This is a genomic window from Bacillus horti (assembly GCF_030813115.1).
Lineage (GTDB): Bacteria > Bacillota > Bacilli > Caldalkalibacillales > JCM-10596 > Bacillus_CH > Bacillus_CH horti.
Map to the genome: position 1 here is coordinate 57,672 of NZ_JAUSTY010000006.1, position 57,671 is coordinate 115,342.

56 protein-coding genes (2 of these 56 cut by a window edge) are annotated in these 57,671 nt (G+C 38.8%); 37 read left to right on the forward strand and 19 right to left on the reverse strand.

Annotation, left to right across the window (positions count from 1 at the left end; translation table 11 throughout):
* Nucleotides 1-41, forward strand: partial view of a DUF6501 family protein gene (locus tag J2S11_RS08440; RefSeq protein ID WP_307393432.1) — the 3' portion only. 163 nt of this gene lie to the left of the window's left edge; only the last 41 of its 204 coding nucleotides appear in the window; the start codon falls outside the window, past its left edge; its stop codon occupies nt 39-41.
* A gap of 174 nt (nt 42-215) precedes the next feature.
* Here J2S11_RS08440 and J2S11_RS08445 read toward each other — a convergent pair whose 3' ends face one another.
* The 5 genes from J2S11_RS08445 to J2S11_RS08465 all read right to left on the reverse strand — a co-directional run bounded on the left by J2S11_RS08445 (nt 216) and on the right by J2S11_RS08465 (nt 6,495).
* Nucleotides 216-1,772 (reverse strand): ABC-F family ATP-binding cassette domain-containing protein, encoded by a 1,557-nt coding sequence (locus tag J2S11_RS08445; RefSeq protein WP_307393435.1) that lies wholly within the window; start codon nt 1,770-1,772, stop codon nt 216-218.
* A gap of 85 nt (nt 1,773-1,857) precedes the next feature.
* Nucleotides 1,858-2,475 carry a metallophosphoesterase gene (locus J2S11_RS08450; RefSeq protein WP_307393438.1) on the reverse strand — a complete coding sequence of 206 codons (618 nt, stop codon included), beginning with the start codon at nt 2,473-2,475 and terminating at the stop codon, nt 1,858-1,860.
* A gap of 33 nt (nt 2,476-2,508) precedes the next feature.
* Nucleotides 2,509-3,627 carry an ABC transporter ATP-binding protein gene (locus tag J2S11_RS08455; protein ID WP_307393441.1) on the reverse strand — a complete coding sequence of 373 codons (1,119 nt, stop codon included), beginning with the start codon at nt 3,625-3,627 and terminating at the stop codon, nt 2,509-2,511.
* On the reverse strand, nt 3,628-5,331 hold the full coding sequence (locus tag J2S11_RS08460) for an ABC transporter permease (protein ID WP_307393444.1): 1,704 nt from the start codon (nt 5,329-5,331) through the stop codon (nt 3,628-3,630). It abuts the gene before it with no gap.
* A gap of 57 nt (nt 5,332-5,388) precedes the next feature.
* A complete protein-coding gene (locus J2S11_RS08465; RefSeq protein WP_307393446.1) occupies nt 5,389-6,495 on the reverse strand; it encodes an extracellular solute-binding protein in 1,107 nt (368 codons plus the stop codon).
* Between the two features lie 175 nt (nt 6,496-6,670).
* Between J2S11_RS08465 and J2S11_RS08470 the strand changes: the two genes are divergently transcribed.
* From J2S11_RS08470 to J2S11_RS08480, 3 genes are all read left to right on the forward strand, one after another.
* The gene (locus J2S11_RS08470; protein ID WP_307393449.1) at nt 6,671-7,573 is read left to right on the forward strand and encodes a LysR family transcriptional regulator; all 903 of its coding nucleotides are present in this window, start codon (nt 6,671-6,673) and stop codon (nt 7,571-7,573) included.
* A gap of 89 nt (nt 7,574-7,662) precedes the next feature.
* Complete coding sequence (locus J2S11_RS08475; protein ID WP_307393452.1) at nt 7,663-9,597, forward strand: serine hydrolase domain-containing protein; 1,935 nt, start codon at nt 7,663-7,665, stop codon at nt 9,595-9,597.
* A 202-nt stretch (nt 9,598-9,799) separates the two neighbouring features.
* On the forward strand, nt 9,800-11,419 hold the full coding sequence (locus tag J2S11_RS08480) for an ABC-F family ATP-binding cassette domain-containing protein (protein WP_307393456.1): 1,620 nt from the start codon (nt 9,800-9,802) through the stop codon (nt 11,417-11,419).
* 146 nt (nt 11,420-11,565) lie between these two features.
* Here the strand turns inward: J2S11_RS08480 and J2S11_RS08485 are convergent, their stop codons facing one another.
* Nucleotides 11,566-12,072 carry an SRPBCC family protein gene (locus J2S11_RS08485; RefSeq protein WP_307393914.1) on the reverse strand — a complete coding sequence of 169 codons (507 nt, stop codon included), beginning with the start codon at nt 12,070-12,072 and terminating at the stop codon, nt 11,566-11,568.
* A 416-nt stretch (nt 12,073-12,488) separates the two neighbouring features.
* On the opposite strand from J2S11_RS08485, the gene J2S11_RS08490 reads away from it, so the two are divergent.
* The 8 genes from J2S11_RS08490 to J2S11_RS08525 all read left to right on the forward strand — a co-directional run bounded on the left by J2S11_RS08490 (nt 12,489) and on the right by J2S11_RS08525 (nt 20,431).
* The gene (locus tag J2S11_RS08490; protein ID WP_307393459.1) at nt 12,489-13,043 is read left to right on the forward strand and encodes an SLOG family protein; all 555 of its coding nucleotides are present in this window, start codon (nt 12,489-12,491) and stop codon (nt 13,041-13,043) included.
* Nucleotides 13,044-13,403: 360 nt separating this feature from the next.
* Nucleotides 13,404-14,552, forward strand: coding sequence for an AimR family lysis-lysogeny pheromone receptor (locus J2S11_RS08495; RefSeq protein ID WP_307393462.1), 1,149 nt, complete (start codon nt 13,404-13,406; stop codon nt 14,550-14,552).
* A 24-nt stretch (nt 14,553-14,576) separates the two neighbouring features.
* Complete coding sequence (locus tag J2S11_RS08500) at nt 14,577-14,741, forward strand: hypothetical protein (RefSeq protein WP_307393464.1); 165 nt, start codon at nt 14,577-14,579, stop codon at nt 14,739-14,741.
* A 201-nt stretch (nt 14,742-14,942) separates the two neighbouring features.
* Complete coding sequence (locus J2S11_RS08505; RefSeq protein WP_307393466.1) at nt 14,943-16,127, forward strand: AGE family epimerase/isomerase; 1,185 nt, start codon at nt 14,943-14,945, stop codon at nt 16,125-16,127.
* A gap of 93 nt (nt 16,128-16,220) precedes the next feature.
* Entirely contained in the window at nt 16,221-17,240 is a 1,020-nt protein-coding gene (locus J2S11_RS08510) for a substrate-binding domain-containing protein (protein ID WP_307393469.1), read from the forward strand.
* 156 nt (nt 17,241-17,396) lie between these two features.
* Complete coding sequence (locus J2S11_RS08515; protein WP_307393472.1) at nt 17,397-18,284, forward strand: ROK family protein; 888 nt, start codon at nt 17,397-17,399, stop codon at nt 18,282-18,284.
* 18 nt (nt 18,285-18,302) lie between these two features.
* Complete coding sequence (locus tag J2S11_RS08520; RefSeq protein ID WP_307393475.1) at nt 18,303-19,262, forward strand: acetylxylan esterase; 960 nt, start codon at nt 18,303-18,305, stop codon at nt 19,260-19,262.
* A gap of 134 nt (nt 19,263-19,396) precedes the next feature.
* Entirely contained in the window at nt 19,397-20,431 is a 1,035-nt protein-coding gene (locus J2S11_RS08525) for a serine hydrolase domain-containing protein (RefSeq protein ID WP_307393477.1), read from the forward strand.
* Nucleotides 20,432-20,578: 147 nt separating this feature from the next.
* On the opposite strand, the gene J2S11_RS08530 is transcribed toward J2S11_RS08525, so the two are convergent.
* Complete coding sequence (locus J2S11_RS08530; protein WP_307393480.1) at nt 20,579-21,307, reverse strand: GntR family transcriptional regulator; 729 nt, start codon at nt 21,305-21,307, stop codon at nt 20,579-20,581.
* A 230-nt stretch (nt 21,308-21,537) separates the two neighbouring features.
* Between J2S11_RS08530 and nagB the strand changes: the two genes are divergently transcribed.
* The gene (gene nagB, locus J2S11_RS08535) at nt 21,538-22,284 is read left to right on the forward strand and encodes a glucosamine-6-phosphate deaminase (RefSeq protein WP_307393483.1); all 747 of its coding nucleotides are present in this window, start codon (nt 21,538-21,540) and stop codon (nt 22,282-22,284) included.
* A 316-nt stretch (nt 22,285-22,600) separates the two neighbouring features.
* Entirely contained in the window at nt 22,601-23,545 is a 945-nt protein-coding gene (locus J2S11_RS08540) for an aldo/keto reductase family protein (RefSeq protein WP_307393486.1), read from the forward strand.
* Nucleotides 23,546-23,601: 56 nt separating this feature from the next.
* On the opposite strand, the gene J2S11_RS08545 is transcribed toward J2S11_RS08540, so the two are convergent.
* The 4 genes from J2S11_RS08545 to J2S11_RS08560 form a co-directional block, all read right to left on the reverse strand.
* Nucleotides 23,602-24,210, reverse strand: a complete 609-nt coding sequence (locus tag J2S11_RS08545) for an ABC-2 transporter permease (RefSeq protein WP_307393490.1) — start codon at nt 24,208-24,210, stop codon at nt 23,602-23,604.
* A 1-nt stretch (nt 24,211) separates the two neighbouring features.
* The gene (locus J2S11_RS08550) at nt 24,212-25,072 is read right to left on the reverse strand and encodes an ABC transporter ATP-binding protein (RefSeq protein WP_307393493.1); all 861 of its coding nucleotides are present in this window, start codon (nt 25,070-25,072) and stop codon (nt 24,212-24,214) included.
* Nucleotides 25,072-25,449, reverse strand: a complete 378-nt coding sequence (locus tag J2S11_RS08555) for a GntR family transcriptional regulator (protein ID WP_307393496.1) — start codon at nt 25,447-25,449, stop codon at nt 25,072-25,074. Before J2S11_RS08555 ends, J2S11_RS08550 begins: the two co-directional genes overlap by 1 nt.
* A 217-nt stretch (nt 25,450-25,666) precedes the next feature.
* Complete coding sequence (locus J2S11_RS08560; RefSeq protein WP_307393499.1) at nt 25,667-27,529, reverse strand: helix-turn-helix domain-containing protein; 1,863 nt, start codon at nt 27,527-27,529, stop codon at nt 25,667-25,669.
* Between the two features lie 156 nt (nt 27,530-27,685).
* On the opposite strand from J2S11_RS08560, the gene J2S11_RS08565 reads away from it, so the two are divergent.
* The 7 genes from J2S11_RS08565 to J2S11_RS08595 all read left to right on the forward strand — a co-directional run bounded on the left by J2S11_RS08565 (nt 27,686) and on the right by J2S11_RS08595 (nt 35,770).
* Nucleotides 27,686-29,257, forward strand: coding sequence for an ABC transporter substrate-binding protein (locus tag J2S11_RS08565; RefSeq protein ID WP_307393501.1), 1,572 nt, complete (start codon nt 27,686-27,688; stop codon nt 29,255-29,257).
* A 68-nt stretch (nt 29,258-29,325) separates the two neighbouring features.
* Nucleotides 29,326-30,243, forward strand: coding sequence for an ABC transporter permease (locus J2S11_RS08570; protein WP_307393503.1), 918 nt, complete (start codon nt 29,326-29,328; stop codon nt 30,241-30,243).
* Nucleotides 30,244-30,256: 13 nt separating this feature from the next.
* Nucleotides 30,257-31,114, forward strand: coding sequence for an ABC transporter permease (locus J2S11_RS08575; RefSeq protein ID WP_307393506.1), 858 nt, complete (start codon nt 30,257-30,259; stop codon nt 31,112-31,114).
* Nucleotides 31,115-31,175: 61 nt separating this feature from the next.
* On the forward strand, nt 31,176-32,186 hold the full coding sequence (locus J2S11_RS08580) for an ABC transporter ATP-binding protein (RefSeq protein ID WP_307393509.1): 1,011 nt from the start codon (nt 31,176-31,178) through the stop codon (nt 32,184-32,186).
* Nucleotides 32,179-33,198, forward strand: a complete 1,020-nt coding sequence (locus tag J2S11_RS08585; protein WP_307393510.1) for an ABC transporter ATP-binding protein — start codon at nt 32,179-32,181, stop codon at nt 33,196-33,198. The genes J2S11_RS08580 and J2S11_RS08585 overlap by 8 nt, the downstream gene beginning before the upstream one ends.
* 96 nt (nt 33,199-33,294) lie before the next feature.
* Nucleotides 33,295-34,473, forward strand: a complete 1,179-nt coding sequence (locus tag J2S11_RS08590; RefSeq protein ID WP_307393513.1) for a M24 family metallopeptidase — start codon at nt 33,295-33,297, stop codon at nt 34,471-34,473.
* 115 nt (nt 34,474-34,588) lie between these two features.
* Complete coding sequence (locus J2S11_RS08595) at nt 34,589-35,770, forward strand: M24 family metallopeptidase (protein WP_307393515.1); 1,182 nt, start codon at nt 34,589-34,591, stop codon at nt 35,768-35,770.
* A gap of 291 nt (nt 35,771-36,061) precedes the next feature.
* Here J2S11_RS08595 and J2S11_RS08600 read toward each other — a convergent pair whose 3' ends face one another.
* Nucleotides 36,062-36,535 (reverse strand): DinB family protein, encoded by a 474-nt coding sequence (locus J2S11_RS08600; RefSeq protein ID WP_307393517.1) that lies wholly within the window; start codon nt 36,533-36,535, stop codon nt 36,062-36,064.
* Between the two features lie 217 nt (nt 36,536-36,752).
* Here J2S11_RS08600 and J2S11_RS08605 point away from each other — a divergent pair, with 217 nt between their 5' ends.
* From J2S11_RS08605 to J2S11_RS08635, 7 genes are all read left to right on the forward strand, one after another.
* Entirely contained in the window at nt 36,753-37,301 is a 549-nt protein-coding gene (locus tag J2S11_RS08605) for a CGNR zinc finger domain-containing protein (RefSeq protein WP_307393917.1), read from the forward strand.
* Between the two features lie 23 nt (nt 37,302-37,324).
* Nucleotides 37,325-38,482, forward strand: a complete 1,158-nt coding sequence (locus J2S11_RS08610; protein ID WP_307393519.1) for a hypothetical protein — start codon at nt 37,325-37,327, stop codon at nt 38,480-38,482.
* A 179-nt stretch (nt 38,483-38,661) separates the two neighbouring features.
* Nucleotides 38,662-40,263, forward strand: coding sequence for an MDR family MFS transporter (locus J2S11_RS08615; RefSeq protein ID WP_307393522.1), 1,602 nt, complete (start codon nt 38,662-38,664; stop codon nt 40,261-40,263).
* 17 nt (nt 40,264-40,280) lie between these two features.
* Nucleotides 40,281-40,715: a MarR family winged helix-turn-helix transcriptional regulator gene (locus J2S11_RS08620; RefSeq protein WP_307393525.1), complete on the forward strand. Its 435-nt coding sequence runs from the start codon at nt 40,281-40,283 to the stop codon at nt 40,713-40,715.
* 203 nt (nt 40,716-40,918) lie between these two features.
* Nucleotides 40,919-41,800, forward strand: coding sequence for an AraC family transcriptional regulator (locus J2S11_RS08625; protein WP_307393527.1), 882 nt, complete (start codon nt 40,919-40,921; stop codon nt 41,798-41,800).
* A 130-nt stretch (nt 41,801-41,930) separates the two neighbouring features.
* Nucleotides 41,931-42,101 carry an SRPBCC family protein gene (locus J2S11_RS08630; protein ID WP_307393530.1) on the forward strand — a complete coding sequence of 57 codons (171 nt, stop codon included), beginning with the start codon at nt 41,931-41,933 and terminating at the stop codon, nt 42,099-42,101.
* Between the two features lie 37 nt (nt 42,102-42,138).
* Nucleotides 42,139-42,654 (forward strand): SRPBCC family protein, encoded by a 516-nt coding sequence (locus tag J2S11_RS08635; RefSeq protein WP_307393532.1) that lies wholly within the window; start codon nt 42,139-42,141, stop codon nt 42,652-42,654.
* A 109-nt stretch (nt 42,655-42,763) separates the two neighbouring features.
* Here J2S11_RS08635 and J2S11_RS08640 read toward each other — a convergent pair whose 3' ends face one another.
* Complete coding sequence (locus J2S11_RS08640; RefSeq protein WP_307393918.1) at nt 42,764-43,222, reverse strand: MerR family transcriptional regulator; 459 nt, start codon at nt 43,220-43,222, stop codon at nt 42,764-42,766.
* Nucleotides 43,223-43,263: 41 nt separating this feature from the next.
* On the reverse strand, nt 43,264-43,929 hold the full coding sequence (locus tag J2S11_RS08645) for a DsbA family protein (RefSeq protein WP_307393534.1): 666 nt from the start codon (nt 43,927-43,929) through the stop codon (nt 43,264-43,266).
* A 214-nt stretch (nt 43,930-44,143) separates the two neighbouring features.
* On the opposite strand from J2S11_RS08645, the gene J2S11_RS08650 reads away from it, so the two are divergent.
* Nucleotides 44,144-45,043, forward strand: a complete 900-nt coding sequence (locus tag J2S11_RS08650) for a DMT family transporter (protein WP_307393537.1) — start codon at nt 44,144-44,146, stop codon at nt 45,041-45,043.
* 45 nt (nt 45,044-45,088) lie between these two features.
* Here the strand turns inward: J2S11_RS08650 and J2S11_RS08655 are convergent, their stop codons facing one another.
* Together J2S11_RS08655 and J2S11_RS08660 are read right to left on the reverse strand one after the other, a co-directional pair.
* Nucleotides 45,089-46,219 carry an NADH:flavin oxidoreductase gene (locus J2S11_RS08655; protein WP_307393540.1) on the reverse strand — a complete coding sequence of 377 codons (1,131 nt, stop codon included), beginning with the start codon at nt 46,217-46,219 and terminating at the stop codon, nt 45,089-45,091.
* Nucleotides 46,220-46,232: 13 nt separating this feature from the next.
* Nucleotides 46,233-46,634: a MerR family transcriptional regulator gene (locus tag J2S11_RS08660; RefSeq protein ID WP_307393543.1), complete on the reverse strand. Its 402-nt coding sequence runs from the start codon at nt 46,632-46,634 to the stop codon at nt 46,233-46,235.
* Between the two features lie 192 nt (nt 46,635-46,826).
* Between J2S11_RS08660 and J2S11_RS08665 the strand changes: the two genes are divergently transcribed.
* The 4 genes from J2S11_RS08665 (at nt 46,827) to J2S11_RS08680 (ending at nt 50,538) form a co-directional block, all read left to right on the forward strand.
* Nucleotides 46,827-47,438 (forward strand): TetR/AcrR family transcriptional regulator, encoded by a 612-nt coding sequence (locus J2S11_RS08665; RefSeq protein ID WP_307393546.1) that lies wholly within the window; start codon nt 46,827-46,829, stop codon nt 47,436-47,438.
* Nucleotides 47,439-47,510: 72 nt separating this feature from the next.
* Nucleotides 47,511-48,122 carry a GNAT family N-acetyltransferase gene (locus J2S11_RS08670; RefSeq protein ID WP_307393549.1) on the forward strand — a complete coding sequence of 204 codons (612 nt, stop codon included), beginning with the start codon at nt 47,511-47,513 and terminating at the stop codon, nt 48,120-48,122.
* Between the two features lie 181 nt (nt 48,123-48,303).
* A complete protein-coding gene (locus J2S11_RS08675; protein WP_370875488.1) occupies nt 48,304-48,954 on the forward strand; it encodes a spore coat protein in 651 nt (216 codons plus the stop codon).
* Between the two features lie 261 nt (nt 48,955-49,215).
* Nucleotides 49,216-50,538: an amino acid permease gene (locus J2S11_RS08680; protein WP_307393552.1), complete on the forward strand. Its 1,323-nt coding sequence runs from the start codon at nt 49,216-49,218 to the stop codon at nt 50,536-50,538.
* Between the two features lie 57 nt (nt 50,539-50,595).
* On the opposite strand, the gene J2S11_RS08685 is transcribed toward J2S11_RS08680, so the two are convergent.
* From J2S11_RS08685 to J2S11_RS08695, 3 genes are all read right to left on the reverse strand, one after another.
* Entirely contained in the window at nt 50,596-51,393 is a 798-nt protein-coding gene (locus tag J2S11_RS08685; protein ID WP_307393554.1) for a YqcI/YcgG family protein, read from the reverse strand.
* 146 nt (nt 51,394-51,539) lie between these two features.
* The gene (locus J2S11_RS08690) at nt 51,540-52,160 is read right to left on the reverse strand and encodes a LysE family transporter (RefSeq protein WP_307393557.1); all 621 of its coding nucleotides are present in this window, start codon (nt 52,158-52,160) and stop codon (nt 51,540-51,542) included.
* Nucleotides 52,161-52,250: 90 nt separating this feature from the next.
* Entirely contained in the window at nt 52,251-52,844 is a 594-nt protein-coding gene (locus J2S11_RS08695; protein WP_307393560.1) for a DUF1989 domain-containing protein, read from the reverse strand.
* 171 nt (nt 52,845-53,015) lie between these two features.
* Between J2S11_RS08695 and J2S11_RS08700 the strand changes: the two genes are divergently transcribed.
* The 4 genes from J2S11_RS08700 to J2S11_RS08715 form a co-directional block, all read left to right on the forward strand.
* Nucleotides 53,016-53,708, forward strand: a complete 693-nt coding sequence (locus J2S11_RS08700) for a response regulator transcription factor (protein ID WP_307393922.1) — start codon at nt 53,016-53,018, stop codon at nt 53,706-53,708.
* Nucleotides 53,698-54,867, forward strand: coding sequence for a sensor histidine kinase (locus J2S11_RS08705; protein ID WP_307393563.1), 1,170 nt, complete (start codon nt 53,698-53,700; stop codon nt 54,865-54,867). The genes J2S11_RS08700 and J2S11_RS08705 overlap by 11 nt, the downstream gene beginning before the upstream one ends.
* 570 nt (nt 54,868-55,437) lie before the next feature.
* Nucleotides 55,438-56,514 carry a D-alanine--D-alanine ligase family protein gene (locus J2S11_RS08710; protein WP_307393565.1) on the forward strand — a complete coding sequence of 359 codons (1,077 nt, stop codon included), beginning with the start codon at nt 55,438-55,440 and terminating at the stop codon, nt 56,512-56,514.
* Nucleotides 56,515-56,520: 6 nt separating this feature from the next.
* Nucleotides 56,521-57,671: the 5' portion of a UDP-N-acetylmuramoyl-tripeptide--D-alanyl-D-alanine ligase gene (locus J2S11_RS08715; RefSeq protein ID WP_307393568.1), read on the forward strand. The gene runs 250 nt beyond the window's last position; only the first 1,151 of its 1,401 coding nucleotides appear in the window; it begins with the start codon at nt 56,521-56,523; the stop codon falls past the right edge of the window.

Genomic DNA, 57,671 nt, shown 5'->3' on the forward strand with positions numbered 1-57,671 from the left:
AGGTTGGCGGATTCTATAAGGACTATTTTGAAGAGGTTTAGTATACAAGCTCATGCAAGCTAAGGCAATGGATTTAGAAATTCGAATTCATTGCTTTTTAGATTAAGGTAACTAAGATTTTGGTGAAATATGTAGAAAAGATTGAAAAGAGCATGCTGGATGCACATAACCCAGTCATGCTCTTTTTTTACATAGTCATCTGAATACATCACTTTTTATACTAGCTTTGTTGTCCACTCTTCACAGTTCCAGACATCAGTAGCCACATCATGATAGAATTCAGGCTCGTGACAGATTAACAGGATACTACCTTTGTATTCCTTGAGCGCACGCTTCAATTCGTCTTTAGCCTCAACGTCCAAGTGATTTGTAGGCTCATCGAGGACAAGAAGATTTGTCTCCATATTAATGAGCTTACATAAACGAACCTTTGCTTTTTCTCCTCCACTTAGGACAACTACTTTACTCTCAATGTGTTTGGTTGTAAGTCCACACTTTGCTAAAGCAGAGCGTACTTCAAATTGAGTAAAGGCAGGGAAGTGCTGCCAAATTTCTTCAATACAGGTAATATCACTTGGGTATTTTGCTTCCTGCTCAAAGTAGCCAATATGCAGATAATCTCCGAGCTCCACATTTCCTGAAATTGGTTTATTTTGACCAAGTATACTTTTTAGCAGAGTTGTCTTACCAATCCCGTTAGCCCCCATTAGAGCAATTTTTTGCCCTCGTTCCATTTGCAGATTAAGTGGCTTTGACAAAGGCTCATCATAGCCAATAACCAAATCCTTAGCTTCAAAAATAAGCTTACCTGACGTACGTGCAGGCTTGAAGTTGAACTGTGGTTTAGGCTTTTCTTTAGCTAGCTCAATCACTTCCATTTTATCAAGCTTCTTTTGACGAGACATAGCCATATTACGAGTGGATACCCTGGCTTTATTGCGTTGAACAAAATCCTTGAGCTCTGAGATTTCCTGCTGCTGTCTTTTATAAGCAGATTCAAGCTGCTGCTTTTTTGCTTCATAAATCTGAAGGAAATTATCATAGTCACCTACATAACGGTTAAGCTCTTGACTTTCCATATGATAGATCAGATTAATGACACTATTGAGAAATGGAATGTCATGAGAGATCAAAATGAACGCATTTTCATAATCTAATAAATAGCGCTTCAGCCATTCGATATGCTGCTCATCAAGATAGTTTGTCGGCTCATCTAGTAGAAGAATATCAGGTTTTTCTAGTAAAAGCTTAGCGAGAAGAACCTTTGTTCTTTGACCACCACTAAGATCCTGAACATCACGCTCAAGACCAACATCCTCAAGCCCTAGTCCTCTGGCAATCTCCTCTACCTTGGAATCAATCACATAGAAGTCATTATTCGTCAGCATATCCTGGATGGTTCCAACATCCTCAAGAAGCTGCTCTAGCTCCTCTGGACTGACTTCTCCCATTTTTTCATACAGCTGATTCATTTCCGCTTCCAGATCAAAGAGATACTTGAAAGCATCTCGAAGGACATCTCTAATCGTTTTACCACGTTCTAGAACAGTATGCTGATCTAGATAGCCTACGCGGACATTTTTGGCCCATTCAACGGTACCTTCATCAGGCTCAAGCTTGTTTGTAATAATATTCATAAATGTCGATTTTCCTTCACCATTAGCCCCTATTAGACCAATGTGCTCTCCTTTTAGAAGACGAAAGGATACGTCATTAAAAATGGCTCGGTCACCGAAGCCATGACTTAGTTTTTTAACAGTTAAAATACTCATATTTAACACCTTTCCATATCAGGCTATAATCCTTCTTTATTATAAACGACATGTACGGGTTTTCAAAGAGATGAAGTGAAAGAACTTAGTAATGGATAATATCTATTTCTCCTGTAGTAATTCTTTTACGATAGGAAATCTTATTTGTCAGGTCAACAAGGGATAAAAATAATCGTTTCCCAGCGCCGGTATCAATGCCAATCCTATCGTCCTTCCATAAAATATGACCAAACTTAGCACCTATTCTGCTTGTTAGAGTATGACCAAATACAATTTGTTTTCCCCTGATCGGAAAGTTTGAGTGAAAGAACTCATCTCGAATAGTGGTTAAATCTGTAATGCTCTGATTTTGTAATTCTACTCCGGCTCTTACACCTGCATGAGCGTAAATGTATTGATCGTCCGCTTTCCAGAGAGGCATTTGTAGAAGAAATTGTCTCATTCTCTCCGTAAGCGGAGCAGCTAACTGATTTCGTTTATGATCAAGGACATCCTGCTCATGGTTTCCTCGAATTACCCATGCTCCCTGTTGCTTTAAAGAATATACAATCTCTAATGTGCCCAAGGAATCAGGCCCTTTATGAATATAATCACCAAGCAGAACTAATTGGTCCTGCTCAGGAGAGTATTGAGCGGTAGTGAGTAATTCCAATAAGCTTTCCCCATGCCCGTGAATATCTGATATAACTAATCTTCTGTTCATATAGACCTCGCTCGTTCATACATTATTATCATGTTATGAGGGATAAATAAAGGTTTTAGCAGTTGGGAATTGAAGCTGTATCGTTCGTCCGGTCTCTATTTCTTCTATTGTTGAGACAGTAATACTGCATTGTTCCGTTAGTTGGATGAACACGCGCCATTTTCTACCCTCATAAATCTTATGCGTAACCTGACCCTGCAATCTGTTTAGCTGTGTGGTTGAATCAGATTCAGTACACCAGTCATTAGTGACAAGCTCTATGTCCTCTGGATGAAAAAACACATCAACTTGCTGCCCAGTTGAGTAGGCTGAGGAATGAGCATTTTCTTCTTTTTGTTGCAGCACACCGTACAGCTCTTGTCCAGCAAACTGAAAGGAGCTAAGCTTGTCAGAATGCTTAGTTCCAGCAGTTCCTGACAATTGATTCATATAGCCAAGCAGTTGAGCCACCCACGGTGATTTAGGTGTCTCAAAAACCTCTTTTGGTGTAGCAAACTGCTCAATAAGGCCATCCTTTAGAATCATTAAGCGATCTGCGAGGGCAAACGCTTCGTACATATCATGAGTTACATATAATACAGTTACACCAAGCTTGCGTAGTAGGAAGGAGAGCTCGTTACGCATATGCATTCTCAGCTTTATATCAAGATTTGAAAGAGGCTCGTCCATAAGCAAGAGCCTAGGTTTAGTTGCTAACGCTCTAGCAATTCCGATTCGCTGCTGCTGTCCCCCAGAGAGATGGGCAGGTAGACGCTGTAATAAACCATGTAGATTCAATAGCTCTACGAGTTCATTTACACGGATTTCCCGTTCTTTAGCGGATATCTTCTGTCTTTTTAATCCGTAAACAATATTTTCATATACACTCATATGGGGCCACAAGGCGTAGTCCTGAAACACCATGTTGATCTGTCTTTTTTCCGGAGGGAGCGAACGCTTCTTATTGGCGACAAGTGTTTGATTCATATAAATCTCTCCTTCATAGGGCTGTTGAATCCCGGCAATCTGCTGAAGCAGTGTTGATTTACCACAGCCTGAAGGACCTAATATACAGATGATTTCTCCTTCCTGCATCGAAAAGGATACATCACGGAGGGCGTATACTTGGTTGAATTTTTGCTGGAGCTGATGAACCTCTAAAATCGTTGACATTTATTCACCCTTCTTTCTGTCTAAGTAAGCAAAGATTCTTTTACCTACAAAGTCTAAAGTAGTAATGATTGCTAGTATGATCGCTCCACTTACAATCGTAGCGGCCGTTGAGTAGCCGTAATTGAACTGTTCAAAGGATTTATCTATAGTAACTGGCAGTAAGTAATAATTAGGGGGATAAAGCATTTTGGCAATAGCTAAGTCATAGATGCTTGTACCAAACGCTGCAAGTACAGCAATCAGCAATGAATTTTTGGCCAGTGGTAAAATAATTGTGCTCATTTGTTGCAGCTTACCTGAGCCCTGTATAGCAGAAGCATAAACCATATTTTTAGGGATTTTTGCAAAGGCTCCACTTTGCAAACGAACAGCAAAGGGGATGGCTCCAGCAATAGCAGCAAGAATGACAATCCATACCGTACCGTAAAGATTTAAATGAATCGCTTCAAGCCATTTTTGATTCCAAATAAAAATGTAACCAATCCCTAATACAACACCTGGAACAACTAATGAGATGAGAGAAACGGATTGAATAACACCTTTTAGCTTAAAGGAAGTGAAGAATAGAACATACGATACAAAAAAACCAATCACAATACTAATAAAAGCCGCAAATCCAGCAATCATAAGTGAGTTTGTTAAACTTTCCAAAAATCTTTCGTCCTGAAGAATTTGTACATAATGATGAATGGTGAAGTTATTTAAAGCGATCCCTGATCCAAGGCTCTGCATAATGGATACAAAAAAGCTGGAGCCTATTGGAATACCAATCACAATGGCTATAAAAGACAAATTTCCGATAGTAAGAAGTGGACTGTATTTTGTTTCTTTTGCCTGAAACTTTACAGCCTGTGAATTTAGAAAATCAAATCTAGCCTTCTTCATCACAAAAAATAAGAACAATAGAGCTAGGATAAGAATTAAAACAAGATAAAAGGATAAAACTCCTGCCTGATCAAACCTAGTTGGCGAGGTATAAATCGCTGTATAAATCGAGTATGGCAGGGTAGGGAAGCGGTATACAGTTGCTAACGCTGAAGGCAAGCCAAAGTCACCAATTGTATCCATAAACACCAAAGCCCAGCCTGCTAAGAAAGCAGGGTATAGCATAGGGATATGAATAGTACGCCAAAGGGTAAATGGATGAGCACCGCATAGCCTTGCCGCATCCTCATATTTAGAAACGTTCCATTCAAGTGCAGCTGCAACGGCCAAATAAGCTAGTGAAAATTTGCTCAGAGTCATAATTAGGATTAAGCCCGAAGGACGAAAAATAACGGTATTGACCCAATCCCAGCCTAATGCTTGACTAGCTATCCCAGCTGATCCGGCAAATAGAATCCAGCCTTGAGCTAAGATAAAGGAGGGAGTAATTAAAAGCAGCCAAACAGCTAGGCCTAGAAGCTTTGCCGTTTTAAAGGACCAGCGAGTACGAACAAGGGCTAATGTTCCTCCGAGAATTGTTCCACAAAGCCCTGTTCCTGCTGCTAAGATCAATGAATTTTTTAAGGAATGACTCCATAATGGGCGGTTAAAGATGTCGAGTAGCTGAGAAAATCCTGAGTACACTCTATGCCCAAAGAAGAAGCCAGGAAATACAATTTGAAGTAAGACGGATAATAAGGGCAAAAGAATCAAGATAAAAAGGATAAGGGTCATCCCCACACCCAAAAAGTTAACTTGGGAGGGGAATGCACCTTTCATTGAGAGTGTTCCTTTTGTTTTTAAACGCATAATTAAAGGTCCTTTCTAATCTCTAATCTATTGGACAGCTCGATCAGCAAACCATTGCTTAATATAGGATTCATATTCAGATGCCCATTTAACATCTGGCAGGGCGAGAACAGGGTCCTTTTCTCTGGCAGGGTTAGGTGAAACATCTTTTACGAATGGGGTAAAGTAGCCTTCTGTATCATCAAGAGCTGTGAGCTGGTTTTGTGTTTCTGGATCTAATAGAAACTCAATAAAAGCTTTGGCTACCTCTACATTTTCAGTGTGTTTGCCAATCGCAGCTACACGGACAGATCCAGGAGAACCTTCTTCAGGCCAGATCATTTCGATAGGCTCACCAGCTTGCATTAAGGCGTAACCGTTATGCTCCTGTAAGGCAGCTGCGGCAACTTCTCCCGTAGCTACTGCGTTTCCTACTGGACCGTTTTTAGGGAATACATGCAGGTTTTTCTGACTGAATAATTGGTCAAACATTTCTTCAGCCGGCTCCATTCCAAGATCATAGAAAAACCATGAAACGACTGGATAAGCTGGTGCAGCTATTCCTGGATCAGCCATAGCTATGGGTTGGTCTAAGCTGAAAAACTCTTCCCATGTTTGTGGTGCATCAGAAGGGTCTATGAGATTAGTGTTATAAGCAATGGTAGCTGCAGCATGAACACCTGTAGGGAAATAAGCGTTGTTTGGGTGAAGTAGCTCTTTTCCTTGCTCATTTAGATTCTCTAAATTACTCGGCTCCCAATCCTTTAAGAAGAAGCCTCTTTCTGCTAAGCCATACAATGAGGCATGTCCATCTAGCCAAATCACATCCCATTGTGGGTTACCTTGTTCCGCTTCAACTCGAGATAGCACCTCACCGCCACCTCCATGAACGACCTCTACTTCATAGCCAGTCGCTTCTTTAAACATATCTCCAATGACATCAACAAAGTCATTAGCGTAAAGCACGATTGGTTTATTCTGTGCAGGTGTTTCAGTGTTTTCTGTTGCCCTATCATTGTCATTGTTTGCCCCTTGATTCGCTAAAGGTTGTGCTTGTGATTCTTGATCACCACATGCTGTAAGAACTAGCATGGCAAGGGCTAAAAGAGAAATAAGGAAAAAGGATGTTCGAAAAGATGATTTGCGTATTGTCATGGGTACTCCTCCAATTTGTCAGTAATGTTGTGAACGACTTCATTCTAGCAGTGTGATATAAACTAAGATTTAATAGCGTGTTAAGGCTTTGTTAAGTTTTATCTAATCTATTGAAATTAAATTAGATTTTATCTATGATAGGGCTGATTGCTGAGGTGCAAAGGAGGTCTGATCTATGAATTTACAGCAGCTTAAGGTATTTGTTCTAGCGTGTAAGGAGAAGAAGCTTAAGACGGTAGCTGAACGATTGGATGTAAAGCAGCCGACCGTTAGCTTTCATCTAAATCGATTGGAGGAGGAATGCGGAGTCCCGTTGTTTAAATCCTCATCTAATCGAATTGTGGAATTAACTCCTGAGGGACAAGCTCTTTATCCATATGCCCTACAAATGACTATTTTGGCTGAAGAGCTTGAATATCATATTGCTCATTTTCAGGAGAAGCAAAAGGGACAGCTTCGCATAGGTTCAACATATACACCAGCTACATATTTGCTTCCAGAGTATCTTGCCTCATTTAAGAGTAAGCATAATCAGATTCAGCTTTCTTTAGAGGTAAAGCCTGCTCACAGTATTCTAGACCGATTAAAAAACTATGAGCTTGATCTAGGCATTATTTCATACAGTCATTTAAACGATTCGTTGATTTTGGCTGAAGAACTGTTTGAGGACCAGCTCGTCCTTTTACTACATCCAAAGAACCCCTTGGCTAAGAAAGACAAAATTGAGCTATCAGATATAAAAAAGCAATGGTTTGTTATGCATGAAGAGGGATCGATGTCACGTACATTGATTGAAGATTGGACGACACAGCATAATATGAAGCTACAGACGTTGATGGAGGTTTCAGCAACAGAAACGATGAAGGAAGCCGTTAAGCAAAATATTGGGGTAGCTATCGTATCCGAGCGCTGTTCCCTACAGGAGATCAAGAGAGGGGAGGTTGTGATCAAGAAGCTACCAGCCTTTAAGCAGGAGCGCTTTATTTATATGATTCGACACAAAGAACGAGTACAATCTCCAATCAGTCAGAGCTTCACGAAGGGCTGTGTTGACTTTTTTTCTAAATATCAATCTTAGGTCTTAGAGTTAATCGCGAGGTTACATGGTAATATAGAAATGTGTAGGTCAATATGTAAGTCATGTCGTCGTTTACAAGGGAGAGAGAAATGAAAAGGAAAACCATACAGTTAGCAGTTATTTGTGTATTACTTCTTCTTGTACCATTTCCAGCATTCACTTCCGGAGCGCAGGGAGCTGAGGGAAGACCTTTTACTGCTGAGCATGTAGAAGAATTTGTAGACCACTATATCATGAGTAGTATGGAGGAAATGTATATTCCAGGGACAGTCATAATTGTCGTTAAAGATGGGGAGGTCCTCTTTGAAAAAGGATATGGCTACGACAATGTCGAACTTGAAAGAGCTGTTGATCCAGGTGCATCACTTTTTCGGATAGGATCTGTCACTAAGCTTTTTACAGCTACAGCTATTATGCAGTTAGTTGAACAGGGAAGGCTGGATTTAGATCAGGATGTAAATCAGTATTTAGATGGCTTCCAAGTAGACACAGGTGGTTACGCTCCTATTCAGCTCAGGCATTTGTTAACTCACACGGCAGGATTTGAAGAGAAAAATTTTGGGATGGCTGCTGAGCATTATGAAAATAGAGTACCATTGAAAGAGTATGTCACGAATAATCAGCCTAATGTGATCCGCACACCGGGTGAATATATCCAGTACAGTAATTATGGAATAGGATTATTAGGAGTCATTATTGAAGATGTTTCGGGATTGAGCTATGAAGACTACATAAAGCAGTACATACTTGAGCCTTTAAATATGCAGAACACGTACGTGATGTTAAATGAGGATGTCGAGGAGGGATTAGCAAAAGAATATAGTTATGCAAATGATCAATATACTGAGCTTTCCTTGTATGATTATAACTATCCTCCAGCCGGATCAATGATATCAACGGCAGAGGATATGGCCAAGTTTATACAAGCACACCTTAACCTTGGTGAGCTTAATGGGGTACGAATTATGGAAGCTTCTACAGCAGAGCTTATGCATGATCGTCAGTTTTCGCAGCATCCCCTAGTGCAAGGCTTTGGCTTTGGTTTTTTCGAGAATCTTTATAATCAGCTACGTATTCTAGAGCATGGCGGGAACACAGACGGCTCTAATAGCATGTTCATGATTGAGAAGGAGAGCAATTGGGGCTTATTTATATCCAATAATGGGGTAAATGGTGCTTATCCAATCCACATTTTTGGCAAGAAGTTTGTAGATGAATTCTTTCCTAATCCTCAAACGCAAGCTCCTGTAAATCATTCTGGCGTAGAGCTAGAAGAGGACTTAACACGCTACCAAGGTATTTATCACTTGAATCGTTATGGACATGATGATATTTCGAAGTTTGTTTTAGCGATTAATCCATCGTTACATGTTAAGGTCAATGAAGAACAAGGTCTACAGGTTACGTTTTTTGGAGAGACCGTAAACTATGAGCAGGTTGAACCATTAGTATTTTTTAATCCTCTGGCGAACCAGTATATTGCTTTTGAAGAGGACGCGAACGGTGCGATTACTCATCTTTTTGACAGCATGGTTTTTGAAAAGAAAAAATGGTATGAAGATACGTTGCTTCATGCTATCCTAGCAGGTGCTTTGTTACTTTTTTCTATTGCTATATTACTTACTATAGCGATTCGTTTCTTCATTAAACGAATCAGAAAAAAGAAGCACATAGACATAGGAGGGCATGCTAAGTCTTTGAAGTGGCTATCTCTTTCTAAAAACACGCTAGTATTAAACAGCCTTATCTTTATTCTCTTTATTATGCTAATCGGTATTGGTTTGGTAAATATGATGAGCTCAGGGGGCTTTTCCTTTGAATTACCTATCATCTTTATAGTTGCTTTCATAGCTCCAATTCTTATGGTCGGTTTAACTCTGTTTTTGGGATTTGCTTTAGTTAAGCTTTGGATGACCAGAGCGGGAACGATAATGAACAAAATGACGATGACGCTTTATTTTATGGTATCTCTATCATTCTTACTTGTTTTACATTATTACAATTGGATTGGCTTTAACTTCTAAAACGAGTTAAAATCCTATGATTTCAAAAGAGTAATGGAGTATGTGTATCCATTGCTCTTTTTATCTCGCGAATATTTCAAGAACTTAGTTAAAATGAGTTGTTCTCTGCCCTTATCATTCGTAGTTAAGAGTGGTATAATGGCAAAAGTAAGTCAGCAAAATGACAAGAATGTGTAAGTGAAAATGGAGGATTAACCATATTATGATTACAGTAAATAATGTCAGTCTTCGCTTTGGAGACCGCAAACTATTTGAAGAGGTAAATATTAAGTTTACTCCTGGAAACTGCTACGGGTTAATAGGAGCAAATGGAGCAGGTAAATCAACTTTTCTTAAAATATTGTCAGGAGATATTGAGCCTCTAACAGGTGATGTTCATATTACTCCGGGAGAGCGCTTAGCCGTCTTAAAGCAGAACCACTTTGAATATGAGCAAGTAGAGGTTATTGAAACGGTTATTCGTGGACACAAGCGCTTGTATGAAGTGATGCAGGAGAAAAATGAGTTATATATGAAGCCTGAATTCTCCGAGGAGGATGGGATTAAAGTAGCCGAGCTTGAAGGTGAATTTGCTGAGATGAACGGCTGGGAGGCTGAATCAGAAGCAGCTATCCTTTTAAAAGGATTAGGTATTGCTGAAGATCTACACAATAAAAAGATGGAAGAGCTAGATGGTGGAGATAAGGTAAAGGTCTTATTAGCTCAAGCGTTATTTGGTAAGCCAGACATCCTTTTACTTGATGAGCCGACAAACCACTTGGATCACCAAGCGATTCTATGGCTAGAGGAGTTTCTAATTAATTTTGAAAACACGGTAATTGTCGTGTCCCACGATCGTTATTTCTTAAATAAGGTTTGTACACACATTGCTGACGTGGACTTTAATAAAATTCAGCTATACGTCGGAAACTATGATTTCTGGTATGAGTCAAGTCAATTAGCGTTGAAGCTTACACAAGAGGCGAACAAAAAGAAGGAAGAAAAGGTTAAAGAGCTACAATCCTTTATCGCACGCTTTAGTGCGAATGCCTCTAAGTCGAAGCAAGCGACGTCTCGTAAGAAGCTTTTAGATAAAATCACGCTTGACGATATTAGACCTTCTACTCGTAAGTATCCTTACGTAGCTTTCACGCCAAACCGGGAGATCGGAAATGATTTACTACATGTTGAAGGCTTATCGAAAACAGTTGACGGAGAAAAACTGCTAGACAACGTTAGCTTTATGGTCAACAAAGGAGATAAGATTGCTTTTGTAGGACGTGATGAGGCAGCCAGAACCACTTTATTTAAAATCTTGATGGGTGAGCTAGAAGCCGATCAAGGGAGCTATAAATGGGGAGTGACTACTTCTCAGGCCTATTTTCCAAAGGATAACTCCAAGTTCTTTGAAAATAATGAGCAGAATCTTGTGGAATGGCTACGTGACTTTTCACCTGAGGATCAAAGCGAAAGCTTCCTTCGAGGCTTCCTAGGTAGAATGCTGTTCTCTGGAGACGAGGTATTGAAAAAGTCCAATGTCCTTTCTGGAGGAGAAAAGGTACGTTGTATGCTTTCTAAAATGATGCTCAGTGGTTCGAATGTACTGGTTTTTGATGAGCCAACGAACCATTTGGATTTAGAGTCTATTCAGGCGTTAAATAACGGTTTAATTAACTTTAAAGGGTCAATCCTGTTTACATCTCATGACCATCAGTTCGTACAAACAATTGCAAATCGCATTATTGAAATTACACCTAAGGGAATTATAGATCAACAATGTACGTTTGATGAGTACCTAGAGAATAAAGAGCTTCAAAGCAAAATTAATAGCATGTATGAATAAGATGAAGCATTTAAATGAGTTGTGTAAAAATTAGCAAGATGTATACGTAAATAATTTCGTTTATACATGATCTAAAAAGTCACCATTCGGTGGCTTTTTTGTTTGCACTATCTCCCCTGATATCACAAATATCTGTAGGGCACCCGTTAATGGAATAACTTTTTATTGTTTTTTAAAGTTTCATAGTTAAATGCTTCACTATAGATTTCACGCAGCTTAGTTGAGTTATCGTGCCACTTAATTGGTTTACCATTCACGATTTGGGTAAATACATCTAGACACCTATGCCATCCTGCTGCGGTATTCACTGCCCATGAATCATCGTCAAAAGTATGGGTAAAGATCATTCTGCATCCTTCATCCTCTTCATGTAATGAAATCTTTATCAGATCATCTACTTCACGAAAACCAAATAAATATGGCTTATCTAACTCTGTAATGGTGCTATCATATGTCGTTCCTTCTCCGTCATCGAAGGCAATTTTTCCACCAATTCTTAAATCCATCTCCCCTGTTGCGAAAGGGTACCATTGGGAGAAGTAACTAGGATTTGTAAGAACAAGGAAAACATCTTCTGGATTACTAGGGAAAAATCGTTCAAATCTCAAAGCATAACGGCCATTTGCCTCATGAAGTGTACCATATTCATTTATCATTTCATGCTCCTTCTTTTATCACTATTGTCCACTAACTCAAAGACACAAATAACAATACTTCTATTGTTTTCATGCTTTTATTGTACTAAACATTTAACTATTTTACAGTCTAAGAATTTATAAAATTTGATACAATGATTTCTTCAAATTTTATAAATTCTGGCTGCATGAAAAGCTTCCTCTAACGATGGACTAGGCAACCTCTTCGAGAGGGCTTCGATAGAAGCTTTTCTTATAATACCATTTTCGTGTTTTCAACAATCTGGCCCGATTGCGGAATCGCTTTTTATCGAAAGATGGGAACGTTCTAATGTCTTTAGGCGAATAAAAAGTATATAATAAATGTATCCACCTTCATACTATTTTTAAAGACTATTAGTAGCCGTAGCCGCTCACTAAGGTAGGAGGTCACAATGATTAAGCGTCTTGTTGTCACAGGCTATAAAGCGCATGAGCTAGGTATTTTTAATGAGAAAAAGCACCCTGGTTTTCCATACATCAAAAGAGCTCTAGAACAAAGGCTAAGGGTGTTGATTGATGAAGGATTAGAATGGGTTATTATAAGTGGTCAGCTCGGCGTAGAGCTCTGGACGGCTGAAATTGTGTTGGAATTAAAGCAGGAGTTCCCTGATATAAAGCTTGCTGTCCTCACCCCTTTTCTTAATCAGGAGCAAAACTGGAAGGAAGAAAAACAGGAGTATTATAGAGGTATTGTCAATCAAGTTGATTATGTGAACAGCATTACGAAGCGTGAATATGAAGGACCGTGGCAATTCAAAGCAAAAACGGAGTTTCTACTTGATAATAGTGATGCTTTACTCCTGCTGTACGACGATGAGAAGGAAGGTAGTCCAAAATTTTTACTGGAGGAGGCTAAAAAGAGGGCAGAAAAAGAGGGCTACGAGTATATGCAAATTACTTCTTATGATTTACAATTGCTTGTAGAGGAAGATTCATTCCATTCATAAAGGAGCTGTTAATAATGGCGAAATCAAACGCTAGAAAAAGGCGTGACAAGATGGTAAGAGAGGGTAAGCTAGATCCGACACTTTTGCGTAGCACACACTCAGGACTATATGAACGTAAGACAAAAACAATGAAAGAAAAATGGCTGCAGCATATGCAGAAATATAGGAATGACCTTCACATCCATAATGATGATGAAGGTTTTTTTTATCTCTTCGCGAAGGCTTCAAATAGAAGCTTTTTTTATTCTAAAAACTTCCCTAGTTTCATATATTGATATTGACGGAATGTCTGTAATCATGTACATTTTTAGATAGTGTGGTGTGAATGTTCTGTTATTTCGATACTAAGGAGGGAAGAACTTGCTTCGTGAGCGTATTTTTAAGCAATTAGAAAAAATGGATATGGGACAAAGGCAGTTAGCTAAAATCGTAAATGTTAGTGAGTCTACTATATCTAGGTATTTAAATGGCAGAGATGAGCTTAAATTTGAGTCAACATTAAGAATTGTACAGTATCTTTTTCCTGCACAGGAAAAGTCCTTAATAGTAGAATATGCCTTAACACAGAAAAGCTATAACGCTAGGTGCTGTTTAGAGTATTGTCTCATACATAATATTTGGGATGTAAATGATAGGATTATTGAAAAGCTATCCCATTCAGGAAACCCAATCGATCGAGAATGGGCAAAGATTTATGAATATGTATTAAACTATCATCGAAAAGACATGTCCGATGAAGAGCTTTTGGAGCAGGTACTAAAGTTTCATCCAAACTCATTTGAAGTAAACATGATGAAAAAAATATTACTAGGATATATCTACTTCTTTCAAAAGAATTTTAACCTTATGCTTGAGCATATTAGAGATTTAGATCAAAAGATCTTGGAGGTTAAAAGCACTTTTATACAAAGCTGCTTGGTGACAAGATACGGACTAATCATGATGCATGTTCACATGTTTCTAAATCATATACCAGAAACTCGCAGGCTTTGCGAGTTAGTCATTGAGCAATGTATGACAAACAATGCTAAGGCATCAGCCTATCATGCCTTAGGTCACTCCTACTTGTTTGAAGACTATGATAAGGCACAAATGTATCTTACCTTAGCCATGGAATTGTTTAAGAACGAAGGACGTCAGGAAAACTATCTTGAAGCCTATTACACCTTGTCATTTGTTCAGTCATACTGGCGAATTGAACGTGAATTTCCTTTTGAACTACATACACAAAAAGAGCTCGATGAATACATATTCTATCTCATTCAAAAGGGCGATATTGCGATAGCTAGGGAGATTTGTAAAAAGATGAACGTAGAGAGTATGGATGATTGGGAAAAAGCGTTCTATTATTATTATCTAGGCTTGATGGAGGATCATAAAACATTCTTTTATCAATCTGTTAGATATTTTCGTCAAGCACAAAATCGTTTTCACCTTCAATTGCCCATTTACGCTTTAAAAAATAAAAACGAAAATGAAACATTGCTTCAAATTTTTAATGATGATTAGAGGATCAGAAGGGGGTAAAGGAATATGAAAAAAGGATTACTGTTGATCACTTCACTAGCTCTAACCTTGGTTATAGTGGTTTCAAGTAGTAGCTCTGCAGAAGCATCACGCCCTGGTATAACGATCTTTCCTACTATAGCAGATGCTCCAACCATTCAATCTCCTGGTATCACTATTTTTCCAAAATAATTGTTGATAGCGTAAATGGGGATGTGGTTTTCTTGATCATATCAGCTTTGATAGGGTGAATGTCACTGTGGCATTCACCCTTTTCGTGATCTTTTTGCAATGAAGAATTTCCCAATTTCTTCTTGACAATAAAAAAAGTACAACATACCATTAAAACTAATAAAGTTATCGATAAAGTTATAGAAAGAAAGGATATTTTGAATGGAAGCAACTATTGAAAAATTGATGAATGAAACTAGAGCTGAACTTATTGAACACATTTTACCTTTTTGGATGAGTCTTAAGGATGAACAATATGGTGGTTATTACGGAAGAGTTGACTATCAGCTGAACGTTGACAGAATTGCTCCGAAGGGAGGAATAGCAGCTGCTCGATTGCTATGGACATTTTCTTCTGTTTACCGTTCTTTATATGATGAAAAGTATCTGCTTCATGCACAGCATGCCTATCATTTTTTAGTAGATAGGTTTATAGATCAAGAGTATGGCGGACTCTTTTGGATGGTGGATCATAAAGGAGAAGCCATTGATAACGACAAACATATTTACACACAAGCCTTTGCAGTCTATGCGCTTAGTGAGTATTATTTAGCTACTTCAGATCCAATGGCCTTAGAGCACGCCATAAAGCTTTTTGAACTAATTGAAGAAGTTGGCTATAATCCTGTGAAGAATGCATATAAAGAACAGTTCACTAGAAAGTGGGAAGAGATTCCTAATGATAAAATAGGAGACGAATTTATGGCTCCTATTACTACAAATACTCATTTACATATCTTAGAGGCGTATACAACTCTTTATAGGGCATATCCAGATGAGCGTGTTAAAGAACGTTTAACAAATCTGATCAAGATTTTTTATGAAAAGATTTATGATCGGACTGCTAAGTGTTTTCATGTTTTCTTTGATCAAAATTGGAAGGCGATAGGAAATATTAAATCCTATGGACATGATATTGAAACAAGCTGGTTAATTGATGAAGCATTAGAGGCGATAAGCCTTGAGGATGAGCGCTATCATCAGCTTGTTGTCGATGTAGCTTACAATATCGCAGATATCGCTATATTACCAGATGGCACAATAGCTAATGAAGAGCGTGATGGAAAACTGGATAAAACAAAGGTTTGGTGGGGTCAAACTGAGGCAATGATTGGCTTTACAAATGCTTTTCAACGAACAAATGATCAACGATTTCTAGGGCTTGTTGAAGGAATATGGGATTATGTGCAAAATCATTTGATTGACCAGCGTCCTAACGGTGAATGGTATTGGTCTATTGAGGCAGATGGTCAGCCTACAGCACGCGATATAGTAGAGCCATGGAAATGTCCCTATCATAACGTTAGATTTTGTCTTGAAGTTATGAGGAGGCTAGGGAATGATTGAGCGAAGTGAACTTATATCCCGAAATCTAAAGCTGTTAAATAAAAGCTAGCTTTGTAAGGGCTAAATGGGAGTATTTTTTTGTGGAGGATATAAATGAAATCAAATGTGACAATGAAGGATATTGCTGATCAATTGGGTGTAAGTAGTGTTACTGTCTCAAAGGCACTTAATGATAAAGAAGGGGTAAGCGTAGAGCTTAAAGCAAAAATTAAGCAGGTCGCTGAAGGTATGGGATATCGCTATAACACGTTAGCTAAGCAAATGAAGGAGGGATTAACCTATAACGTTGGAGTCATTATACCAGAACGATTTACGGGTCTAACTCAAACACAATCCTTCTATTTAAATATGTACCAAAGTATTGCAAAGGAATTAGAAAAGTCCGGCTACTATGGCATTTTACATATTTTAAATCGAGCAGATGAGGATAAACTGAATCTACCACGTATCTACAACGAAAAACGAGTAGATGCTTTTATATTTTTAGGACAAATCAATAAGACTTATATTGAAAAATTACAGGATGTAGAAATTCCAAAAATCTTTCTAGACTTTTATGATGAACAAGCTGATATTGATGCAGTGATTACGGATAACTTTTACGGAGCTTATGAAATGACTAACTATTTGATAAAGCATGGTCATAGAGAAATAGGTTTTGTAGGGAATTTATATTCAACAAGTAGTATTCAGGATCGTTTCTTAGGATTCTATAAATCATTACTAGAGCATAAGATAGAGCTCAATTATGCCTATGTTATCAAAGATCGCAATGAACACGGAGCCTTTATTGATTTAGAGCTGCCCGATAAGCTACCATCAGCGTTTGTATGTAACTGTGATCAGGTTGCTCATCATCTAGTAAATAAGCTGAAGGTGTTAGGTTATAGAATTCCAGAAGATTGCTCTATCGTTGGCTTTGATAATGACATATATGCCACGATAACGGAGCCAAGTCTTACAACCATTGAAGTAAATATCCAAGAGATGGCTAAACAAACAACTAAATCTATTGTTGAGAAAATACAGAATAACAACCAGTCCTTTGGGCGAATCTCGGTAAAGGGTAAGCTTATTTACAGAAATTCTGTAACGAAAGTAGCAGAAAGGTAAGGGAGTTGATTAGGATAAACTATGTTGCGAATAGATTTAACTGTAGACAAAGAGACATTACCTACAGTATTGAATGCAGATGATTTTAAACAACAGCTTATCGTCCGTAGCCTTTATGATTTAGCATAAGATTAACCAAAAATAAGGAGAACGTAAATGGCAGGAAGAATTGGTGTGGATCTAGGGGGAACTAATGTCAGAGTAGCCCTTGTTAATGATCAAGGTACTGTATTAGCTAGTCACTCAGAGAAGACTGAGGCTGAAAAAGGACCAGATTATATTATCGCTAAAATAATTAATATGATCGACAGGTATAAGAAAAAAGAGCCCATCAGAGGAATAGGGATAGGAGCACCTGGTCCACTAAACGCTAAAAAGGGTTTAATTTTAAACCCGCCTAATCTACCAGGATGGGATCATATTCCTCTTGTTCAAAAGCTAGAGAAGCATTTCCAAACGTCAGTAGTCTTAGATAACGACGCCAATGTGGCAGCTCTAGCTGAAGCTAAGGTAGGGAGTGGACAGGGCTATGAAAGTGTATTTTATCTTACGGTAAGCACAGGAATCGGTGGAGGATTTGTGATTAACGATAGGATTTACAGCGGGGCTCATGGCTATGCTGCTGAGATTGGCAACATGATTATTGATCCTAGCGGCTATAAGCACGCAAATATGAATCAAGGCTCATGGGAAAGCCTGGCTAGTGGTACAGCTATTGCACGGCAAGCTTTGAAGGAATTTGGTCACACAGGGGGAACAAAAGAAGTATTTACTCTTGCTCAAGAGGGTCATGAATCAGCCGTTAAAATTGTGCATCAAACGGTAGATTATTTAGCTATGGGGATAGCCAATATTGCTCATACGATTGACCCTGATGTTTTTGTGTTAGGGGGAGGCGTTATGAATTCCAAAACACTAATCTTAGAGCCTTTAAAGCAAAAGGTAAAAGAGTATGTTTACCCTGAGCTTGCTGAGTCCATTCATATTGTACACGCTTCATTAGAAGATCAGGCAGGAGTAGTCGGTGCAGCATTACTAATCTGACATGATGGAGGGAAATCTATGTATAATGATATGTCTTTGGAAGGCTTGAGGTCCTATCAAGGAAGTAGTCCAAAACCTACAGATTTTGATAGCTATTGGTCACGAGCACTTAAGGAGTTAGATGAGCAATCATTAGAGTACGAGCATATTCCAGCAAATATTCAAACAGATGTTGCTGAGTGCTTTCACCTTTACTTTACTGGAGTGGGAGGAGCAAGAGTGTATGCTAAGCTCGTCAAGCCCAAGCAGATTAAAGAGCATAGGCGAGGAATCGTCATGTTCCACGGTTACTCGGGGAATAGTGGTGATTGGTTTGATAAAATTGCTTATGCAGCCCAAGGCTTTACCGTTATGGCGCTAGACTGTAGAGGTCAAGGTGGTCTATCTGAGGATAATTTACCTGTTAAAGGAACAACCCTTAGAGGACATATTATTAGAGGAATTGATAATCCTGATCCTTACCATCTTTATTTTCGCTATGTATTCCTAGATACGGCTCAAGCTGTACGGATACTAATGAGCATGGAGGATGTAGATGAGGATAGAGTTGGCGTAATGGGGGCTTCTCAAGGAGGGGCTTTAGCGATTGCCAGTGCTGCTCTCGAACCAAGAATCAAAATGGTTGCGGCTACCTATCCTTTTCTATCAGATTATAAGAGAATGTATGAGCTTGATATTAAATCTTCCGCGTATGCTGAATTAGTAGATTACTTTAAGTTTTTTGACCCGTTACACGAAAGAGAGAAAGAGGTTTTTGAACGCTTAGGGTATATCGATATACAGAACTTAGCTGATCGTATAACAGCTGAGGTCTTATGGATTACCGGTTTAACTGATCTTAGCTGTCCACCATCAACACAATTTGCTGCATACAATAAGATAAGGTCAAAGAAGGAAATGCTTATCTATCATGAGTATGGCCATGAATTTATTCGTGGTGCAGGTGATCAAATCCTACAAAAAATGCTCACATTGTAATTGATTCAATAGGCTGGTTTACATCATTCAGAATAGGTGTTTTTTACTGATTAATCCAACAATGTGGAAGAATTAGTGATACAATAGAGTAGAACTGAGGAAAAATCTTATATAAGATAAAGGAGAACGACAGAATGGATCAAAAAGCAGTCATAGAAAACAATGTTCTAGAAGCTAGAGAAAAAGTTGACTTCTCCGGTGTCGTAATAGCTAAAGAAAAAGGTGAGGTTTTATTTGAAGCTGGTTTTGGATACGCAAATAGAGCGGAGGAAACATCGAACGAGTTACGTACTAGGTTCGGTATTGCCTCAGGATGTAAGCTTTTTACAGCTATCAGTATTTGTCAGCTTGTAGATGCAGGAAAGCTTTCCTTTGATACAAAGCTTAAGGATTGCTTGGATGTTTCTTTTCCTGCTTTCGACCCCAACGTAACCGTTCACCAACTACTGACACATAGCTCTGGAGTTCCAGATTACTTTGATGAAGAGGTCATGGATGACTTTGAGGATCTTTGGAAACAACAGCCCATGTATCTATTAAGAGAACTAAAGGACTTCTTACCGTTGTTCCAGAATGAGGAGATGAAAGGGAAGCCTGGTGAGGAGTTTTCCTATAATAATTCAGGATACATTTTATTAGGGCTTATTATTGAACAGCAAACAGGGGTAAGCTTTACAGACTATGTAGAGAAAAATGTATTCGAGCCTAGTGGGATGGAGAACTCAGGTTATTTCTCAATGGATCGGCTACCTAGGCATACAGCACTTGGTTATATAGATGAAGAAGATGGAACGTGGAGAACAAACACGTATGCTCTTCCTGTAAAAGGTGGATCAGATGGAGGGGCTTATGTGACAGCACCTGATATGATTCTACTTTGGGAGGCTTTGCTAGAGCATAAGCTTCTAAGTAAGAAAATGACGGAAACTCTTTTACAGCCTCATATTGTGGCTGACGAAGAGGAAGGGGAGTATTACGGATACGGAGTTTGGATTGAGAAGCGGGATAACGACATTGCCAAGTATCATGTTATGGGCTATGACCCTGGCGTTTGCTTCCATTCAGCCTTCTATCCTCAAACAGGTCTAAAGGTTGTCGTTGCTTCCAATAAAGGAGAGGGAGCATATACGGTAAACAACGCTATTGAAGAGGCGCTTTTTGGTGACTAGTTAGCTGTAGAATTTCGGTATGACATTGTATAAGTGTTACGTTTAATGTTTATTAAATTGAGAGAAACCATAGCACCGCTGGATATGTAGCGATGCTATGGTTTTTTGTATGCTCTGATTTATAATTTAGCTTTGTTTTAATATAGCTTACTCCCCGTAGATTCGTTCTACCACAAATTTGGAGCGATCTCCACGAAATACAGCAAAGGAGTATTCAATGGGAATATGATCATTTGAAAGTGTAATTGTTTCGACCGCTAAGCAGGGTGTTCCTACGCTTATGTTTAAATGACCACTGATCGTTTCATCAGCTAATATGGGTTCAACTGTTTCTATCGTTTTGCCAACCGTAACGTGGTATTTGCTTTTTAATAACTGGAACAGGGATCCACTGCTTTCCTCCTTGTTCAGTCCAGGCGCAATTTTCCAGGGAATGTAGGATTCCACATATTGAAGAGGCTCTTGACTGGCAGACCTTAGTCGAACAAGCTTCGTAAGCGGGTCTTTCTCTTGGAGATTTAGTGCTTGTGCCATTGCCTGTGAAGCAGGTTGAACCTGAAGATCAATAACTATAGTTTCTGGCTCGAGTCCTTGATCAATCATTTGTTCAGCAAAGCCTTTGTTTGAGGTTGTTAAGGATTGCTCAATTTTTGATCTTGAAACAAAGGTTCCTTTTCCTTGTCTACGATAAATACGACCCTCCAATTCAAGCTGCTGTAGGGCTATACGGATAGTGGTTCTACTGACATCAAACATATTACAGAATTCAGCTTCCGTTGGCAGCTTTTCATCTGGTTGGTACTTTCCTGACTTAATCATTTCTACTATCTTTGACTTCGTTACGGCGTATAGAGCTTCTTGATCAGGATTTTTCAACGTTTTTCCCCCTAAAACAAAGTAAAATAAACAAATACACACTATTTGTTATAACAAGTATATGGTATAATAAATTTGTAGTAACAAATTAAAGAAAGGTTATTACATGTGTTGTTTTTGATAAAAATGGATGTTTCTTTCATTATCTATCAATGAAATAAAAAAATAAAGACAGGCAATAAGAATATCTGATGTCATGAGACTGGATGACAGAACTAGGGGGTCAAATTATGCAAATAAAAGTATTAGATCATTATACAGAGCTAAGTAAGCAAGCAGCTCATATTGTTATTGATACTATTTCAAGAAAAGAGGATAGTGTGTTAGGATTACCTACTGGAGGTACACCCGAAGGCATGTATAAGGAGCTAGTAGAGCAGTACAAAAATGGTGAGATTAGCTTTTCACAGGTGACAGCCTTTAATCTAGATGAATATATTGGGATTCCACAGAATCATACTCAAAGCTATTATACATTTATGCAAGAGAAGCTTTACTCCCATATAGATATTGATTCAAAGCAGACACATATTCCTAGTGGAGAAGCAACGAATTTAGAGCTAGAATGTAGTCGATATGAAAAGTTAATTGATCAAGCTGGACAGTTAGACTTACTTATCATCGGTATAGGAACAAATGGTCATATTGGCTTCAATGAACCTGGAGCGGATATTCAGGCAACAACTTCCGTTGTCCATCTAGCTCAAAGCACGATTGAAGCGAATGCAAGATTTTTTGATCGAATCGAAGAGGTTCCAAAACAAGCGATCACAATGGGGTTAGGTACAATGATTAACAAAAGCAAGCATATCCTCTTGTTAGCTAGTGGGAAGCAAAAAGCAGAAATTATTCAGCAATTACTTACTTCTCAAGAGGTAAAATCTGAGCTGCCTGCATCTGTACTCCATCTTCATCAGAACGTAACGATTTTATTAGATCGTGAGGCAGCTTCTTTATGGGAGAGAATTAGCGTATAGTATTCACAATGATAATATAGAGACAGGTCAAAGAATACTTGACCTGTTTTTTAACGTTTAAGAAAGTATACAATTTGATACTCTGTTGTCTTCAATATACTTTCTGACGGCAGGACATAGGACGACTTGCAACTTTAGGTGTTTATCGTCCCTTGCGTACTTTTGTGTGAAAGCTTCCTCTAATGATGGACTGACGAGTTCTTCGAGAGGGCTTCGATTAGAGCTCCTCCTATGGTAAAATAAGTTAGGGATGTAGCTGAGATAGAGTTGACGCTTAAGCATATCCTTACGAGCTATTATAAAGGAGGAGAGGGTATTGAAGTATCGTAGATTGGGAAGATCTGGACTCAAGGTAAGTGAAATCAGCTTGGGAAGCTGGCTAACCTATGGGAAAACGGTAGAAAAAGAGATGGCAACTAGAACCATACATAAAGCATATGAGCTTGGCGTTAACTTTTTCGACTCGGCAAACGTTTATGAGCGTGGAGAAGGGGAAAAGGTGATGTCCCTGGCTTTAAAATCCTTTCCCCGGGAATCCTATGTCCTAACTACTAAAGCGTTCTGGCCAATGGGTGAAGGACCGAATGATCGAGGTCTTTCTCGTAAGCATGTTTTTGAGCAGGTACACGCCAGCTTAAGACGAATGCAATTAGACTATATTGATGTGTTTTATTGTCATCGCTATGATCCAGAAACTCCTGTAGATGAAACACTGAGAATCATTGATGATCTCATCAGACAAGGAAAGATTCTTTATGCTGGGGTAAGTGAATGGACGGCTGCTCAGATTGAAGAAGCGGTATCTGTCTCTGAAAAATACTTGCTTGATCGCATTGTAGTCAACCAGCCTCGCTATAATATGTTTGAACGATATATTGAACAAGAGATTATTCCAGTCTCTGAAAAGTATGGAATCTCACAGGTTGTTTTTTCTCCACTTGCTCAAGGAATGCTAACTGGTAAATATAAAGGTGGTCAAATCCCTAGTGATAGCCGTGCCTCAAATAAAGATATTGGTCAATTTATCAAGAGATTTCTCACAGAAGATTATGATCGTCAGGTAGGGCAACTAGAGCAATTAGCCACTGAGCACGATCTTACCATTACGGAGCTAGCTTTAGCTTGGATTCTGCGTCAGCCTAATGTTGCCAGTGCTCTTGTTGGAGCAAGTAAGCCAGAGCAGATTGAAGCGAACGTCAAAGCCTCCGAAATTGAGCTGTCTGTTGATATACTTGAGAAAGTAAGGGAGATTATAGGCTAAATTAACAAAAAAGTATGACAGTTCACTGAAACCACTGTCATACTTTTTTATTCTCTTTAAAATACTTTATTTTTATAAATACGAATCGACAGAAGCCAAGAACAAATATACAGAACAATTGTCGAAAAGATAATGATTAAATAAACATTAAAATCTTGTAATGCTAATAACATCTGGTAAAAATCCCTAATTAAATCATGTAAATTTTGAACTAAGGTACTAATTAACACTAGATAAATAGCAAATAAAACAATTGAACAGATAAACAAAGATTGGCTCTTGAAGCGATAAGAAAATGGAAACATAAATGAGACTGATATCATAACAAGGCTTACTAAAAGGATTAAATCCTTCATTAATATTAACTCTCTATGAAAGACTACGTTACCAATAAATATAGTAAGAACAACTATACAAGTAAATATAAGTGCGCCTATATACTTTGAACTAACAATGTCCTTACGAGTGTAGGGCAATGAATTCAGTAGGATGTTGATTTGAGATTTTTCATCCATCGTAAAAGCGGTCCATATAATGACAATACTAAATACAAAACCCGACCAAATATACGATATATCCAGAGCTAAATAAACTAATAAAGCAGGTACTAGTATCATTAAAGTTTTCTTTTGTAATAGGATATCTTTTCTTATTAAGTTCAACACTCTATTTAGCCCCTTTCTTTGTATAGAACATCAGCTCTTCAATGGTTGGTCTTTCAACCAAAACTAAATCCCCAAAAATATCTTCTATCCGTGCTTTATTGGATGTTAATGCCTCAAAACCAGCATTGGATTTACGAATGGAAATAAACTCCTGCTCTGTATCTCGATCTAATAGCTCCATTCCTCCTTTTACAAGGGCATACTCTTCTGCAATTTCATATGTTTTCTTTGTAAAAATAAGCTCGCCGTTATGAATAAAAGTAATATAATCAGCTATACGTTCTAAATCTGTTGTTATATGAGTAGAAAAGAAAATGGTTTTATCCCCGTCTTGCATGATGTGATGAAGGATATCTAGCAGCTCTCTGCGAAAGATTGGGTCTAATCCTGATGTAGGTTCATCCATAATAATTAACTCTGCATGATGTGATAAGGCTATGGTTAGAGAGGCTTTCATCATCATTCCCTTAGAAAAGGATTTGATCTTTTTATTTAACGGTAATTCGAATTGTTCAACATAGTGATTAAATTGTTTCTCATCCCAATTTATATAGGAGGGTCTTATAATATCTTTCATTTCAGCTAGTGTTAATTGCTCGTAAAACATATTTTCATCAAATACAAAACCAATTCGTTGCTTGATCATTTTTTCATATTGTTTATAATTTAAGCCGAATATTGAAATTGATCCGCTATCAGGTTGCAGTAAATTCATGATAAGTTTAATCGTTGTAGATTTTCCAACGCCATTACCACCGATAAACCCTGTTATGTATCCTTTTTTTACTACCATAGAAATATTTTTTAAGTGAAAATCACCAAATGATTTATCAACATGCTTTAATTCAATAACATTTTCCATTAGTCTTCCTCCCTATAGAGCAGTGTAAGTAGATTTTTCAATTCTGTAAGTGAGATACCCATTTCTTTACTGTTTTGTATGGCCGACAACAATTGCTCTTCTATAACTTTCATTTTTCTTTCTTTAATCATTTCATTATCCTGCTCTGATACAAAAGAACCTTTGCCCACAACGGAATAGATGAATCCATTCTTTTCAAGTTCCTCATAAGCACGTTTTGTTGTAATAAGGCTTATATCCAAATCCTTTGCTAACTGTCGCATTGAAGGAAGGGACTGCCCGGCATGTAATTCATTGGTCAAAATATGCTTCTTAATTTGTGCATAAATTTGCTCATAAATAGGCTCTTTCGAATGATTTGAAATAATAATTTTCATGTGAAAACCTCACTAATATATTGTATATATACTTTATATACAATATACACATAATGATTTTATAATACAACCCTTTTTTAACAATAGTAAAAAAGCCTTTGAAAGTTTATTTATGCACACTTTGTACAACTCAGCTTCAATAGGGACAAAGAAAAAATCCTGTAGACACATGATTTTGTGATACAGGATTTCAATTAAATTTTATAAAACTACTTATCTAAAAATGCTCTTCTAAAAGCTCATAAATCCTTAATGCTGTATAAACGTCTAAAAGAGAGGAGTGATCCTCAAGCGAGAGTTCTAAAATTTCCTCTACTCTTCTTATCCGATAGTTTAGTGTATTAATGTGCACATGTAGGCACTCAGCTGTTTTCTTTGCACTGTGGTTTTGTCTAAGATATTCTAAAAAGCTAGGTAGGAAAACACGTTTTCCAGAATCCTCATAAGCTAGTAGAGGACCTAATACCTCCTTGGCAAACTCTATCAGATCAGGAATGGAGTGCTTGAGTAGTAGTCGCGTTGATCCAAGCTCAGTAAAGCTGATACAGCCACTCTTACCCCTAAAGGTACGGATGAATTCAATACATTTTATGGACTGTTCACTAGATTTCTTCAGCTGATGTAAGCCGTGGAACGGAAGACCAATCCCAACAAATAAATGACAGCTATCCTGATAACGACTCTGCAGCTGTTCGAGTAGCTGCTGACTGTTTTGCCTTGAGTAATGGTTAATAAACTCTGTCGTGCTTTGCTCACTGTAAGAAAGTAAAATAATGATCTGGTCATTTTTTGCTGCGACTAGTCCAAGAGGATTCCCATTCCTCAGAAAAATGTGGTTAGCCAGCTGAATAATCTCCCTGCGTGTCATAAAAGCAGAGAAATCATCCTTAAAGCTTTTTTGTAATAGCTTATCCATATGAATAGTAACAATCTGAAACTGTCTACGAGGATCTAGGTCAATCGAATGAGCCATTCTTTTAATCAGCTGATGGTTAAAATTCCCCGCAAAAAGCTCAGCTAGCATTTTTTCTCTAATACTATTTTCTGATTCAAAAATAGTTTGTGATTTGATTAACTCCATAGATAGGACAGAGCTTGCGTGTTCTAGAGCTGTGAAATCAACCTCTGTTAAATGTTTGACCTGAAGTAATATGAGATACCCTAAGAAATTTGGTTTTGCCCCTAGAGGAAGAACAAGCATGGACAGAGGCTGATCTTGATATTCAAGCTCCATGATCGTTTGATATTTAGGAAGATCAAGCATTTTCAGCTTGATTTGTTTCTCTAAGGCGTCCAAATAAGCTTGAGGGAGTATCTCTAAATGAGATTTTGATAGAATGACACCCGTATTGTCTGCCAAAACTAAAGGATTGCCGAACAATTGATAAATATAAGCGAGAATTTCTTCAATACTTTTTCCATTTAAAACAAGATGGGATAGGCTTTGATGAATATCTATACTTCTTTTCAAAAGGTTGTTTTGCTGAATAATTAACGAGTTCATATTTTCTAACAGATGAATAGAGCTTTGCTGTTCACGATAAAGTCTTGTTTTTTCAATAATGCTTGCAGCTTGATGTGAGATAGCCTCTAGCAAACGGATATCTGCCGTGGTAAAGCACTGGTTCTCATCAAATGAATCAATAGTTATGACTCCTATGCAATTTCCGTTTAATAGAATAGGAGTGCAAAGGGCACTGTATGGATAGCTCGGCTGTTTTCTTTGCATTAGATCTAATGTTTGTTCTGTAGTGGTGTGCTCAATATAATGGAGGATGGCTTTTCTATTAAACATAAGTGGTCTTCTAGCGTTAAAGGCCTGACCGGTCATTGATTCACCAGGAAGAATCCGTACATTGCTAAAAATATCAGCATTCACACCTAACGTATATTTTGCCTCTAACACATTCTTTTTCTGATCATACAAAAAAAGGATGCCACTATCAGCTGCCTCAATGACGGAGATTGTTTCCCTCATAATGAGCTCTAACGTCTCATCATAATTTAAAGAAGAATTTAGCACATTGGAAACATGTATAAGTGATTGTAGCTGTCTTCGACTTAAATCAAGCTCTAGCATGTGATCAACTCCCTCGTGATGTTAGTGAAGCTATTTGTTGGTTTATACAAAAATAGCTTCTTTTTTTTAGGCGAACACACATAGAAAAATGAGAAACAAGTTGTTTAAATTATAGTTATATTCAATCAATTTGTAAAATAAAAAGGAGGGTCAACGATGTTAAGGAAAAACAAATGGACTTTTGTACTAGTTGCTTTTCTTTTATTATGTGCAGCAGCATGTACACCTAATACAGCTGGGACAGATGATCAACCTGATTCAGAGCCAGGTAGCGAAACACCAGATCCTTCAGCACCATCTCGAGACAGTATTGTGATTGCTGTTGAGTCTGATGCAGTGACGATGCTGGCGAATACGGATGTCAATTATGTTAATGATGTTCAGATTAGAAACATCTATGATCCTTTAATAGAACGTGATGAACAAGGTCAATTTATTCCTGGTCTTGCGGAGGAATGGGAGAGTATTGATGAACTCACCTGGGAGTTTAAGCTGCGAGATGATGTTGTATTTCATAATGGAGAGCCGTTTAATGCTGAGGCGGTAAAATTTAATATTGATTATATCTTGGATGAAAGTAACCAGTCCTTTTATCTGTCGCGCTGGACAATGGTTGATGAGGTGGAAGTAGTAGACGATTATACGGTAAGAATTAAGACATCAGTACCATTTCCTACACTTCCACTAAGAATTGCCGATGATCTGTTAATTATGGAGCCTACTCATGTTCAAGAAGTGGGTAACGAAGAGGCTGCTAGAAACCCAATTGGAACAGGTGCTTATGAATTTGATCAATGGCAAAGGGATGAGTATTTGATTCTTACAGCTAATGATCAGTATTGGAAGGGTGAACCGCAAATTAAACAAGTAACCTTTCGTTATATCTCTGAATTTAGTGCTAGGCTATCTGCCTTTTTAAGCGGAGACGTACATTTGTTCAAGAATGTACCCGTTGACTCTGTTGCTAATATAGAGAATGACGATCAATCTAAAATTGAAATGATTGGTTCTTCAAGAATTAACTATCTGGCCTTAAATAATTTCTATGAGGGTCCGTTGCAGGATCAAAGAGTAAGACAGGCGATTAATTATGCTGTGGATGTAGATGAATTGTTGGAGGCTGTTTTAAATGGCTATGGAACGAAGATGACTGGTCCTTTATCTCAAATTAATGCCGATTACACAGAGACAAGCGATTATGGCTATGATCCTGACAGAGCCATCGAGCTTATACAGGAAGCTGGCTATGAACCAGAGGATTTGAATCTTCAGATAGATACGCCTAGCGGAAGATATCCTATGGACACACATGTAGCACAGGCTATTGCTTCACAGTTAGAGAGAATAGGCATTTCCGTAAATATTCAGGTCAATGAGTGGGGAAATCATTTGGCCAAAATTCGTCAGAGAGATATGCAGGACATGTTTATTCTAGGCTGGGGTCCAGCCTATGATGGGCAAGGAACCATAGAAAATCTGTTTACTGAGAATTCTCCATACAGTGGTTTCTACGATCCCGAGGTAGAGGAACAGATTTATGCCGCACTACCGATCTTTGATGAGAATGAGAGAAAGCAGGCGTTTGATGATCTTCAGCATCTATTAGTAGAACAGGCAGCTTGGGTTCCCCTTTGGCAGCAAGGCGATCTGTATGCCGTTGATGATCAGCTTACCTTTATTCCTAGAGTAGATGAACGGTTTACCGTATTTGAGATGAGTTGGGATTAGAAGGTGAGATTGACGTTGGGAAGAGGAGGGGAAGCCCTCCTTTTCACACATAGAGAGGGGGAAGCAGCTTGCTAGATTATATTCTAAAAAGAGCCATTCAAACGATCATCGTCCTATTACTAGCGTTGACTGCTGTATTCTTCTTGATCCGCTTGGCTGGTGACCCTACGGCCTTGTTTCTGCCTCCAGACGCTTCAAGAGCTCAGATTGAACAATTTCGCACACAGCTAGGCTTTGATCGACCCTTATATGTTCAGTACTTCGAGTTTATGGTCAATGCGGTACAAGGTGATTTTGGTACCTCCTTACGGACAAGGGAGGATGCGCTGTCTGTTGTTCTAGATCGTGTTCCTGCAACCTTTCAGCTAGCCTTTACTGCTTTAGGTCTTTCTTTGCTCATTGCTCTACCAGTCGGTATTCTTTCTGCTTACAAAAGAAATTCAATCTATGACCAAGTAGGAGTTGGCTTTACGGTGCTTGGTCAGGCTGTTCCTAGCTTTTGGTTAGGACTGATCCTCATTTACATTTTTGCTGCCTTATTAAGGTGGTTTCCATCTGGTGGGGGTGGCTCCATGATGCACTTTGTTTTACCTACTGTAACCTTAGCCGCCTATAGTGTTGCTAGATTTGCTCGTTTTACTCGTTCAGCTATGCTAGATATTTTAAGTAAGGACTATATCCGAACAGCTAGATCATCAGGTACTCCAACTCGCCGAATTTTGTCTCGCTATGCCTTTAAAAACACATTGATTCCGATCATTACTCTTGTTGCGTTGGATTTAGGGACGTTGCTCGGAGGAGCCGTGATTACGGAGGTTGTTTTCTCCTGGCCTGGAGTAGGAAGAGTTCTCTATCAGTCTTTACTTAATCGAGACTTTCCTGTTGTACTGGCTGGTGTGTTTTTAATCGCTCTAATCTATTCTATTCTCAACTTTATCACTGACGTGCTATATGCCTACGTCAATCCACAAATTAGAGTGAAGTAAAGGGGGAATGGACATGGAAAACAAATCAAGGTTAGCAGGCTTTTTTTCACAGCTTGTTCGGAGCCCTACTGGTCTGTTAGGATTCACGATTATCATTTGTGTCTTAATTCTAGGGATAGCAGGAAAGTCGATAGCCCCCTTCCCACCAAATGAAGCAAATTTTATAAATAAACTAAGTCCTCCGTTAACAGATGGACATATTTTAGGCACGGATCAGCTAGGCAGAGATATTCTCTCAAGAATTATACATGGGACCCGCGTATCCCTAATGATTGGCTTAGTTACGGTAGTTTTTGCAGGACTTATCGGTACAGTCATTGGTATTCTAGCAGGGTATTTTCGAGGCTGGGTAGATATTATTCTGATGAGAATTGTCGATGTTCAGCTTAGCTTTCCTTTTATATTACTTGTTCTAGTCATTAATGCTGTGATTGGATCGGGCCTCCAGAATATTATTTTTTCTCTCGTTATTGTTGGCTGGGTGATCTACGCAAGAATGGTTCGTAGTGAGGTTCTGGCGCTAAGGGAGAAGGAATTCATACTAGCTTGTGTAGCTACTGGGGTCCCACGCTGGCAAATCATTATTAAGCATATTGTTCCCAATCTATTTACACCGATTATTGTTTTATCGTCCTTACAAATTGCTACCTTTATTATTGCTGAAGCGTCAGTCAGCTTTTTAGGCTTCGGTGTTCAGCCGCCTGAGCCTGCCTGGGGAAACATGCTTAGTGAGGGAAAGGACTATATATTTAGCGCATGGTGGCTGATTACATTCCCTGGAATCGCTATAGTTCTAACAGCGCTAGGTGTAAATCTATTTGGTGATTGGCTAAGGGATGTTCTAGACCCTGAGCTTCAAGGAAAATCCTGATCTGCGTTTCACATAGGTTACATGGCGGTTCATTGATGGTTCATGGAAGGAGGGCAAAAGGATGAATGAAAGAAAAGCTATCCTGAGGGTGGAAAATTTAAAGACTTTCTTCAGAACTCCTCGCGGTATTGTTAAAGCGGTTAATGGTATTGACATTACAGTTTATGAAGGTGAAACGTTAGGAATAGTGGGAGAGTCAGGCTGTGGGAAAAGTGTGACATCATTGTCCATTATGGGCTTATTGTCTAAGTCAGCCTTTACTGCAGAAGGGCATATCTATTTTGATGAGAAGGATCTTACGAAGCTAAAAGAGAGGGAAATGAGAAGGCTAAGAGGGAATAAAATCTCTATGATCTTTCAAGAGCCAATGACATCCTTGAACCCTGTTTTTACGATAGGTGAGCAATTAAGCGAGCCATTATTGCAGCACCGAAACTTAAAGAAAAGGGAAAGAAGACAGCATATAATCGAGATGCTAAAAACAGTAGGCATTCCTAGAGCGGAGGAGATCATTGATGAATACCCTCATCAGCTATCTGGAGGAATGAGACAGAGAGTGATGATTTCTCTAGCTATGCTCTGTGAGCCTAAGCTTCTTATCGCAGATGAACCCACTACGGCTCTGGATGTTACGATACAGGCTCAAATCCTACAATTGATGAAAAACATTAAGCAGGAAAAACAAATGTCCATGATCCTAATTACTCATGACCTTGGGGTTGTAGCAGAAATGTGTGATCGAGTGGTAGTGATGTATGCCGGTCAGGTCGTGGAAAGCGCTCCTATTCGCACACTATTTGATGAGCCTTTGCATCCCTATACGCAGGGATTATTAGCTTCTCTTCCTCATTCTAATACTCGTAAGAAGGAGCTTAAAACAATTCCGGGAAGCGTACCAAGACCAGATGATCTGCCAAAAGGCTGTGCTTTTGCTCCAAGATGTCCAAAGGTTTTCGATAAATGTCTGACTGACAAGCCACCCTTGTTTGAAGGATCTGTACAAACAAGCCGATGCTGGCTTTATGAGGATCAACTCGCTGGCGGGGAAGAGAGGAGGCTACAAGATGTCTGAGTATGAGCAAAGTAAAGATTCACAGCCTATTGTTGAAGCACCTGCAGCCCCGTTGCTTGAGGTACAGGAATTGAAGAAATATTACTCTATTGATCAAGGATGGTTTAAAAAGAATCTCGAGGTTAAAGCCGTTGATGGCATATCCTTCTCCGTATATAAAGGGGAAACCTTTGGTTTGGTAGGTGAAAGTGGATGTGGTAAATCAACAGCTGGTCGAACTATTCTAAAGCTAAATGATCCAACAGCTGGTGGCATTTTGTTTGAGGGAGAGGATATCAGTAAGCTCGGCTATGGAGACATGCGTAAGCTACGTAGGAAACTACAAATGGTTTTCCAGGACCCGTATGCCTCTCTCAATCCGAAAAAGACTATCCGTCAGATTTTAACAGAGCCGCTTCGCGTGCACAATTTATTTACGCCAAAGGAACGCATACAAAAGGCTATTGAGATATTAGAAATAGTAGGTTTATCTGAATATCACCTAAATCGTTACCCTCATGAGTTCTCTGGAGGACAAAGACAAAGGATTGGTATTGCTAGGGCTGTTATTTTACAACCAGAGCTCATCATAGCGGATGAGCCTGTATCTGCCCTAGACGTATCCATACAATCACAGGTGATCAACCTGCTGCTAAAGCTACAGAAGGAGTTCCAGTTGACGTACATTTTCATTTCTCATGATCTTGGTGTCATCGAGCATATTACAGATCGAGTAGCTGTTATGTATTTAGGCAAGGTTGTTGAGCTAGCTACAACAGAGGAGATTTTTAGCGATCCTAAGCATCCGTATACGAAGGCGCTATTATCCTCCGTTCCGATTTCTCACCCTGATGAGCAAAAGGAGCGAATCATTTTGTCTGGAGATGTACCAAGTGCTGTAAAGCCACCACAAGGCTGCTCCTTTCATCCAAGATGTCCAGATTGTATGGAAATTTGTAAAACAAAGGAGCCAGTAACCGTTCAATTATCTCCAACGCAGTCTGTTTCTTGTCATCTCTATCCGAAAGAGTAATTAAAATGTTGCACTAGAGATTAGTTAAGCTTTTTACACGCTCAAGCATTTTACATGATCGAAATTAAACCCTAGCTCTGTATAAGGAGGATTACTATGAAACTATCTATTTCTACCGAAGAAATTGCTCAAAGACAACAGCGTCTTATCACTAAGCTCCAGGAAGAAAAGCTAGATTGTGCCATCCTTTTTAGTGTGACAGATATCTTTTATCTCACAAACTTTCATTTCAGACCCTCAGAGAGACCCATTTGCCTATTAATTGATCCAAAACAGGAAACTCATTTGTTTGTGCCAATGCTAGAAAAAGAACATGCTCAAGAGTACGCCCAAGTGAATCATGTCCATGCTTATCCTGAGTATCCAGGGCTACGTCATCCAATGGAGTATCTGAAGGATATCTTGCATGAAAATGGCTATGAAGGAAGAAAGATAGGCTTAGATGCTTCTGGATATAGCTCAGCGAAAGGGTACCGCGGACCTTCTATTGATCAGCTTCTTACTGCAAAAAGCTTTGATTCGATCTTTGGCTGGGTAGAGGAAATGAGATTTATCAAGTCAGCAGCAGAAATCGAGCTGATCCAAGAGTCTTGTAGATGGGGCAATTTAGCGCACAGATTGCTACAAAAGTATTCTAAAGCAGGGCTCAGTGAGATAGAGATCACAAGTAGAGCAAGTAATGAGGCGACGATGGCGATGATTGAAACGTTAGGATCTGACTATAAGCCACACGGGAAGACAGCGTACGCTATATTCAGAGGACAGGTGGGACCTATGTCAGCCTTTCCTCACGCAGTTACTCAGAATATTGTCCTGAAAAAAGGAGATACATTAGTGACTGGAGCAGCAGGAGACGTATGGGGCTATCATAGTGAACTGGAGCGAACGATGTTTGTGGAAGAGGTCAGTAAGGAGCAGGAAAAGTACTTTAATCTGATGTATGAGGCTCAAGAGGTTGCTTTTAGAGCGATTAAACCCGGTGAGCCGACCTCAGCTGTGGAACAGGCTGTTCAGCAGTTTTGGGTCGATAATGGTGTGCAGCAATTAACATCACATCATACTGGACATGCGATCGGATTACTAGGTCATGAAGCACCGTTCTTTGATCTTGGTGATGATACAGTGATGCAGCCAGGAATGGTATTTACCGTAGAGCCAGGGTTATACGTGCGAGGGCTTGGTGGCTTCCGTCATTCTGATACAGTGGCTGTCACCGAAACAGGCATGACAATGCTAACCTACTACCCACGAGATCTAGAATCACTGATTTGTTGATGGTCGGATATATTCAAGTCGATGTAGATACCTAGACAAGTATATCTAATATTAATTAGCTTTTTGAAGACGCAGTCTTACAGAAAAGAAAACAATAGAAGGAGGATGACTGGCTATGCTTCTTTCCATATCCAAAGAGGAAATGCTAACAAGACAAAAGAGATTACATGAGGAGTTGGAGAAAAGGGGAATTGAGGCTGCAATTTTGTTTAGTGTGACGGATATCTTTTACTTAACAGGCTTTCATTTTCATCCAACTGAAAGACCTATGGGTATGTTTATTGATCCTCAAAAGAAGGTTCATTTATTTGTACCTGCCCTTGAGCATGAGCACGCTGAAGAATTCGCTTCTGTAGATAGCGTACATTCTTATCCTGAGTATCCCGGACTTAAGCACCCTATGGAGTACTTAAAAGAAGCGCTCATTGAATCTGGCTTTCAGGGGAAAACGGTGGGCTATGACTCAGATGGATACGGCTCTCCACAGGGGTATCGGGGTCCAAGTGTAAGCTCCTTTCTGGATGCAGGCGAATTTATATCGGTACACGGAGTTGTTGAAGAATTAAGGATGATTAAGTCTGTACAGGAAATTCAGTTGATTAAAGAGTCCTGCCGCTGGGCCAATTTAGCACATCGTCTTCTTCACAAATATTCGAAGGCAGGATTAAATGAAACAGAAATAACGAGTCGTGCTTCTACAGAAGCCACGTTAATGATGATCGAGACACTCGGTCAGGATTACAAGCCTCATGGCAGTCCAGCTCATGCTTTCTTTCGGGGACAAATTGGAGAAATGTCTGCCATTCCTCACGCAGTCACTCAAAATGCTAGGCTTAGAGTGGGGGATACCCTAGTCACTCAAGCACACGCTGACGTTTGGGGATACAAGAGTGAGCTAGAGAGAACAATGTTTGTAGAAGAATACAGTAGGGAGCAGGAAAAGTACTTTAAACTGATGTATGAAGCCCAAGAGATTGCCTTTCAAGCGATCAAGCCTGGCGAAGTTATGTCCACAGTAGAGAAAGCTGTGCAGCAGTATTTCTCAGAAAACGGGGTGCTAGATTTAACCCTGCACCATTCAGGTCATGCGATAGGACTTTTGGGTCATGAAGCTCCATTCTTTGATTTAGGAGATCAAACAGTGATTCAGGAGGGAATGGTATTTACCATAGAGCCTGGTCTATATGTGAAGGGCGTAGGAGGATTTAGACATTCAGATACAGTAGTAGTGACGAAATCTGGTATAGAAAGATTAACCTATTACCCTAGAGACATCGAGTCGCTAGTTTGTCATTAAGGATTCAACCCTCAGCTTCCTGTCCGAGAGGGAGACAATGTGTTTATTTATTTTTCTAGCTTCACTGATGAAGATGCCTATGAAAATCACCTAACCGCTTTGGAAAAATCTAAGCGATGGCATGGAGAGATAAAAAAACATTGGAAGGATATCTTAAAGGATCGCCTGATATAAAGAAGCTATCTCCTACATCACGCTCACACCTACGAGGTTGATATGCTCTCCAATGAATATAAACAAAAAGCCTAACTTCTTAGCTATCCGTTAAGAAATTAGGCTTTCCTCTTAGGGTTACGACAAAGTCCACTTTCCTTGCTCTCTTAGAAGAATAACAATCTGACCAAGATGAAACGCATCGTGAGTAGACCAGTTAGCCAAATACTGGCTTATCTCCAGTTCTTCTAACTGAGTATCCGTAGTGTTTGATAAAGCTTCCTTTAACTCATTATACAGATTGCCAGTATAATCTAAAGTTTCTTGCCATCCTACTAGGTCATTAGAATCCCCGTGGTTTTTAAATGTTTCTTCATTTGTTTTGACTAGAGTTCTTTCTTTTTTTTGACCGGTAATCTTTTCTAAAATGTTCTCATTGTAGTAATTCATGTGATGAAGAATTTGCCAAATTGAGTTTCCTCCATGCTCTGGCTGCCAAGCGGCTTCCTTTACTGTGACTTGTTCCAATACCTGAAAAACAGTTGGAAACCAACTATACTTTTCCCAAGTTGATACCCTTTGATCGATTAAAAACTGAACGTTAGAATACATGTGTCATCCTCCTTTAATTATTGCTTAGGATAGTTTAAGGCAAGTAGCAAACTTATTTTTCTAGTGATAGACTAGAAGAAATAGGTATGTGAATAAATATGCTTGAACAATGTAATACTTACCTTGTAACTACTTAATATTATTTAAATAGTTACATGCATTTTAACACAGTAGATTTCAAAGGGTCAACGAATTAATGGAGGAAATGAATGTGGAAATGACATGGCTGACTTTTATAAATAGCTTCTGGACTGATTGGCGTGGAAGAGACAAAGGGAGGGATCGCTTGGAGGAAGAAGAGTGGTTTCGAACCTTTTTAGAGAAAGGTAATATTAAGCTTAATGAACCCTATACTTCCGAGCTTGTTGAGGATTTAAAGCATGTACGACATGAAATGAGTGAGGTTGTTAGGAGATTAGTTAATGAAGAGCTGATACGAAAAGAAGATATGTTAAAAATGAATCAATGGTTAGCCCAAGGGACATATATAAGACAAATCGAACAAAAGGAAAATCAATTTGAGCTTATTACCTTGCCCTTAGATTCCAGTTTAGCTCAGCTTAAGGCTCAGATTATAGCTTCCTTTGTAGAAGCTTTAGTTGAAGGACAATACAAACGAATAAAAATCTGTGACAATCCAGACTGTAGATGGGTGTATTATGATACAACCAAAAACAGATCGAAGCGCTTTTGTGATGATAAAACATGTGGGAATTTAATGAAGGTTCGCCGCCACCGTGCACAAAAGAAAGCGTCTGACTTATAGTATGAATTCTGAGAGGAGGAAACATGAAACGTATTTCTAGAGAATCAGATAACCAAAAGGCGGCTCAAAAGACTAGTAGACCTACTCCCATATCTCAGAAAGATCCAACATTTATTACGTTACAGAGAACCATTGGTAATCGAGCTGTATTGCAATTTATTAATGGTCTAACAAGCGAGGTAAAAACAGTTCAGCTTGAACAAGGGAGCAAAACACAGTCATATAACCAAAGACCAGATGTGATTCAGAGAAAGTTTACATTTAATATTGATAAAGAAAATCTAACTGTAAAAGATGCTGAGTATGTAAGAGACAAAGGTACCAAATACCTTTCGAGTAACAAAGACTATAAACACACTACAGCCGACAGTGTGAAACAAGATATGTGGCTAGGTATGAACGGAATGCATATCACTGATTTTTGCAAGCGATTGATCGAAATATGTGATCAATATACTGAGTTACCTGGAATGAATTTATTGGATGCACATCCATTAACTCATGCTGAGCCTGCAGAAATTCCCATGAACTTAATTCTTGCTGAGAATTTCGATCTATTTACTGATTCTAAAGCTTCTATTGAAAAATTAAGTAATGAACTACGACCTTATATTACAGAGTTTAATACATTGGATGTGTCAGAAAGAAAAGTAGCAGCTTTTAACATGTGGAGCATATCAACTGATCTTATTAGAAGTATGGAAGCTTTCCGTGATCTCATGCCTTTAGTCAATGTGGTTTCTGGCATTCAAAAACGAGGGCAGGAAAAAGAAGCTCTAGAAATTTTACATGGGAAACGCTCTGGTACTAAATTGAATGCTCTTTGGTTGCTTTTTGATTTTGCAGCTATAAATGAAATGATTTCAGAAATGGAAAATGAAGACGAAATAAAGGAGGCGATTTCTGATGCGATACCTTGGCTTGAAATTGAACTCCTAAAATCACATATGGATTTTTTGGAAATGCCATTTACTCCTGAAAATATTGTCAATTACATCGCTGCAACCATGCTTGGTAATCATATTAACCTTGTTAAGATCAGTTATCCTGAGGCTGCTACTGAGGCAAACATCGAAGACAAAACGGTGATGATGGACGTACTTAATCAGAATGATGTCGCTATTAACAAAGAATTAGTAATTCATATCATGCAAGAAATTGGAACTTTTAAAGCAAACTAAGATTAACCGTATGAGGATCGGCCAGCACCTTTCATTTAATTGTGAGCTTCTTGACGAAACCTCCACAGAATAATATACTATCTAAATGGTTAACCAAGTTAACTATTCGCCTTTCAAAAAATTAAAGTATCTTATATGCAAAAATAAACTTGATGAAGGGTAAGTGGAGGAGAAGGAATATGGAGCATCTTGATCAAAAGAAAAAAATATCCATAATGCTAGCGATTATGGCTGCTATGCTTTTTGCTGCATTAAATCAAACGATTGTAGGAACAGCATTGCCTAAAATAGTTGGTGAATTAGGTGGATTCGAATATTACAGCTGGGTTTTTACCAGCTTTATGCTGGCTTCTAGTGTAACGGCTATTTTAGTTGGGAAGCTATCTGATACGTATGGGCGTAAGCCTTTTATTTTGATTGGAATCGGTATTTTTATTGTAGGTTCTTTTTTATGTGGTTTATCTGAAAATATTATCGAATTGATTATATATAGAGGGGTACAAGGCTTTGGGGGAGGCATGATTATGTCCACTGCCTTTACTGCTGTAGGAGACTTGTTTTCTCCAAGGGAACGCGGACGCTGGCAAGGAATCATGAGTGGGGTCTTCGGTCTTGCAAGTGTATTTGGTCCAACTCTTGGTGGGTACATCGTTGATCATACTCATTGGAAATGGGTTTTTTGGGTTTTCTTACCTGTAGGAATTATAGCTTTTGCCATGATTTTCTGGCTATTTCCATCTATCAAGAGGACTGAGAAAGTTCCAATTGATTATTTAGGATCACTATTTTTAACCTTGACCATAGTTCCATTGTTGCTAGCCTTTTCGTGGGCAGGATCAAGGTATGATTGGGCTTCTACCGAAATATTAGGTCTGTTTTGTGCTGCAGCCGTTGCTTTGATTTTATTTATTGTTGCGGAAAGAAAGGCTAAGAGTCCCGTTGTTCCTCTATCTTTATTCAAGAATGGAATCTTCACTATTTCAAATGCAGTAGGTTTAATTTTGGGTGCTGGGATGTTTGGAGCTATTATGTATATGCCATTTTTTGTGCAGGGAGTTATGGGAACCTCGGCTACTCAATCTGGATTTATCATGATGCCTATGACATTAGCCATGGTATTAGCGAGTACCATCGGTGGACAGTTAATCACCAAAACGGGTAAATATAAGCTTATTGCTCTAACTGGCTTGCTTACTATGGCTGTGGGAATGTACTTATTATCACTAATGACTGCTGCTACTTCAGTGCCTGTAGCTGTTCTATTTATCATTATTGTAGGGTTTGGTCTAGGCTTGGCATTCCCTGTCTTTACTTTGACGGTGCAGAATGCTGTAGACCAAAAGCTGCTAGGTGTTGCCACAGCATCTACTCAATTGTTTAGACAATTAGGTGGTACGATTGGGGTAGCTATTTTAGGAACGATTATGAATGCTAGGATGAATAGTAAAATTGGAGAGCTGATGGAGCAAAACCAAGGAGCTTTACCTACGGATCCCGAAGTATTAGAAACTTTGGAATTTTTACAGGATCCACAGGTATTAATGGATCATCAAAAAGTTGATGAATTTCTTCTTTCGATTCCACAAGAACTACAACTTATTGTGCAAGATATGCTAAACTTAATGAAGGATGCCCTTAGCTTTTCTCTAACAGGAGTATTTTTCATTGGAAGTATTATTATGCTTAGCGCGTTTATTCTAACGTTCTTATTAAAGGAGATTCCTTTACGTACATCCAATCAGGCTCCGGCGAAAGACGAGGCGAGTCAAGGAACTGAATAACAAGAGGACGGATGAGTATGGAGAATAGAGAAGAGCTTATAACAGAGATTGATCTGTTAACCATTCAAATGAATAAGCGTTTTAAACAGGCTATGACAGAGCTTTTTAAGGGTGAGTTAACGTTAACAGAGTATATCTTTCTGAAATACCTGTTGAATAATGGACCTTCAAGGCCTTCAGATGCAGCAGCTGTTTTTGAGGTTTCTTTGGCACATGTCACTTCAATGTGTGATCGACTCGTTAAAAAAAGCTTAATATATAGAGAGCGGACAGAAGCAGATCGAAGAACGATTGAAATTGGCCTTAGTGAGGAAGGTAAGGCTATTATAGAAAAGTTTACAAAGATAAAAAGAGAGTTTTTGACGACTCTGTATCAAGACTTATCAGATGAAGAATTAACTCAGCTCATTTTTATCATGAAAAAGGTTAATGATTCTTTTGAAAAAAGATAAAAAGATGTAATCAGATAGTACTTATATCATATAAAGCTCAAATTCTTAACAGTTCTGCTGAGAGTTTGGGCTTTTTTGAACCTTTATAGATAAACACCTATAGCAATCATAAACCAAAGTCAAATCCGACAAAAATCAAGTACGAATGATCGGGAACAAGCTTTTAACAGGAGATAGAATCGTTAGTGAGAGGAGGAGATACAATGGATTTGCTCAAGGAAATGAATCAAGCTCTAACTTATATTGAAGAGCATCTTGACGATGAATTGGATTTAGCCCAAGCAGCCGTCATTGCTCGCTGCTCTGAATTTCACTTTAAAAAGATGTTTGCCTATCTAGCTGGAATCCCTTTACTAGAATATATTCGCCGAAGAAGATTAACTCTAGCTGGATTCGAATTAAAAGCAGGGAGCATAAAGGTGATCGATGTTGCCATGAAATATGGCTATAATTCTCCAGATTCCTTTACTAAAGCCTTTTATCAGCTACATGGGATAAATCCTTCTGAGGTGAAAAAGCTTGGTAGTTCATTAAAAGCATTTCCACGTATGTCCTTCCAACTAACCATAAAGGGAGGAAATCCTATGGATTATCGGATTGAACAAAAAGAAGCTTTTACTCTTGTCGGAATTAAAGAAAGAATTCCCCTTGTCTATCATGGAGAAAATCCTGCTCTTACGGAAATGATGAAGCAGATTACAGATGAAGTATACACAAAGCTAAAATCACTAGCTAATGTGGAGCCTTACGGAGGCTATAATGCCTCATTCAATTTTTCGGACAGAGAGAACGAAGAAATAGCAGAGCTCGATCATCTTATTGGTGTAGCCACAACAAAAGAGGAGGTATTAGGATTAGACTCACATCACGTCCCTGCCCTTACATGGGCTATTTTCAGTGTAGTAGGGAGTCCAACAGATATTCAGGAAATATGGGGACGGATTTATGGAGAGTGGTTTCCTTCGTCTCAATATGAAGCGATTGACGCTCCAGAAATCCTATATACAGCAAAAACTGTTCCAGAGGAATCGAATTTTAAAAGTGAGATTTGGATTCCTGTTCAAAGGAAAACTGAAGCAGGTTAAACTCAAGTTTTATTTCTCTTTGAGCTGGCAGGTAATAGGAGAGAAGAAGGAAAATACAATGATATAAATAGGCAGGAAGAAAAGGAGGCTATATTCAATACAGCTATTTGAAGAAGCAGGTGGATGCTCCTTGGTACTAACTCATACGTTTTATAAAACAGATTATATTCCGAACTTCTTGGCAGGGTGGCATGTACATTTAGATGTATTGGCTGATGTTCTGGAGGAAAAGCATGAAGGATTTCCTTGGGACAAAGTAAAGGCGATGAAGAAGGAATACATGAATAAGCTAGGACAATAATTCACTCAAAAATACACGATGAGAGGAGAAATGACAGATGACACAGACCCTTACAATTGAGCACAAAACATATATTCATGTACACCCAAGCAAGGTCTATGAAACACTAACCACAGGAAAGGGATGGGATGCTTGGTTCACTCAAGGCACAGCAGTTGACGCTAGAAAGGGTGGAAGGATTCATTTTCGCTTCAAGGATTTTGGTCCCGAGCATATTACTATGGAGGATGGAGGAGCGGTTCTAGAAAGCGACTTAAATGAGAGATCTGTGTTCCAATGGACACCAGGTGACTCGACAACAACTGTTTCTTTTACATTAACAGAGGTAGAAGAAGGTACAATGGTTAACGTAACAGAAATCGGCTATACAACATCTGAAAGAGATTTAGCCGCTTATAGTGATTGCTCTGTTGGGTGGGGAGAGGCTTTAACATTGCTAAAATTTTACTTAGAGCACGGCATTACTTATGGTCAAGTACCACGGCATACTATGGACAAGATCATGGTTGGGCAATACGAACAGCGTACAGATGACTATCTAAAAAAGAATTAAGAAATAATATAAGCTGTAAAGTGAAGAGATCATACCTAAATCACAAGGGTATGATCTCTTTTTCAATCAATGGAGACTCTTTAATTGTAATTATAGGTAAGGCTCTACTTTATTGTTTGTCGGGAGTATTCCAGCCTTGTACTTCTTCATTTAAAAGATGCTTTACTTTCTCTATTTGATCAGGGGGATCCTTATCAAAATCTTTCATTGGCTCGTGTTTATGCATCCAATGATGGAGGCGATCCTCTATTTGATGCTCAGCCTGCTGTAAAAACTCTATTTGTTTGCGAACATTTAGGAGCTTTGTTTGATAGAACTTAATAATGAGTGACGAGTGCAGCTCTGGATTTTCTGTCGTTGCTACACAATCAAAATACCTAGCAATTTCCTCTGTAGTGGTTCCTATACTGAGAAATAATTGGATCGTTTCGACCCACTTTACATCTGCTTCGCTGTACTCTCTGTATCCATTTTCCTTCCTTATAGGAGTAATGAGTCCTTTTTCCTCATAATAGCGTAAGGAACGGAGGCTAACTCCAGTTTTCTGAGATAAGGCACTAATCTGCATCACGATTGCCCCCTTAGTAAAAGCCATAGATTAATTTTAGCTCAACTATTACGAATATCTTTTATTATATCAGTTATAGTCTCATATTCAGAGAAGCCCTTAGAGATAAGGTGGAATAGAGTATCAGATTCCTGTAAATACAGTCTAGGAAAAGCGTCAGCTTTAAGCTGTTTCGCTAAGGAAAAATCATATCTAGCTATCTGTTTGAAATGCTCTTCCTTCATTTGCTCTATAAAAGTCTCCTGATTAAGCTGAAATTTCTCAGCAAGAACACGATACAGCTTATCTGAGCTAGGATTATATCCCTTCATGTAAATAAGGGTGAATAGCTCTGAAACAAATTCAATCGGATGAAAGGGAGAGGAGGACTCGCGCATTATAGCGACAGCTGTGGCTGGTATTAAGGAATCCATGATCACATCATCTGCTTTAACCATGGTAAAAAATTCATTACTAAATGCTGCTCCAGTTTGATCTATAATATTTTTATAGGATTCTCTTGAAACAGTACGCTTCTTCCTGATGCTTTCAATACTACCTGCTTCTTGAATCAGCCCACCGCTTATCACTTCAAACTGAAAAGTGTCTTTGTAGGTTTGGAACAGTTTCTGTACAATTGGAGTGAAGGCATAGCACCAAGGACATAACACATCGTAGACATATATTATTTTTTTGTTCTCTAAATTTTTATTCTGATTTTCATTCATCTTTAACACCCTTATCTTCTTGGAAAAGAGATATCTCCAAGTTAGTTGTGATTCACGATTATTTCCTACTATTTTAAACCCTTACATAGTGTGAAGGTCAATAGTTTTTGAAAAAGTAAAAAACATAAATACTTCGATACAACCCGAAATGTTATTCCATTACAATAAGACTATGGATCTATAAACATAACTAAATCAAGTGGGGGAGAAAAGGTTGAACAGATATATCTTTGCCTTATTAGTTATCATAACAACATCTTTAATGGGCTCTTCGTTTGCTGTAGGTAAAATGGGGTTGGAGTATGTTTCACCCCTTTTCTTAGCTGCTTTGAGATTCACCTTAGCTGGAATGATCATGGTTGTGGTCGTTAAGCTTTTAAAGAGACCACATCCGAAAACAAAAGATGTGTGGTTGAAGGCGGTTGTCATTGGTTTTTTTCAAACCGCAGGTGTGATAAGCTGTATCTTTTTAAGTCTACAAACGATTACTTCCGGGGAATCAGCTATTCTTACATTTATGAACCCATTACTTGTTGTTGTGTTCGGCACACTGGTTCTAAAAATGAATTATAAATTCCTACAGTGGGTAGGTGTTAGTTTAGGCTTTGTCGGTGTTTTTATTACACTGGGAGGACAGGTTGAGTTTAAAATAGGAACACTGTTTGGCTTCTTGTCTGCGGTATCCTGGGCGATCGCTACGTTATTGGTCAAATCATGGGGAAATAAGTTCGATACCTGGGTTTTATCTGCTTACCAAATGCTCTTTGGAGGATTGTTCATTATGATAGCTAGCTTTTTGTTTGAGCAGCAGTCTTTTGAGATCAACCTTAGCTCAATAGGTATACTCATTTGGTTAGCCATCATGGCGTCAATTGTACAATTTGCGTTGTGGTACTTTTTATTGCAGAAAGGCGATCCAGGAAAAACAAGCTCTTTCTTGTTCCTAGCGCCATTTTTCGGAGTAATATCTGGCTGGGTGTTGTTAGGTGAAGAGCTGAAGTGGTATGTGATGGCTGGTGGGTTACTCATCTTCATTGGTATCTTTTTGGTCAATTGGAGAAGTCATTCCATGCGGCAACGTGAGAAGAGGGTGGAGGCTGTCCCTAAGAGCTAGTTTTTGGGACAGCTTTTTAATCCGTTTATAAACAAATGAACTTAATTAAACCAATGTTTTTAATGCATCTGGAGTATAGGGAATGAGATCATTTCTTTGAGCATCTCGTATTTTGGTAGCCCATGCAGGGTCAACCAGCAATGCACGACCCACAGCAACCAAATCGAACTCTTCCTTTTCTAGTCTTTCCATTAACTGATTAATACTACTTTCGTTGACTTCCGTTCCTGTACTTAGATTGTTCACGACATCACCGATTAAACCTACCGATCCGACAGTAATCGTGGGCTTTCCAGTAAGTTTTTTAGTCCAGCCAGCTAGATTAAGGGACGATTCATCAAACTCCGGCTCCCAAAACCTGCGAGTTGAGCAATGAAAAATATCGACTCCAGCATCCACCAACGGTGCTAGCAATTTTCCTAGCAGCTCGGGAGTAGTTGCTAGCTTTGCCGTATAATCTCCTGATTTCCATTGGGAAAAACGGAATACGATAGGGAAGTCGGGTCCTACTGCGAGACGACAAGCCTTAATTGTCTCTACAGCAAATCGAGTACGGTCTATAGGACTACCACCATAACGATCCGTTCGTCGATTTGTTTTTTCCCAAAAGAATTGATCGATCAAGTAGCCATGTGCACCATGAAGTTCAATTCCATCGAAACCTAGCTGCTTGGCATTACTTGCCGCTTGGGCATACGCATCAATCACTTTTGCTATTTCTGATTCGCTTAGTGGTTCGGACACTTTATTGCCTGATTGAGTAAGACCTGATGGACCAATCGGTAATGCATCGGGATTCGGCAAGTCACCTATACTACGCTCCATACCAACGTGCCAAAGCTGGGGAATAATTCGTCCGCCCGCTTCATGAACAGCTCCGACCACATTAGACCAGCCCTCTAAGGCATCTTTACTATAAAGATTGGGCCAATTAGGACTGCTTCCTGCAGCTGGGTGGTTTATCAATGTACCTTCAGTCACAATAAGTCCTACAGCATTTACTGCACGTCTTCGATAATAGGCAGCAACATCTGATCCTGGCACTCCTTTAGGTGAGAAGCCACGGGTCATCGGTGCCATGACGATACGATTCTTGATGGTCAGGTTCCCAATTGAAAAAGGGGTGAACAATGCTGAAGTCGAATGGTATGGATGTAGTTGTTTATTACTATTCAATTCATAACCTCCGTTACTTATAAACTTTTTTATTTACTTCTTCTTTTCTCCAGAAAGAAAGAAGGCTTTCCAACTTTATTTCTGCTTCTTTTAAAGCTGTTATCTGTTTTTGTGTGTTACTCAATTTGTCTTCGTATAGGGCGACGGCTTCTGGAACACATGAAGGATGAGCAGATGTTGGAATCGAATCATGTGTTGAAATGGATGAAGTACAAACTAGGATTTTCGCAATTTCATCTGTATTTAGACCCAGATCAAGAAATAGTTGAATTGTTTTTACTCTTTCTATAGCAGACCTATCATATTTGCGGTAGCCATTTCCAAGCCGCTCCGGAATGATAAGCTCTTTTTCCTCATAATAGCGTAGAGAGCGGATGCTCACTCCTGTTTTAACTGATAATTCACTAATACGCATACCATCACTTCCTTTCCTTATAGGTCTTATTAAATCATAAAGTATGACATTGTGTGAGAGTCAATAGGAAGTGTTCCTTCCTGTGTTTCATCAATTTTTTTGCCTTGCATTTTAAAGATATATATATTATTCTGTTATTAAACCGATCGGTCAGTTTATTCGAAATAACATGTAAGTAGGTGATTTAGAATTATGGCGCGACCCTCTGGGCAAGGAGACCAAACAAAAGAACTTATAGCAGAAAAAGCTAAGGATCTTTTCGAACAGAAAGGCTATGCGGCCACTTCTATGGAAGATATCCGTAAGTATACGCAAATTAGCAAAGGAAGTATTTATTATCACTTTAAAAGTAAAGAGGAATTGTATTTGTATACAGTTGAAACAGCTTCTAAAGCCTGGAGAACAGAATGGGAAAATCAAGCCAACCAGGTTACAACGGCTACAGAGAAGTTATACTTGCTTGCTAGATATTATGCTTCAGATATGCAGAACCCACTATCTAAAACCGTTCCAGAATATATTGGCTCAGAGAATCTCAATGAGAAAATAGATGAAAAAATCATCCAACTCATTCAACCAGAATATGATATTTTTTATCAGATTATTGAGGAAGGCATACATGATAAAGAGTTTGTAAGTAATAAAACAATTGGCGATTTAGCCTATATTCTTTATAGTACACTCACTGGCATGAGTATTACGCAATTCCTTGGCTATGATGAGAAAAAGTTCTATCTACTTTACGAAAATGCGATTGATGTTTTTTTGAATGGGATAACTAATCATAAACCCCTCACTAAATAAGGGGTTTTAAAGCACAAGTTATTAAACCGATCGGTCAGTTTATTAATAAATGATTACAAGGGAGGAAGTTCAATGCAAACGTATGATATTCAAGTAAGACCAATGGGCGACTTTGAATCGGATATACACCGTAAGGCGGCAGCTGTTTTTGTTGATGGATATGGTAAGGAATTAACTTTTCTCTCTAAGGACCGTGAACGCTTAATCGATACATTTAGTCAAATGATTTGTCCAGATGTTTTTTATCTTGCTGAATTGGACCATGAAATCGTTGGAATTCTTGCCTGTTCCAACAATCATAAGCGAGCGCTGACAATTGATCAGACCATTCTAAGGAAATCCTTTGGCTATGTGAAAGGAAGTCTTGCTTATAGGTTTATGAAAGACGAGTTTAATAAGAAATTACCTTACCAGGATGATACAGGGTATATTGAAAGTGTTGCCACAACAGGTAAAGCCCGGGGGAAAGGTGTTTCAACCACCTTATTCCGTTACGTCTTGGAGAATGCTTCCTATCAACGCTATGTTCTTGAAGTCGTAGATACGAATGAAAACGCCTATCGATTATATACTAAGCTGGGATTCTCAGAGATAGAACGGAAAAAAGAAAGTTTCTCAAAGCTAAAAGGCTTTAAAGAACGGATTTATATGGAATTATCCGTAGGCACTCTTTATAGACATTGAGGGACTATAGAAAAGGGCTCTGAAAGGAGTTATAAGGTTTTAATATTGAGCACGTAGTTCTAAATAATAGACCTCATCATTTACCTCAACGAAAGATTTGGTGAAATATGTATAAAATTCCTCTGTTGCTCACATATTATCCGTGATAAGAAAAACACAATGCTAATGAGGAGGCAACATGATGCAGCAACAAACTCCAATGAATCAAGGTCAACAGCAAGGTCAAACTCAAGGGATGCCGAACATGAACCATGGTGGGCATGAGCTTTTTGATTTACATGAAGTACTAGGAGATAAAATTAATTTGTTAGACCAGTTTATGATCTTTAGACAATATGTACAGGATCCAGAGCTTCTAGATATTTTGGACAGACAATATCAATTTGCTCTTACACATTACAATATTACAGCTGAGTGCTTTTCCACAGGACAAAAGCCTAGTCAGGAAACAGAAACGTATATGATTCAGAACATGACCCCTCCTGTTTATGGAATTAAACCAAGCCAACCTAAAAAGCCAAATCAATCCCTTGCCGACGTTAAGGATGCTGGACTCAGCGGTCATATGCTTGGGCTTGTTAAAGGTCATGCTTCATTATTAACGATGGCTTCTGTTGAGGTAACAAATCCTGTTGTACGCCGAGTATTAGCGTCACAGGTTCAGCATTTTATTGAAATGGTCTATGAGATTTTCCAATACCAAAATAAGAATGGCTATTACCAGGTACCTCAGCTGTCTGCTCAGGATGCACAGGCTATGCTAAGTGCCTATACACCAGCTCAAGGCACTCCTCAAATGCCTTCAAATCAAGGTGGTACAACGACTCACTAAGCAAGTCTCGGTCAAGCAGAACCTGCTAAACAAACATTAGAGCTCTAAAAAAGTGAAGGCTTTTGTATTAAAATAAAAGGTAATTCAGTTCAAAAAGATCTAACCTCTGGATAATGAACGGTTCCAAAGGTTAGATCTTTTCATTTGGGCATGTATTAGAGTGTTCTAAGGCTGACTCACATTGTTTTCTAATGATTCTAGTCTTTCAGGATGAAACTCTAGTCTAGGGACAGAATACAGGATAAGAGAGGAGGGCGAGTATTGAACCATATAAGAACTGAAAAGTGGGCTTCTTGGTGGCAGGTAGCTCTATTTGGAGCTGGCTGTACAATCGGTATAGGCTTCTTCTTAGGATCAAGCATTGCCATTCAGAAAAGTGGTGTTTTCATCTTTATTATTTACCTTCTAGCAGCTATTTCAACTTGGTTTGTCCATGATGCTTTGGCACAGCTCACGATTCACTTTCCACAGAAAGGATCATTTCGTAGCTTTGCTAGAAATGCTTTTGGCCGCTGGGCTGGATTTGCTGTAGGCTGGATCTATTGGTTTTCGGAAATTCTTATTTTAGGAAGTACTCTTATAGCTATTGGACTTTTTACACAGGTTTGGTTTCCTGATATCCCACTTTGGTTGTTGTCAGCAGGATACTCCTTTCTAGGACTTGCCATCCTTATTTTAGGAACTAGAGGAATCAATCAAACGGAAAATTTATTCGCTGTAATAAAAATTGCTGCTATCATCATGTTTATAATTGTAGCTATTATTTCTTTATTCAAAGATTCTTCCACAAGTAAATCTTTCTCAACACTCATAGAAAACGAATTAGCAAACGGGTGGAAGGGTGCATGGCAAGGACTTCTTTATGCCTTTTATGCTTATGGCGGTATTGAGGTTATGGGCTTTATGGAAACCAATTTAAAAGATGTGAAGGAAGCAACAAAAGTAGGAAGAAGCATGATTGGTGGAATAACACTCTTATACATTTCTTCACTTGCTCTCATTTTGCTAATTGTACCGATTCATCAGCTAACTCAAGATAGGAGCCCTTTTATAAGTGTCCTTGAATTGATTCACGCCTCTTGGTTCGCTTATATCTTAAATGGTGTTTTTGTTGTCGCTGGTTTCTCCATCCTCGTTGCCTCTTTATATGCGGCTTCCACAACTTTAGTTTCCTTAGCTGAGGACAGGGATGGACCAAGCTGGATAAAGAGAAAAGTAGGAAAAAGGGAGCATCCTATCTATGCCTATATCCTCAATGCTCTAGGTTTGTGTTCGGCTGTTTTACTTGCGCTCCTCATTCCAAAGGAAATTTTCCTATATCTTATAACAGCTGGTGGTTTGGTTCTACTTTATATCTGGCTCATCATTTTGTTCTCTTACCTACGACTTTTCAAAGAGAAGGAAAAAAGAAGGGTAGAAACATTAAAAACATGGTCAGCCATTTTTCTGATTGTTTTAGCCTTTTCAGGTAGCATGCTGGAGCCTTCAGGGAGGATTGGTTTTTGGATTAGCTTAGGTATTGTCCTTTCTATGGTTCTTATTACTTTTTTGGTTAAGCGAGCTGTAGGGGATCATGCTGGGTAAAAATTAGGTACCATCTAATGGGAAGGGGGACGATACCTAAGAGAAAGATAGGTTATTCTATTCAAAATTTCTGTTAGCCTCTGCTTGAGTATCCTCGTTTGTATGATGAGCTACTTTCGTGCTCCATACAGTAGAAAATGGACAAACAGTTGGAGTGCTCTGGTCATCCGGTAAAAAGTATTGTTGCCATTCAAGATTATCCTTCTGTCCATACCATTTCAATGAAGGGTGAACCGGAACCTGATCATAGCTTTCTAAGTTCTTTCGTATCAATTTTTTCATGTTTCTGCCAAATGGAGTAGCATCATTGATCTCCTCAAACACCCAGCGAGGCTGAAAAGCCAAAAGAAAAGTGGCAAATGATCGACTTTTACGTTTCTGATGAGCTGGAGTGGCACAAAAGGTAAAGTAGGGCTGACCATCAAAGCAAAATTCCCAAGATGGATGAGCAGGATCGATTGAAATTCGAGCTGGCCATAAAGTTTCGTCCTGTGCACTGAGCTGACTAAGGAAGCTCCAAAAAAGCTGTTCATACTCCTGCACACTAAGATTTCCTACTAAAGGATTTGGTTCAAAAAAAAGAACGAAGGAAGCATATTTACCTGTTTCCTTCGAGCAATGTCCATACTGCTTAAGAAGCTCCGCCGTTTGCTTGATAGCTTCTGTAGAGCTAGGTTCTGGGACAAATCCGAATCTTAACTGATTGCTTTGAAAGCCTTGACGACCAGGAATACAGGGAAACGCATTTATAGGGTCAAGCATCATGTTACTAAACTGATTATAGGCTTCTTGGGCCCACAGTGGAAGGCTATCTACATGTTCATCTAGCGATAACTTTGTATAGAGTTCAGCCATGTTCTCCTCCTGCTTTTAGATTTTAGGGCATAGTATGCATGGGAAGGAGTATAGGTGAATGCCTAATAGACGAAAGAGGAAAGCCAAAGGCTATATTTAAACCAACTATAAGCGTTGGTAATCGGCAAACTAGTAGGATTTAATCATCACTGAAGAAGCAAAAGAAGAGCCTGATAGCCAAAATAAATGCCGAAGCCAATTAAAGAACAAGCGGCTAATGTTGAGATTACTTGAAGGATAGACTGATTTCCAACCTTATGAAAACTACTTGCAAACAGGGCGATGGCAACATCCCAGATAAAAATACCTAAGAAGATGCCTAGTGTATGCCACAAAAGCTGTATGTACCCAAACTGATGCATACTTTGAGCTAAGATTGAGCCGTATATTCCTAGCCAAAATAAGATATTCAAGGGGTTTAGCAAAGCGATGAAAAAGCCTGAACGAAAGGAACGCATACCCGTTTCTGTTTTAGGAAGTATGCTACTTTTCTTTTGGTTGATTAGTGTTTCAATTCCCGTGTAGACTAAAACAAAACAACCAAAAAGCCAGAGGAACACTTTCATAAACGGGGTACTCAAGAAGTGAGCCAGCCCAAAATAGATAAGTAGCATGTACAATATATCCGCACACATTGCCCCAATTCCAATAAGCCAGGCGTGAAGAAATCCAAATCTAGCTCCTTTTTCTAATTGTGCAGCTGTGATAGGACCAACTGGGGCAGATAAGGAAACACCAAGAAACATATACGTAAAAAAGGTAGGCACAATCATCCCTCCATAGGTAACAACTAACTTGTACACTCATTTTATTCATGGAGGGTATGGTGTAGAAGAGAATTAATGATTAATTGATGCTTATGTTATTTCTACCTGAATGGAAGTGCAATGGTAGCCATTACAGGCACTTTCAGCACAGGGACAAGCAGAAATCGCTACAATTAAATCTACTTCAGCACGAAGCTCTGTAAAATCTCCAGCTTTGGATAAAGGTCGTTCTATCGAAATTTTACCTGAGGATGAAATTTTGGTATTCATAAAAAGGTTAAGTGGATAATATTGCTTAGGGGACTGAATCTGAAAATTATTTAAGGCACGATTAAGATTATCGTAGCAGTTTTTATGATTAGACTTTTGGTAAAGCAATTCATACATTTCTGAGCGACAAGCTGGATTAATAAAATCATGCTGACCTACCGTATCCTTCACCACTTTTAATAAAGGGCGATAACGATTGGAATATATATAATCTCCTTCTTTCATTTTAAAGCTCCGTAGCACATCGAGAGTTACTCCAGGATCTAAGCGTTCTTGGATATCTTCTTTTACATACGCAATAAAATCTGCTACCTGCTGACCTTCAACATCGATTACCCGTACCGTTTGACCAGCTGATAAGTTAAAGCCTATGCTTTCTGTAGCAGGAATCAACCATTTTTGCTTTTGGTTCATATTCATACCTCCTGATAGTCTTAAGTCTCCTAAGCTAAGTATGGCTATGATAAAATAAAGCTATTCCACAGATAAACTTTATCTTTTCTTAAGATTTAGTTATAACATTCTTTAAACGATATGATTATGCTTAGTAAAGTAGCTTTGCACTAGACTACAAACAAGAGGATGATGAGCTTGAGAAATATACTAATTGTTGATGATGATAAGGAAATAGGCAACCTAATTTCTATCTACTTAAAGAATGAAGGGTACACCTATACTTTTGCCCACGATGGAAGGGAAGCACTGGAGAAGTTTGAGAATGAACATATTGATTTGATTATTTTAGATATTATGATGCCTGAATTAAATGGCATTGAGGTATGTAGAAAAATTAGAGAAAAACATCTTGTTCCTATTTTAATGCTAAGTGCCAAAGCGGAGGATATGGACAAGATTACTGGTTTGATGACAGGTGCCGATGATTATATGATAAAACCATTTAATCCGTTAGAGCTAGTAGCAAGGGTAAAATCCCTGCTTAGACGATCCTTTCAATACGTGGCAGAATCAAAGCCTGCTGAGCACATTCTAAAATTAAATACAATTGAAATTAATAAATCCTCACACACCGTTATGATTGAAGGGAGAATCATTCCTTTAACCTCTAAGGAGTTTGATATTCTTTACTTGCTGGCAACAAACCTTGGCCGGGTGTATAGTGCCGAAGAGCTGTTTCAGCTTGTTTGGCAGGAAAAATATTATGCCTCCAATAATACGGTCATGGTTCATATTAGCAACCTTAGAGATAAATTAGAAAAAGAGCTTGGCTATAAATTAATTAAAACCGTTTGGGGAGTTGGATATAAAATTGAAGAATGAATATGTACGCAGCCTGCGGCGACAATTGCTCCTGCTCGTTCTCAATAGTTTTTTGTTGGCTCAAGGAGCTGTTTTACTTTTACTAGGTATAGCTGTGGTGGTGATGTCAGTGAATTCTGGTACATTTGGCATCCTAACCATGCCCTTCCAAGCACTGATTTCCATGCTCTACTACACGGTGACACCTATTCCTGTCATTTTGCTTACTGACCTCATCCTGTTTGTTATCTTCCTCCTAATGCTTAGTTCCAAAAGAATGAATTTGCTAGCGCAGATCATGGTTACGGTAAAGCAAATGTCTCAAGGGAAATTCGATGTGTCACTACCGGTAGATATAAAGGATGGCTTACCTAAAAACGAGATGAACATGCTAGCAGCTGACATTAATCAGATGGGAAATCAACTTGAAGCGTCTATAGAAGAAGAGAGAAAAGCGGTGCAAGCAAAAAATGAGCTGATTACAAATGTATCTCATGATCTAAGAACCCCTCTTACTTCAGTAATTGGTTATCTTCGCCTAATCGATGAAGACCGCTACAAGGACGAAGTCGATTTACGCTATTATGTGAGCATAGCGTATGATAAATCCAAAAGGCTAGAGAGAATGGTCAATGATCTTTTTGAATATACCCGAGTAAGCTATGGTGGATTGGCCTTACATCGTACTGAAATAAATATTGTTCAGCTCTTAGGACAGCTAAGTGCGCAATTTTCTCCACAGCTTGAAGAGGCTAATATGGATATGAAGCTTTCTTTTTCAAAGGAATCCATCCTTGTCAAAGCAGATGGTGATAAAATCATGCGTGTATTCGAGAACCTGATTCAAAATGCCATTAAATATGGAGCTGATGGTAAGAGGGTCGAAATCCGAGGAGAAGAGAAGAGGGGAGAAGCCGTTATTGAAATCGTGAATTACGGCTCAAGAATTCCAGCGGCTGATCTACCTCATTTATTTAATCGGTTTTACAGAGTAGAAAAATCTCGCGCTGAGCATACTGGTGGTACAGGACTAGGATTGGCCATTACGAAAAGTATCGTGGAATTACATCGAGGGCAAGTATCTGTAAAAAGCAATGAATTCGAAACCAACTTTGAAGTACGTTTACCTCTGTCTAAACCAAAGCCTCAACTCGAAATAAAAGAAATTCAACAAGAATAATGAAGATATATGGCTATTCCTTGGAGCTGTCCCACTAGTAGATTTGTCTACTTAGGGACAGCTTTTTTTGTTTGCTATCTTTTTTATATTGCTCTTAAGTCAGCATCTTTTGATTATTAATGAATGCTTGCTAGTGCTGCACTGGAACCATTGGATAATGGTTCATAGACTTGACAAATCAAAAAATAGTCTATATCGTATTAAGTGTATTATATATAGCAGTACACTTAATACAAATAGTAAAGACAACCTTATATTTTCTTAAGATTTTCTTTATCTTTTTTTTCATTTGTATTTAGAAATCAAGGGTAAGATGGTTTTAAAGCTAAGATATTCACCATCAAGACCCAAAACTTAATAAAAGGAGTGACCAATGATGAGATTCTCAAAATGGTTATTTATGCTATGGTTTCTCGTTATCGTCATGATAGCTGTATTTAATCTTAACTTATCAGCATAAATGAACAGATACTTAGAATAGATGAAATAGGTATTCGAATTCAATGAAATATACTCAGAATCAATGAACTAGAACACAAAAATTTACCCATAGAACGGTGGAGGTTTTAAATGAAAAAAACGATTCTTGTCCTGTACGGAGGTCAATCTGTTGAGCATCAGGTATCGTTACAAACCGCTTACTCTGTGTTAAACGCTTTAGATAAAGAAAAGTACCATGTTGTACCTGTCTACATTACAGAGGATGGAAAATGGTGTACCCTTTCTCCCTTAAAGCATAGCATTGCAAATGTTGAAGAACTACAAACAAACAGCTTGAAAACGGTAGCTGGCTCCATAGCAGATTTACTAGTTGAGTACTTTGGCAAGGAGAACAAACCCCTTGTTTTCCCTGTCCTGCATGGACCACTTGGAGAGGATGGGACTGTACAAGGCTTCTTAGAGCTGTTAGATGTCCCTTACGTTGGAAATGGTGTGTTTGCCTCTGCTGTAGCCATAGATAAGGAAAAAACAAAAGTACTATTAAAGCAAGAGGGAATCCTTCAAGCCCAATCCATAACCATTAGAAGTCATGAGTGGAAGGAACATGCAGAGGAACTAGTTTCACTTATCGAGTCAAAGCTAGGTTATCCATGCTATATTAAACCCGCTAGAATGGGTTCAAGTGTAGGAATCAAGCTTGGGTATGATCGTACTGAACTCAAACAAGGTATCCTTGAAGCCTTTCAATACGATACAAAATTACTGATCGAACCAGAAATTATCGGCAGAGAAATGCAGGTTGCTGTGTTGGGAAATGACTACCCTAAAGCGTCTGTCGTAGGAGAATTGAAAAAAGAGCGAGCGTTTATGGATTACAACGCTAAATATATTGAAGGTAAAATCGTTCCTGTTATTCCTGCTGAGCTTCCTGAGTCTGTACATGAAAAAATGAGAGATGTAGCCATTCGTGCTTTTAAGGCTTTGGATTGTAAGGGACTGTGTCGAGTTGATTTCTTTGTAACCAAATCCTATGAGGTTATCGTCAATGAAGTGAATACATTACCTGGATTTACAGCGTTTAGTCTGTATCCCGCCCTGTGGCAAAAAACGGACGGAACAACCTACTCACAGCTTCTTGAGAGGCTGATACAGCTTGCTTTAGAAAATAAAGAAAACACTCATCAAACAACAACCATAGTGAGGTGATTAAGCATGATACAGCGTTCACTGCTACAAATTCAAGAAATGTTACAGGGGTCAGGGCTATTGGAGATACAATACAGCTTTAATATCACTGGGGTTTCGATAGATACACGTACACTGAAACCACAAAACCTATATGTGCCAATAAAGGGAGAGCGATTTAATGGTCATCATTTTCTAGATAAAGCCATTGAACAAGGAGCTACGGCCACACTATGGAGCATAAATGAACCCAAACCGAATGTGCAGGATTTTCCTGTCATTTATGTCCAAGATACATTGCTTGCTCTACAACAGCTAGCTCATGAATATCGTAAACAGTTAAAAACAAAAGTGATTGGTATTACAGGCAGTAACGGAAAGACGTCTACAAAAGATATCCTAGCAGCCATGCTCTCGAAGAAATATAGAACACAAAAGACAAAGGGTAACCTTAACAACCATATTGGTGTCCCTCTCACTTTACTAGAGCTCAAGGAAGATACGGAAATGGCTGTTGTTGAAATGGGGATGTCAGCTAAGGGGGAAATTGAGAAGCTTGCTAAAATGGCAGCTCTAGATGTAGCCATTCTTACTAATATCGGTGAAGGCCATCTGGATACCTTACACAGTAAAGAAAATATCCTACAAGCGAAGCTTGAAATAGTAACAGGCTTAAAAGAGGATGGATTGGTCGTTTTCAATGGAGATGATCCTTATTTGCAACACGGGCTAGGAAAGAGAGGAGCACTACCTCACACGATAGAATCCAAAACCTTCGGCATGAAATCAGCTCATTCCATCTATCCTACAGCTTTTGTAACAGAAGAAAGAGGCGTTTTTTTCACCATCAACGACTTGAACTCTCCAAGGATTTTCTTACCTATGTTAGGTAAGCACCAGATGATCAATGCCTTGGGGGCACTCGTTGTAGCCAAGCATTTTAACGTTTCATATGCCCATATTCAGAAGGGGTTAAATCATATGGAAGTGACAGGTATGCGGAACGAATGGATTCAGCTTGATGATTTTACGATTCTAAGTGATTGCTACAAATCTGATCCAATGAGTATCCGTGCTTCATTAGACATTTTATATGGAGTAAAAGGCTTTACATCAAAGATAGTCGTTCTCGGAGATACTGGACAATATGATGTTAGCCTGCATGAGAAGCTTGGAAA

What these genes read in the sequence shown, in the direction of transcription:
- J2S11_RS08445 (WP_307393435.1), bottom strand. Translation starts at nt 1,772, where the DNA reads ATGAGTATTTTAACTGTTAAAAAACTAAGTCATGGCTTCGGTGACCGA.
- J2S11_RS08450 (WP_307393438.1), bottom strand. Translation starts at nt 2,475, where the DNA reads ATGAACAGAAGATTAGTTATATCAGATATTCACGGGCATGGGGAAAGC.
- J2S11_RS08455 (WP_307393441.1), bottom strand. Translation starts at nt 3,627, where the DNA reads ATGTCAACGATTTTAGAGGTTCATCAGCTCCAGCAAAAATTCAACCAA.
- J2S11_RS08460 (WP_307393444.1), bottom strand. Translation starts at nt 5,331, where the DNA reads ATGAAAGGTGCATTCCCCTCCCAAGTTAACTTTTTGGGTGTGGGGATG.
- J2S11_RS08465 (WP_307393446.1), bottom strand. Translation starts at nt 6,495, where the DNA reads ATGACAATACGCAAATCATCTTTTCGAACATCCTTTTTCCTTATTTCT.
- J2S11_RS08470 (WP_307393449.1), top strand. Translation starts at nt 6,671, where the DNA reads ATGAATTTACAGCAGCTTAAGGTATTTGTTCTAGCGTGTAAGGAGAAG.
- J2S11_RS08475 (WP_307393452.1), top strand. Translation starts at nt 7,663, where the DNA reads ATGAAAAGGAAAACCATACAGTTAGCAGTTATTTGTGTATTACTTCTT.
- J2S11_RS08480 (WP_307393456.1), top strand. Translation starts at nt 9,800, where the DNA reads ATGATTACAGTAAATAATGTCAGTCTTCGCTTTGGAGACCGCAAACTA.
- J2S11_RS08490 (WP_307393459.1), top strand. Translation starts at nt 12,489, where the DNA reads ATGATTAAGCGTCTTGTTGTCACAGGCTATAAAGCGCATGAGCTAGGT.
- J2S11_RS08500 (WP_307393464.1), top strand. Translation starts at nt 14,577, where the DNA reads ATGAAAAAAGGATTACTGTTGATCACTTCACTAGCTCTAACCTTGGTT.
- J2S11_RS08505 (WP_307393466.1), top strand. Translation starts at nt 14,943, where the DNA reads ATGGAAGCAACTATTGAAAAATTGATGAATGAAACTAGAGCTGAACTT.
- J2S11_RS08510 (WP_307393469.1), top strand. Translation starts at nt 16,221, where the DNA reads ATGAAATCAAATGTGACAATGAAGGATATTGCTGATCAATTGGGTGTA.
- J2S11_RS08515 (WP_307393472.1), top strand. Translation starts at nt 17,397, where the DNA reads ATGGCAGGAAGAATTGGTGTGGATCTAGGGGGAACTAATGTCAGAGTA.
- J2S11_RS08520 (WP_307393475.1), top strand. Translation starts at nt 18,303, where the DNA reads ATGTATAATGATATGTCTTTGGAAGGCTTGAGGTCCTATCAAGGAAGT.
- J2S11_RS08525 (WP_307393477.1), top strand. Translation starts at nt 19,397, where the DNA reads ATGGATCAAAAAGCAGTCATAGAAAACAATGTTCTAGAAGCTAGAGAA.
- nagB (WP_307393483.1), top strand. Translation starts at nt 21,538, where the DNA reads ATGCAAATAAAAGTATTAGATCATTATACAGAGCTAAGTAAGCAAGCA.
- J2S11_RS08550 (WP_307393493.1), bottom strand. Translation starts at nt 25,072, where the DNA reads ATGGAAAATGTTATTGAATTAAAGCATGTTGATAAATCATTTGGTGAT.
- J2S11_RS08555 (WP_307393496.1), bottom strand. Translation starts at nt 25,449, where the DNA reads ATGAAAATTATTATTTCAAATCATTCGAAAGAGCCTATTTATGAGCAA.
- J2S11_RS08560 (WP_307393499.1), bottom strand. Translation starts at nt 27,529, where the DNA reads ATGCTAGAGCTTGATTTAAGTCGAAGACAGCTACAATCACTTATACAT.
- J2S11_RS08565 (WP_307393501.1), top strand. Translation starts at nt 27,686, where the DNA reads ATGTTAAGGAAAAACAAATGGACTTTTGTACTAGTTGCTTTTCTTTTA.
- J2S11_RS08575 (WP_307393506.1), top strand. Translation starts at nt 30,257, where the DNA reads ATGGAAAACAAATCAAGGTTAGCAGGCTTTTTTTCACAGCTTGTTCGG.
- J2S11_RS08580 (WP_307393509.1), top strand. Translation starts at nt 31,176, where the DNA reads ATGAATGAAAGAAAAGCTATCCTGAGGGTGGAAAATTTAAAGACTTTC.
- J2S11_RS08585 (WP_307393510.1), top strand. Translation starts at nt 32,179, where the DNA reads ATGTCTGAGTATGAGCAAAGTAAAGATTCACAGCCTATTGTTGAAGCA.
- J2S11_RS08590 (WP_307393513.1), top strand. Translation starts at nt 33,295, where the DNA reads ATGAAACTATCTATTTCTACCGAAGAAATTGCTCAAAGACAACAGCGT.
- J2S11_RS08595 (WP_307393515.1), top strand. Translation starts at nt 34,589, where the DNA reads ATGCTTCTTTCCATATCCAAAGAGGAAATGCTAACAAGACAAAAGAGA.
- J2S11_RS08600 (WP_307393517.1), bottom strand. Translation starts at nt 36,535, where the DNA reads ATGTATTCTAACGTTCAGTTTTTAATCGATCAAAGGGTATCAACTTGG.
- J2S11_RS08605 (WP_307393917.1), top strand. Translation starts at nt 36,753, where the DNA reads ATGACATGGCTGACTTTTATAAATAGCTTCTGGACTGATTGGCGTGGA.
- J2S11_RS08610 (WP_307393519.1), top strand. Translation starts at nt 37,325, where the DNA reads ATGAAACGTATTTCTAGAGAATCAGATAACCAAAAGGCGGCTCAAAAG.
- J2S11_RS08615 (WP_307393522.1), top strand. Translation starts at nt 38,662, where the DNA reads ATGGAGCATCTTGATCAAAAGAAAAAAATATCCATAATGCTAGCGATT.
- J2S11_RS08620 (WP_307393525.1), top strand. Translation starts at nt 40,281, where the DNA reads ATGGAGAATAGAGAAGAGCTTATAACAGAGATTGATCTGTTAACCATT.
- J2S11_RS08625 (WP_307393527.1), top strand. Translation starts at nt 40,919, where the DNA reads ATGGATTTGCTCAAGGAAATGAATCAAGCTCTAACTTATATTGAAGAG.
- J2S11_RS08635 (WP_307393532.1), top strand. Translation starts at nt 42,139, where the DNA reads ATGACACAGACCCTTACAATTGAGCACAAAACATATATTCATGTACAC.
- J2S11_RS08640 (WP_307393918.1), bottom strand. Translation starts at nt 43,222, where the DNA reads ATGCAGATTAGTGCCTTATCTCAGAAAACTGGAGTTAGCCTCCGTTCC.
- J2S11_RS08645 (WP_307393534.1), bottom strand. Translation starts at nt 43,929, where the DNA reads ATGAATGAAAATCAGAATAAAAATTTAGAGAACAAAAAAATAATATAT.
- J2S11_RS08660 (WP_307393543.1), bottom strand. Translation starts at nt 46,634, where the DNA reads ATGCGTATTAGTGAATTATCAGTTAAAACAGGAGTGAGCATCCGCTCT.
- J2S11_RS08665 (WP_307393546.1), top strand. Translation starts at nt 46,827, where the DNA reads ATGGCGCGACCCTCTGGGCAAGGAGACCAAACAAAAGAACTTATAGCA.
- J2S11_RS08670 (WP_307393549.1), top strand. Translation starts at nt 47,511, where the DNA reads ATGCAAACGTATGATATTCAAGTAAGACCAATGGGCGACTTTGAATCG.
- J2S11_RS08675 (WP_370875488.1), top strand. Translation starts at nt 48,304, where the DNA reads ATGCAGCAACAAACTCCAATGAATCAAGGTCAACAGCAAGGTCAAACT.
- J2S11_RS08685 (WP_307393554.1), bottom strand. Translation starts at nt 51,393, where the DNA reads ATGGCTGAACTCTATACAAAGTTATCGCTAGATGAACATGTAGATAGC.
- J2S11_RS08695 (WP_307393560.1), bottom strand. Translation starts at nt 52,844, where the DNA reads ATGAACCAAAAGCAAAAATGGTTGATTCCTGCTACAGAAAGCATAGGC.
- J2S11_RS08700 (WP_307393922.1), top strand. Translation starts at nt 53,016, where the DNA reads ATGAGCTTGAGAAATATACTAATTGTTGATGATGATAAGGAAATAGGC.
- J2S11_RS08710 (WP_307393565.1), top strand. Translation starts at nt 55,438, where the DNA reads ATGAAAAAAACGATTCTTGTCCTGTACGGAGGTCAATCTGTTGAGCAT.